Source organism: Streptomyces sp. NPDC048275, assembly GCF_040652275.1.
Classification (GTDB): Bacteria; Actinomycetota; Actinomycetes; order Streptomycetales; family Streptomycetaceae; genus Streptomyces.
In genome coordinates, this window is sequence record NZ_JBEZLR010000075.1 from 1 (window position 1) to 48,320 (window position 48,320).

The window sequence follows — 48,320 nt, forward strand, 5'->3', positions numbered from 1 at the left end:
CTTGCGTTCACTCACCCGGCCACATCAGCAGATCACCAACCGCGGACCGGCAGATTCCGCCCCGCCGCCACACGATCAGGCGACAGCAGATCCCATCAAAGACTCACGAACCGCCCACTCAGAGCTCGTAACAGGATCACCGGCAGATCCGGCAACGAAACCTGAGACAGCGACAACGAGAGGTGAGACGGGACATCCGGTCGACCGGTCCGGGGGCGGCTCCCGCGTAGACCGCCCGATAAGTCACCCCGCCCCACGGCGACCGGAACGATCCGCTCGCTCAACAGTCACGTGACTCATCGGACAGCCGCTAGCGACGCTACCGGAGTCAGGGGCCTTCGCGGGAACGCAGCCGACGCTCAGTTGAGAGCTCGGAGGGCGATGGGCCACAGCAGAGTGGTGGCCGCCCAGGTGAAGCCTGCGCCGAAAGAGGTCACGAGGACTCGTTGCCTGGCTTTCAGTTGCCCATCGATCGCGGAGTGGCTGAGCAGCAGGGGGATGGAGGCCGCGGAGGTATTGCCGACCTGGGAAATGTTGGACGGAACGCGCTCTGGCGGGATTCCCAGGGTGTTGGCCACGGCTGCGCTGATGCGTGCGTTTGCTTGGTGGACGATCAGCCTGTCAATATCCTGGACACGCCATCCAGCTGCGGCTGCCGATTCTTGAGTCACTTGAGTGATGCGGCGCACCGCGTGGCGGAATACTTCGTTTCCTTTCATGTGTACGTACCGATTCTTCAGGTCGTCGGTTCTGCGTAGGGGGCGGCGGGAGCCCCCGTCGGGGATGTAGATGGCGTCTGCGTGCTCGCCGTCGCTGCCCCATGCGGCTGGTCCGAGAGCTCCTGGTTCGTCAGCGTATCCGGCTGTGAGCACGACTGCGCCTGCTCCGTCTCCGAAGATCGGCGCGGTAGAGCGGTCGGCGGGGTCGATGACGGCCGACATCTTCTCTGCTCCGATGACCAGTACGGTGCTGGCGGTTCCCGCGTGGATGAGTCCTGCTGCGACGGTTGTTGCGTAGACGAAGCCCGAGCAGCCGACGGCGAGATCGAAGGCGGGGACTTGACGCAGGCCGAGTCGGTGGGCCACCAAGGGCGCGGTGCCGGGCACGTGATGATCCGGAGTGGCGGTGGCCAGGATGACGGCGTCGACATGTTCGACCTCCGCCGATTTCATCGCCCGTAGTCCTGCCTCTACCGCCAGGTCACTGGTGGCTGTCGCCGGATCGGCGATGTGCCGCTCGGAAATGCCGATACGTGTGCGGATCCATTCATCCGTCGTGTCCAGGCGTGATGCGAAGTCGGCGTTGTTTACCTTCTGCGGGGGCAGGTAGGACCCCAGGCCGATCAGTCGCGCGGCATGCGCTGGCGTCGGGGTCGTGGTTTTACGTACAAAGAACAACGGTTTGTCTTTTCTGTGCTTGCTCGTTCGCGTCCCTGTCAGCGGAGTGTCTTTCTTCGGGGTTCCGCCTGACCGGGTGCATGTTGTGATCCCGCTGTCGCCAGTGTGCTGCCGCTGGTGTCGGCGGGTGATGGCCGGAGTTTTGGCGAGGTGTCGGGGCGTGACTATGCCTCGGGTACTGCGTGTGGTCGATCTGCCTTTGGGTGGGGACCTTGCTCTCCCGGGTTCTCGTGGTCGGAGCGTGAGGCTGCCCGTTGGGCCACCAGGTTGACCAGGTCGGCGACGGTGGGTGCCTTCGCCAGTTGGTGTTCGGTGATCACGACGCCCATGCGGTCCTCGAGAGTCATGGACAGCAGGGCAACGGCCAGGGAGTCGATGCCGGCTTGTGTCTGAGTGGCCCGGGGAGTGATGGGTGCGGCCGGCAGGTTTCCCTGTTGGACCAGGATGTTTTTGATGAGCGCGAAATCGATGACGGCTGTGGTGCCGCAGTCAGCGGCTGGTGCCGGAAGCGTCACGCCGGTGTGGGGAAGTTGGCCCGGTAGGTGCGAGTCGTCGTGAGGGTGCGGGAGTTCGTCCAAGGCGTCGTGGAACAGGCTGGGCAGTTGGTGCAGTCCGGGGAGAGCGGCGTCGGTGACGAAACAGACGCTGGTGGTTCCGTTGTAGCTGCAGGCCACGATCGAGGCCGGCTGGTGCCGTGGGAGCCAGTTGAAGGGCTGGATGCGGGTGACGGGGTCCTGTTTGTAGCGGAGGGGCCGGTGGATGGCGAGGTAGGACGTGGTGATGGTGGCCCGGTCGGGTGTGGTCAGCCGGGTGGCCAGAGCCTGGAAGGCGCGTGCGGGGACGAGGTCCATCACGGAGCGCATGGCCTTGTGGCGGGCTGGGTCTTTCGTGCTGCGGGTGGCGGCGATGACGTGGTCGAGGCGGCATTCCGCTGCCGGCTCGTGCCAGGGAAGCGGCGCGGGTGCGAAGGTGCAGTAGTTTCCGGGCCGGTCGTGTTCCTCCGCTCGGCGCAGGTTGACCATGGTGACAGCCGGCAGCGGCCTGTCGACGCCCCGGGGCCAGGATCGTGATGTCCACGTGCGCAGGGCTCCGCTGAGGGTGGCCAGGAAGGCGTCGTTCGTGTCGCCGCCTCGGGCGGTGGCGGCGTTCCGCAATCGCTGCGTGGGGACATGCGCCCAGCTGATGTCACGGTGGCCGGTGAGGGGCAGTGCGGTGTCGTTCCACACGTTGTTGGTGGCGCTTGCGGCGAGCATGCCGCGCACGGTGCCCAGGTAGGCTCCGGCGCCTGCGCGGGGTGCGGGCTGCGTGGTGGGTGCGGGTGTGGTTCCGAACAGTGTGGTCAGGGTGCCGATCAGGCCCATGCCGTCCTGGGTGCTGTGGTGCGCTCGCAGGCAGATGGAATAGCGGCCAGGGGAGTGTCCGCTCAGCAGCCAGACGTCCCACAGGGGACCCGTGTCGGGCAAGGGGTGCGCGACAAGGCCGGTCAGGACCGTCTCGAGACGCTGGCTGCCCGCCTGGAGGCGCTGTTCGCGGACGCGGTGGTTCAGGTCGGGAGCTGGGTCGTGGTGCCAGCGGGCTTTGAGTCCGGGGCCGTGCAGGTAGTGGGTCAGGCGCGGCTCGTGCTCCAGGTGGGAGGCGACATGAGCGCGGAGTTCGGCGAGGGTGGGAGTGGTTCCTTCCAGGTGGAGGATCACTCCGATGGTCTGGGAGATCGAGGGATGGGCCTGGGCCATGCTGTGCATGGTCAGGTCCATGGGGGTGGGACGAAGGGGCAGGGTCACGGTGTCGGTGTTCTCCGCAGTGGTGGTTCGGTGGGGAGACAGGGATCAGGCCGGTGTGAGCCGGAAGATCCGCAAGCGGCGCCCCGAGCGTTGGGCGAAGGAGACGTAGGCGGGCCAGACTTCGACGAGGTGGTCCCAGGCGGCGGCTCGCTCGGTTCCCTCCAGGAGGGTGTCGGTCACCGGTAGCGTGCGTCCGCGGCGGGTCACGCTTGCTCGGGGTGTGGTGGTGAGGTTGTGGGACCAGGCGGGACTTGGAGGGCGGCCGAAGTTGGTGTCGACGACGAGATAGCTTCCGTCTGCTTCGAGGTGGCACAACAGGGGGGTCTGACGGGGTTGGCCGCTGCGGCGGCCGATGCTGGTGAGCATCAGGGAGGGCAGCGTGGCGGGCATGAGGAGCATCCGGCCTCCGCTGAGTCGGTGAGCCGCCCGGTCGATGCCCGGCGCGATATGGGACATGACACGCACGAAATGGGCGTTACCCCCCGCTTTCTTCAGGGCACGGGCGATGAGCCCGTCCTGGTGTGTGCCGCTGGTTCGGATGGACTCGGGCTGCGCTGGCGGGGCGGCTGTGGGGCGCCCGGCGGCATAGTCGCGCCGGGCGGTGCCACCGGTTGCGGCGGCCTTGCGGGTGAGCTCGGGTGCCATGGCGTAGGCACGGTAGAGCGAGGGCAGATAGCCAGGAATGTCGACGGCCGGCCGACGGCTGCTGATCGCCTGGACGGTCGCGGCAGCGACCTTCTCCGGTGTGGTGGGCGGCAGGAAGTCGGCGATCCTGGGCATACGGGCCGAGGGGACGTGAACCTTGAAGAAGTCGGTGCCCACGACGGTAGCCGGACGCACCAGGGTCACGCCGATGTCGGTACCGGCCAGCTCGATGCGAAGCATCTCGGCGTACGCCTCGACGGCGGCCTACGCCGCGGCGAAGGCCGCCGACGGCCCTTTGACGAAGATCCGTCCCGCGGCCGATCCCATCGCCACGATCTGCCCACCACCGCCCGCCCGCATCAGCGGCAGCACTGCTTTGACGGAGCAGACCAGAGCGTCGTAGGCCGTACGCATGGACAACTGGGCCTGCTCGACAGTCATTTCATCGACGTCCGCCCAGTGGATGTAAGCGGCGTTGTGGACCAGGACGTCGATGCGCCCGTGCTCGGCATGGACCTTGGCGATCCACTGCTCAAGGGCGGTGCGGTCGGTCACGTCGACATGCGCGAACAAGACGGATGGCGCCCCAGGCAGCTGACCGAGGTCAGCAGCGGCTCGGTCGAGGCTGGCCTGGGAGTTGTCACACACGTACACGTGGGCCCCGGCCGCGGCCAAGGCGCGGGTCAGGGCCCACCCGATGCCCGCTGCACCTCCCGTGACCAGGCACACGCGCCCGGGCAGGGAAGAGACAGCCGGCTTGGGGCGGAATGGGTTCATGGGGTTGTCCTTTCGGCGGTTTGCGCACTGCTGTGCCGGCGGCCCGGCATGACGACGTGTGACGGCCGGATGCGATGGGTGAGGTGCCCCAGGGCGAGCAGAGTGACCGCGTCGGTCAACAAGGGGACGTGATACGGAAAAGGACGCGGGCCGAGCATGTCGGGGACGGAGACGATGCTGCCGTCGGGACGCTGCTGGGCGAGCAGGTAGCCGGTGGCGCGCACAGCGGGAGCAGGATCGAGCAGTCCGGCCAAGATGATCAGGGCATAGGCGGTGCTGATGGCATCGCTCGGGACGCCCTTCTGCTGTCCGAAGCCACCGTCCGCGTTCTGTGCGCTCTGCACCAGGCTGGCGATCCGACCGCACATGTCACGGACGGCCGGAGGGGACTGCCAGTGGCGGGCGGCGAGATACGCCCTGAAGAGGGTGTGCAGGCGACTGCTGCTCCAGCCGGGGGGAAAGGACCCGTCAGGCATCTGGCGGGCAGCGAGAAAACGCAGAGCAGCCTGGATGAGGTGATGGTGGCGGCCTTGGGTGCTGAGCCCGTTGATCGCAGCGGCGGTCATGCACGCCTCGGAGGGAGTACCTGATCCGTAGGTGGGGAATCCGCCGTCGGCGCCGCCAACCGCGATCAGGGCGTCCAGGGCGCGCCGAATCGGGTCGCGGTAGGCGTCCGGGTCCAGCTGATGCAAGAACTCGACTGCGACGGTGGTGCAGTCCGTGTCGGAGAGCTGAGCGTGGTCGGTGTAGGACCAGCCGCCGTTTGCGTGCTGGACGTGCAAAAGGTGCCGAGCGATGCGGTGCAGTACCTCGCGCGGTGCGCCGACGCTGCCCAAAGCAAGGCCCGCGGTGACTGTGCACCACGTGTCGGTGTCTGTGACGAAGGGCAGGCCGCCGTCTTCCCGTTGGTGCATGAGGGCGGTGCGCAGACCGGCGTCGACGACGCTCTCCATGCCGGGCACGTCCACCAGGGCGTGCAGAACTGACAGGTGGATGAAGAGGTTGCCCTCCCACACCGTGCCCGGGCGCTGGGTGGAGACCAGCAAGGTGACATCGTCCCGGCCGGCCGGGGCTCTGCCTGCCACCCGGCCCAGGATTGCTTTCACGGCAACGGCCTGAACAGCAGCCCACGGATGCAGCGCGCTCACCTCGAAGGCATGGGGAGCGACGTCGTCATGGGCGGCAGCTGCGCCAAGCATGGTGAAGATGGCGTGGACCAAGGCGCGCTTGCGAGGTCCGGTGAAGTCCGGGACACGGCTGACGATGTCATCGAGGGCCTGGTGACGCGCCGGGTGCCCGGTGCTCCGGCCCAGGGCGGCTGCGGCCACGGCCGCGTCCATCAGATCTCCGCTGCCGCGGTGGCGCTCCAGGTAGCGGACCATGCGCTCACGTGCGTCACGGTGGCCAGATCCGCACTGCTCCGCCAGTGCCAGGGCGAGCGCGGATTCAAGGACGCGGCTTCGGCAGGAGTCGCGCACGGCACCGTCCGCTCCCACCCGGTTCAGCAAGTGCGCCAAAAGACGCCTGCGTCCGGCAGGCAGCCCTGCTGGGAAACGCGACGACGGCCAGGCCGGGGGGAGATGCTCGGCGGTAGGGAGTCTCATCAGCAGGACAGTCCTTGAGGGCACGGGACGGTAGAGCGCGGATCGGTAAGGGGCCGGGCGAACCAGCTCAGTCACATGGACCGGGGCTCAGGGGCGACCAGCGGGCGTCGAAGCGATGGGTGACGCCAAGCCAGTGCAGCGTCGCGGCCACAAAGGACCCGAGGGCCGCCACGTAGCGCCGTACTCTGTCCCGCTCGGTTCCGGGAGCGGCCATCGCCGTCACCGAGGCGGCAAGCGCGTGGAAATCCCTGACTCGGTCATTTCGCATGCCGGTGACCTGCTCGCGTGCCGAGGACAGGGAGCAGCCGCGCTCACGGCCCAGCACGGTCACCAGGTTGTCGCGGTCCTCCCTCAGGTCGTCCTCGGCCGAGACCAGGTCATTGGTCCAGCCGGCCACATCAGCCGCAGCCAGACGCAAGGCCGCCATGATGTCTTCCCCGCCGGAGAGGCCGGGCCAGGCCGCGTCGGCGGTGCACTCCAGGACGTCTGCCATGGGCAGGGCGGTAATGGTCCTGCGACGCCGCAGGACGTAGTCGCTGAGCCCCAGCCGGATCTTGTCTGTGCGGCCGGCGGCCTCTTCGCCTGTGGCCAGGGCGAAGTCGCGGTAGTCGGCAACGAACCGCTCGCGCCACTGAGTGGACATCCGCGGTGCCGTACGCCGCCACAGGTCATCCAGGGCCTGCTCGATCCCGCTGCCCGATCCTGCCGCGCCGCCGCCGGTGATCACGTCCAGCAACCGGTTGAACAGCGACGCGACGTCCTCCGGATGGATATCGACCCGGTTGCGGTCGAACCGGTCGTCGACCAGGCAGATGAACGCCGCCCACTGAGCCGTCAGTTCCAGATCGCTGGCGCTCGCACCCGGCGCGGTCAGGCCGGCGAATTCACCCAGCCGCATCGCTACCAGACGCTTCTCCTCAAAAGCGCCGGCAACCAGTCCCAGATCCCGCGCCCACGCCAGCACTGCGGCGCTGACATTCTCAGCCCGGACATCACCCAGGACGCCAGAACTGCCAGCTCCGCCCCCGGACTCCCCCAGCATCTGAGCTCAGCCCAGAGCCGGCACGACATCGACCCGGCCCGCGACCGTGGCCAGGCTGTCCCCAGTGGCAACCGGCGACGCACCGAACGCCTGGGAGAACACCGCCGCACCGTCCTGCGTCAGGATCGTGTCGAACGGTTTGCCCTCAACCGAGCCAGGAGAGTTCAAAGACGGCATGGTGACCGTCATCTTCGTCATGTCGAGCTCGTACGTGGAGAGAGCAACAGACTGCGCCGCTTCATCTCCGACAGCCGCATCCACCGACATCGACCGCCGCGCCAAGTCACCGTGCGCCCCGGTGAAGCGCAGACTCTGCCCGTCCGAGACCCTGGTGAAGTTCATGCCGCCACCCGCAGTCCAGGTCCCCTCAGTCAGGTCGAGACTGATCTTGCCCTTCATCGGCCACTGCACACACGGGGCCGACCCCGAAGACTCGAGCACAGCCGGAGCAACCGCCGACACCACGACTCCGTCATCCGCCAGATGCTGAGCTGCCGCAGAAGACAAGCACCATGTGACAGTCCCGGCAACGGGCATCACAGGTCCCGCAGCCACAGCCGCGGACACAACAACGGCGGACAGCGAAACCAGAGAAGTGGCAATCACAGCACGACGCCGCATGGGCAAGCCTTCCGTCAGAAGGCCGCCAGAATTGCCTACAACCCCTCCAAAATCGGGCGAATGAACGTTTCCGCTCTTGAAGTTCACCTGAAGGCGTGAGAGAACGGCTTCACCTCGGTTCGCACCAGCTGAGCGGCGACACGAACCCGCACGTCGGTCTACCTCATCGGAAGGCCGCGCGTGCGGGTTCCCTCCCAACCACATCTCAACGGCGCGCTGTACCTGACCGGGAAGGGGCCGGGCTGGTCCATGCCCGACCTTCGGGCCCTGATCACCGGTTTCCCGCACACCGCGCGGTTCGGCGGCGAGATCACCCCGCTCATCCCCGGCGTCCGCCACACCGGCGGACAGCTCGGGCCCGCGCTCGCCATCGCGCAGGGCATGGTGCTCGACACCCCGCACCGCCTCGTCGTCCCACTGATCGGCGACGGAGAACTGGAGACCGGCCCGACCGCTGCGGCCTGGCTCGCCCGCCGTGCCCTTGTGGCAACCGGGGAACATGGGGCGGTGCTGCCCGTGGTGCTGGCCAACAGGCTGCGGATGAGCGGCCTCTCCCTGCTCGCCGGAATGAGCACGGCCGAGATACACGCCTATTTCACCGGTCTCGGGTATACGCCCCTGATCGACGACGGCACCGATCTGCCGACCTTCCGCCATCTACTGGCCGACGCCTTCGCTCAGGTGCGCCCGCTCGGCGAGACCGGGCCACAGCCGGTGATCGTGCTGACCATGCCCAAGAGCCACACCGGCCCCGCGCAGGTGGCCGGCGACAGATCGCAGGAACCGCAGCCGTCCACAAGACCCCACTGAAGAGCCCGGCCCACAACGACGCGGAGTTCGCGGCGCTGGCGGCCTGGCTCGGCTCCTACCGGCCGACCGAGCTGTTCACCACCCAAGGCCGCCCCACCGACCTGGTCCGACGACCCTGTCCGGCCCGGCGCCCGAGCCGGAGACGGCCCCGCCCCCGGCCTCGTCGGCAGCCCGCGGGCCCCGCTCTTGGCCGGACGTGTCCGCGGTCATCCGCGAGCGCGCGGCACACGGGGCCTTCCGTTTGTTCAGCCCGGACGAGATCGCCTCCAACCGCCTTCGGCTGTCGGAAGACGGATCGCTACCGGACTGGGCCGCCGAGATCCTCAACGAGCAGATCTGCCACAGCTGGCTGCAGGGCTACACCGAGACCGGCCGGGACGCCCTGCTGGCCACCTACGAAGCCTTCGCCGCAGTCAACGCCAGCCTGCTCGTCCAGCACCTCAAACACAGGCGCCTGCGCTATCGCACCGGGCACAGTGGGCCGCCCTCGGTCAACTACCTGATCACCTCGCTCGGCTGGCGCAACACGTACACACACCAGAACCCCGGCCTGGTCTCATCCCTACTGGGTGCTCGGCCGAGAGCTGAGCGGGACCGGCCGTGCCCGGTACGGCAGCAGGGCCCGGACCGCGCGTCGCGGTCCGGGCCCTGCCCCATGCGGTGCCGCCCTGCGGCGGCGGTGCGTCAGCTCTGTGCGGTGTCGTCGCTCGTCTGCCCGGCGCCCTCGGCTGCGCCTACCTTCTCGCGCATCTTGCGCACCAGCTCCGCCTTCTGGTCGGCGGCACCCTGGCGGTCGAGGTTGCGGTGCGGACCGTTGTTCTGCCGTTCGGCGCGGGACAGCTTCTTGCGCTGGCCGCCGCCCATGCCCACGGGGTTGTTGATGTTCTTGCTCACGGGTTCTCCCGGAATGATGTGAAGTGATCTACGGATTCATCGGTGGGGGATGGGCGCGGCGACGTCGAAGGACGTCAGCAGGGGCCCATCACGCTCTCACTCGTAAATCGGCGTCTGGAAGAACATGACCAAGACGTTACCCGGTTCCGTCGGCCCCGCACACCAAGTTTTTCGCCGTCCCAGCGTCGGCCGGGCCTTCGGCGAGCGCCCGGGGCCAGCCGTTTCCTTCCAGTCAGCTGACGGACCATGCCCCCTCACATCACGGAGCCCCGCCAGATGGAGGCGAGCCGGCGGGGGTTCTACAGCTCCATTCCTGTCACGCCCCTATAACGGGGTCGCTTTGGTGAGTGCCGCGAGCGTTGGTGACGAGCCCTTGCATGTTCTATGCCATACCCCATAAGTTACTGGCAGGTAGTTCACGCGGGTGGGGATCCACCCGACCGTGCCAGGAAGGCCATCGGTATGCCCGTCCACTCTCTCCTCGTGCAGGCCATCGTCGGGGCGGTGAACGCGTGAGTCCGCGCAAGAGCGACAGCCGTGAGCGGATGATCCTCAGTGCCGCGACGCTGTTGCGCGAGTACGGCGCCAGCGCCACCAGCATCGACCGCGTACTGGAACACAGCGGAGCACCCCGCGGGTCGGTGTACCACCACTTCCCCGGCGGCCGGACGCAGCTGATCGACGAGGCGGTGACGCTCGCCGGCGATTTCATCTCCGCTCTGATCGACGCCGCGGTGGAGGCCGACGACCCGTTGGCGGCCGTCGACGCCTTCTTCGCTCTGTGGCGTGAGCGGCTGATCGAGAGCGAGTTCCGGTCCGGCTGCCCCATCGTCGCGGTGGCCGTGGAGACCAACGACAGCGCCCCGGAACTGGCCCGTTCGGCAGCCGAAGTTTTCGCCCGCTGGCAGGAGGCGCTCGCCGGGCTGTTCACCCGGCACGGCCTGCCCGAGGAGCGGAGCAGGCGGCTGGCCTCGTTCGTCATCGCCGCGGTCGAGGGCGCGGTGATCATGTGCCGGGCCGAGCAGAGCACCGCCGCGCTGGATGCTGCCGCTGCCGAAATCCATGACCTGTTGGCCTACTCACTGCGCCACCGCCCCGGCCAGGGCGACAAGGCACAGCCCTGACCTGCACGAATCTATCCCGACCCGCCTGAAGGAGCCGTCATGCCCACGCTCGACCGCCAGGACAACGTCTTCGTTCTCGACCTCGGAGACGGCGAGAACCGTTTCCACCCCAGCTGGCTCGCCTCCGTCAGCGCCGCGCTGGACGAGGTGGAGAAGGCCGAAGGGCCCCGCGCCCTGGTGACCGCTGCGACGGGGAAGTTCTACTCCAACGGCCTGGACCTGGACTGGCTGTTCGCCCACGCCGACCAGCACCAGGACTACGTCACATCCGTCCATGCGCTCTTCGCCCGGATGCTGTCGCTGCCGGTGATCACCGTCGCCGCGCTGCAGGGCCACACCTTCGCGGCCGGCGCGATGTTCTCCCTGGCCCACGACTTCCGCGTGATGCGCGCTGACCGCGGCTACTGGTGCCTGCCCGAGGCGGACATCAACATCCCCTTCACCCCCGGCATGGCTGCCCTCATCCAGGCCCGGCTGGCCCCGCAGACCGCGCACCGGTCCATGATCACCGCTCACCGCTACGGCGGCAGCGACGCTGAAACCGCCGGCATCGTCGACCAGGCGGTCGCCGAAGACGCCGTCCGTACGGCCGCCGTCGAGCTCGCCCAGGCACAGGTCAACAAGGCCGGCGACACCCTCGGCACCATCAAGGCCCGCATGTACGCCCCCGCCCTGGCCGTCCTGCGTGACACGACCAACCCCCTGGGCTGAGCCCGCCACCCCCGGCAGGCGGCGCCGGACGGCCGAGCTTCGGTGTCCGGCCCGCTGCCGACGCACTACGGCCGATCGGCACCAGCATCCGTCTGCCGCCGCAGCCCACCAGCAGCGCAGGAGAGTCGAGGACAAGCAGTTGACGCACCCGGCAGAGGCACCCTGGCACAAGACCGCCTGCATCCTGTGTGAGAACAACTGCGGGATCCAGATCCAGCTCGACGGCCGCCGCTTCGCGAAAATCCGTGGCGACAAGCAACACGTCCTGACCGACGGCTACACCTGCAACAAAGCGCTGCGCCTGGACCACTACCAAAACGGCGGCATCCGGCTGACCACCCCGCTGCGCCGCGAGGCCGACGGCAGCTTCACCCCCATCGACTGGGACACCGCCATCCGCGAGATAGCTGCCCGGCTCAAGACGGTGCGCGACACCCACGGCGGAAAGTCGATCTTCTACTACGGCGGCGGCGGACAGGGAAACCACCTCGGTGGCGCCTACAGCGGCGCCCTGATGCGCGCGCTGGGCGCCGGCTACCGCTCCAACGCCCTCGCCCAGGAGAAGACCGGCGAAGGCTGGGTGGACGCCCACCTGACCGGCGGGCACACCGCCGGCGAGTTCGAGCACGCCGAAGTCGCCCTCTTCATCGGCAAGAACCCCTGGCAGACCCACGGGGTCCCGCGCGCCCGCACCGTCCTCAAAGAGATCGCCAAGGACCCCAGCCGCACCATGATCGTCATCGATCCGGTGCGCACCGAGTCCGCCGACCTCGCCGACATCCACCTGCAGCTGCGCCCCGGCACCGACGCCTGGTGCCTGTCCGGCATCCTCGGCGTCCTGGTCCAGGAAGACCTGATCGACCACACGTTCCTCAACACCCGCACCACCCAGACCCAGGAGGTCCTCCCGCACCTGGCCGCCATCGACGTCGCCCGGTGCGCCGAGGTGTCCGGCCTGGACGAGGACCTGCTGCGCACCACCGCACGACGGATCGCCGGTGCCTCCAGCCTGTCGACGTACGAGGACCTCGGCGTGCAGCAGGGCCCCAACAGCACCCTCGTCTCCTACCTCAACAAGCTCATCTGGCTGCTGACCGGGAACTTCGCCAAGCCGGGCACCATGCAGCCGCACTCCTGGAGCGCGCCCCTGGCCCAATACACCACGCGCGTGCGCCGCACCCCCGTGACCGGTGCCCGCATGCTCGGCGGCCTGGTGCCGGCCAACGTCATCGCCGAAGAAATCCTCACCGACCACCCCGACCGCTTCCACGCGATGGTCATCGAGTCGTCCAACCCCGCCCACTCCCTGGCCGACTCCGCCACCTTCCGCCAGGCACTCGCCGCCCTCGACCTGGTCGTCCTCATCGACATCGCCCACACCGAAACCGGGCGCCTGGCCGACTACGTACTGCCCGCCTCCTCCCAGTTCGAGAAATGGGAAGCCACCTTCTTCAACGTCGAGTTCCCCCGCAACAACTTCCACCTGCGCGCCCCGCTCCTCGACGCACTGCCCGGCACCCTGCCCGAACCGGAGATCTACGCACGCCTCATCCGCGAACTCCACCTGGTGCCCCGCACCCACCTGAGGGTGCTCCGCACGGCGGCCCGTCTGGGCCGCACCGCCTTCAAGCTCGCGTTCGCGGCCCTCGCGGCGGCCGACAAGAAGGTCCTCGGCCTGGCGCCCTACCTGCTCTACGAAACCCTGGGCCCGACGCTCCCGGACGGAGCCCGCTCGGCCGCCGTGCTGTGGGGACTCGCGCAGCGCATCGGGCGCGCGTACCCCAAGGCCATGCGCCGGGCCGGGCACAAGAGTGCCGACGCCTTGTTCGACGCGATGCTGGCCGGCCGCTCGGGCGTCACGTTCACCGAGGACGAGTACGAGGACGCCTGGCGGTACGTGCCCCACCCCGACCACCGCATCCCGCTGCCCATCCCCGAACTCCTCGACCTGCTCGACGCCCTGGACACGACACCACACGTGCACACCACCGACGAGTTCCCCATCGTTCTGGCGGCCGGGCAACGCAGGGCGTTCACCGCAAACACGATCTTCCGCGACAACACGTGGCGCAAACGCGACCAGACTGGGGCTCTGCGCATCAGTACGCACGACGCCGAGCAGCTCGGCCTGGCCGACGGCGCCTGCGCACAGGTCACCACCCGCGGTGGCACCGCCCAGGCCACCGTCGAGATCGACGACCGCATGCAGGCGGGCCACGCCGCCCTGCCCAACGGCTTCGGCCTCGACCTGCCCACCGAGGCCGGCACCACCGAACGCACCGGTGTGGCCATGAACACCCTCACCGACCTGCAGTGGCGCGACCCCATCGCCGGAACCCCCTGGCACAAGCACGTGCCCGCCCGCATCGAGCCGCTTCCCGGCTGACGGGCGCCCAACCGACCTCTTCGCCCCGAGGCGAAGGAAGGCCCCGCACCCGAGCGCGGCCTCATCATCAGCACGACAGCAAGGAACACCCCGTGACCACCACCGACTTCACCGCCCTGACCGGCCTCGAACTCATGCGCTGGGTCCAGACCGAACGTCCGACCGACATCCCCTCCATCGGCCGACTGCTCGGCATGCGCTTCGACGAGGTCGAACACGGCCGCATCGTCGTCTCCCTCGACACCCGCCCCGACTTCGCCAATCCACTGGGCACCGTGCACGGCGGCATCGCGGCCACCCTGCTCGACTCGGCGATGGGCTGCGCGGTGCACACCACGCTTCCCGCCGGCGTCGGCTACACCACCCTGGAACTGAAGGTGAACTACATCCGAGCCGCACACACCGACGGACGGACTCTCACCGCCGAAGGCAATGTCATCCACGCCGGCCGCCGCACCGCCACAGCCGAAGGCAAAGTCCTCGACGAACAGGGAAAGCTCATCGCGCACGCCACCACCACCTGCCTGATCCTCCCCCCGAAGAGCTGATGTCGCCCAGCAGCCATCACAGGTTCTGGGGCATGACTCCGGGACGCCGGCTCACAGCGGCCGGACGCTGACCCCCCTGCCGAGAGGGGTAGGTGCTGGGGTCCCTGCGGTGAGGGGTACTGGCAGGGACTCCCAGGCCGGCGCGGCGTGCCTGACCTGGGGATATGGATAATCGGGAGGAAATCCGCGCGTTCCTGAAGTCGCGCCGTGACAAGATCACGCCCGAGCAGGCGGGGCTTCCCGTGTACGGCACCCGCCGGATGTCCGGACTGCGCCGCAAGCGAGGTCGCGGTCCTGGCCGGGGTGAGCGTGGAGTACTACACGCGCCTGGAGCGTGCCAACCTCGGCGGTGTCTCCGACAGCGTCCTGGATGCCCTCGCCCAGGCCCTGCGTCTGGACGACACCGAGCGCACGCACCTGTACGACCGGGCCCGGGCCGCGAACGCGACACCGGCCCGGGCGCGACGCCGCCCGGTGCCGTCGACGATCCGGCCCGGGGTGCAGCGCATCGTCAAGGGGATGCCGGGGCTGCCGGCGTTCGTGCAGAACAACCGCTTTGACGTCCTGCTCGCCAATCCGCTCGCCCGGGCGCTGTACTCGGAGATGTACGCCGCCCCCGTCTACGGGGCGAACACCGCCCGGTTCGTGTTCTTCAGCCCCGCGGCCAGGCGCTTCTACACCGACTGGGAACGCGTGGCGAAAGGCGCGGTGGGCGCGCTACGCGTCGAGGCAGGCAAGAACCTACGACCGTGAGCTGTCGAACCTGATCGGCGAGCTCTCCACCCGCAGCGACAGCTTCCGGATCATGTGGGGGGCCCATGACGTGCACGTCTTCCGCGAGGGAACGAAGCGGTTCAGGCATCCGATCGTCGGCGACCTGGAACTCGACCACGAGGCGATGGCCCTGCCGGGCGACACCGGGCAGTCCGTGGTCGTCTACAGCGCACCGGCCGGCACCGCGGCCGAGGACGGCCTGAAGCTCCTGGCGAGCTGGTCCGTCACCGCCGACGACGTGCGCACCGCGCCAGCGGACCTGGAGGACTGATCCGGCGCCTGCGCCAAGCCCTTTCCACTGCCGCAACATCAGCTATGCAGGGCCCTGGCCTGCTCGGATAGGGCTGGGGGTCCCTGCTGGTACCCCTCACGACACAGACTCCCATCTTCCGCGACGACCGGGTTGCATGGTGACCATTTCTGCGGGCTCCTCGGATCCCCCTCGTTGCGGAAAGGTCTGCGTCGCCGCATGTCCTCTGCCAAAGATCGAGCGGCCAAGCTGCCGTTCGTCGTGTTCCTGCTGGCGCTCGGAACCTTCCTGATGTGCACCACGGAGTTCCTCGTCGCCGGGCTACTGCCCGAGATGGCCTCCGACCTCGGGGTCAGCGTCTCCCAGGCCGGCCTGCTGATCACCGCGTTCGCGGTCGGCATGATCGTCGGCTCGCCCACACTGGCCGTCGCCACCCTCCGCCTGCCCCGCCGCTCCACCCTGGTCCTCGCACTGGCGGTCTTCGCCGCCGGCCACGTGATCGCCGCCCTCAGCACCTCCTTCACCGTCGCCGCACTTGAGGCCGAATGCGCACGACTGGTCGCACTCGGCGCGGTACGCGGGCGACTACTGCTTGCCGATGGCTTCAACGAGTCGTGCCTCGGGATGCAGGACATCGAGGGCAACGAGTTCTGTCTCGACTGAGTGGCCGCGAACTCGGCACCTTCGCAAGTCGACTGGTGCAGTTCGCCATCACGGGGGTCACCGTCCCGCGGCGTGCCAACGGTCCTGATCCGGAACCACCCTTCGGTGTCCAGGAGCAGCGACCGGTACGGGGTGGGCGCCGACCGCGCCAAGGACATCAGTGGTTCGTACGCCCCCACCGGCGCACGTATCCCTACCAGGACGACCCGAGCGGCTACTCCCGCAAGTGGGTGGGGGCCCCTACCTGGTCGCCCCCGAAGGGTGCGAGGACACCCCCGTCCTGGGCAGGAAGCGGGGCGTCAGCGTCCTGCGCCGCTGACGACCCGTCGCCGGGCCTCATTCCTGGTAGGTGGCGTCCGGATCACGCAGCGGACGCAGGCCCCCGGGCAGGTCGGGGAGTTGGAAGGAGTACCGGCCGAGCATGCCTGTGGATGATCCGGGCGACGGTCTCACCGGCCCTGGGTAACGCCGCCGTCGGCTTCCTCGCCGAACTGACCAGCGTCCGCACGGCGGTGGTCGCCGGCGGGCTGGTCTGCGTCGTCGCCACCCTCATGGTCGCGGCGCCTTCCCGGCCCTGCACCAGCAACGACGAACGCACCGCAGCCCTCGACACCTTCCTCCACGCCAACAACTACCATCGCTGCCACACCGCACTCGGAGGCCAGCCCCCGATCAGCCGCGTAAACAACCCTGCGGGTCAATACACCTAGCCGGCGGCAGGTTCGTATGCGCTGATGACGTACAGGGCCTCGTCGTCGATGGCGTTCTTCGCCCAGTCCAGCAAGATCCGCACCGGGTGCCCGTCGGCCGCGTACTCCGCCTCCGCCGTGTCCGCCTGGTCGCGCCGGGCCTGCTGCAGCTCTTCCAACAGCTCGCCAAGAGTGGGCACTTCACCGGGAATGTGCTCCACCACTCGCCGACCACTGTCGTCGAGATCGGCCGCCTTCACCACCTTGCCGTCCCGCACCGTCACCCGGAAGGTCCCGATCAAAGACCGTTCCCCTTCACTCGACGCCAGCGTGTACGCGTACGAGGCAGGCTCCTGCCAGGGGGGCTCGCTCTGCACGGCGGCGCTCTTCGCCCCGGTCCCCTTGGCAGAGTTCGAGGACGTCGACGCCTCGCCGCCACATGCGGCACTCGCGCACAGCAGTCCCCCGACCAGCGCGGCAGCGGAGACGAACCGGGCAGGGGAACGTACGACAGTCATGGCGGCCCCTTCGAAGACGGCTACACCTATGACGCCGGCCGGCCCGTCAACGTTCGGGCCGACCGGCATCGCTGCTGCCTTCGGCTCAACTCGACCCGCCTGTGGAGCGGAAGCAGCTCCGCCCCACAGACGCACAGCGATGGTCAGCTCTGCGACGCCGCGGCGCGCCGCTTCATCAGCCACCACGCACCACCACCGAGAACCACCAGCGCCACGACGATCCCACCGATGACCAGGCCCGTCGAGCTGCCCTCGTCCTCCTCCGCCGCCTTGGCGTCGGTGTCAGAGCCTGCGGCCGCGACGTCCGACTCGGTGGCCGACGGGGTCGGGCTCGGCGTCGCGCTCTCGGTCGGGCCGGGGGTGGGGCTGGCCGGGGCCGCCCCGGGCGCCGCCGCCTTCAATTCCAGTACCGGAGCCGGCTGTTCGGGCTCCTCACCCCCGGTGGGCAGCTCGATCCAGCGGGAGACCTCGCCGTCGCTGTAGGTCTCGATCGTCTTGAACGCGATCTCCTTCGCGTCCGGCAGCTGCCGGACCTCGATCTTGTGCTCGGCGTCGACCCCGGCCTTCAGGGCGGGGCCCCCAACGGCGTATCCGTCGTCGGTGGGCTTCAGCTTCCAGCCCTTGGGGGCCTCGTCGAGCGAGACGTCACCGGGAGCGATGCCCTCGGGCAGCACGACGCGCAGTTCGGTGAAGCCCGCGGAGTCGGACTCGGCCTCGGAGACGAAGCTGAGGGTGACGTTCTCGGCCAGGGCCTGCGGGGTGTCGGCCTCGACTTCGGCGTGCGCGGCGGCCGGTGCGGCCAGGGCGAGCGTGGCCGTCAGCGCGGCGGCACCGGCGAGAGCGACACGGCGACCCGCACGGGCCAATGGGTGCTTGGACATGGGCACAGGGGAACTCCATTGCTGGTACGGGAAGAGCCGGTCCCGCGGGTGCCGGGACCGGTGACGGACCGGAGGTGCTCCTGCCGCGGTGGTCCCCTGCGCACCACCGCGTGCTCCAGTACGTCGTCCCACGCTTGTGCCGCCGCCTCGAAGGAAGCACCCGGTCGCCGGTCGGGCAGCGCGAACACCACCCGACCGCTGTCGCAGACCGGTCGCGGCAGCACCTGGGCCAGGGCCCTCACAGCCGCCCTGGCGAGCATGCGCAGCAGCCCGAGCGCGGTCGTCATCCGTGCATCCGCCCGGTGCAGCAGCCAGGCCACGGCCAGCGCGGCGACCACGTGCACGGTCGTCATCGCGGCCCCGGCATGATGCCAGGCGTGACCGTCCCCAGCCACGGCCGTGCCGTGACCGGCGTGCATCGCGTGCCCCGGCACCACGGCCTGCCTGTCACCGTCCGCGTAGGACAGTGCGAGATGCAACACGCCCTGCATGGCCAGTGTGAACACGATCGTCGCGGCCGGCGCGTAGCGGCGGCGTGCCAGCGGCCAGACCGCCGCGAACTGGACCACGATCGACGCGCCCACCAGCCGCCAGGGCACCGTGCCTTCGGCGATCGCGTGATGGCCGAAGGTCGCGAGCACGGTGCCGAGCACGGCGAACAGGCCGGCCCGCGCACACGTTCCCGCGCGGCTGGCCCGGCCTGCTGGAGCACTCGTCTCCTGCCCAGTCACGTGATCACGCCGCACGGTCGCCCATCATCCCCTACGAGTCGGCGTCCGTCCTGGAAACAGGCGTACGACGCCGCTCGGTCACGCTCGCGCACCGATCGCCTCGGCGAGCCGGTCCGGCGTCCGCGTGGCGAAGTAGACGTAGGGGGTGGGATCGTCGGGGTCGAGGACCTCGACGACCACCGCGGTGGTGATGAAGCTGCGCACCACCATGAACGCCCGCAGATCGGCCTTGTACGTCCGCCAGGCCCGCGCCTCCTCGCCGTCGAGGACCTCCGGCTGCCCCAACGCGGTCAGCGGGATGCGGGCGTCCATCACGAACAGCGTGTCGCCGGTGCCGCGGATGCGCGCCGATCCCTGCGCACTGACGTACATACCGGCCAGGCAGGTGCCGATACTCAGGGTGACGAGCGCGGCGACGGTCCCGTACGGAAGGAAGATCAGGGCCGGCGAGAGGCCGAAGAGGACGGCGATGGCCCACCAGGCTCTGGGGGCGGTCAGGCGTTCGTCGTAGACGAGTCGACTGGTGGGGGTCACGGGCGTTCACCTTGTCGTATACGTCGGATGCGATGGGGCTGTTCACAGGGGCAGGAAGGTGCCGGCGCGGGGGTGGTGGGCCAGGGTCGCGCCGGTGTCGATCTCGTGGAACCAGGCGTGCAGGTGTAACGACCGGTCGGCCAGCCGGGGCACGACGCACGGGTAGTTGCTGAGCGCGTCGAACTGCTTGAGCACGTGCCAGTGCCCGGCGGCGGTGACGTCTCCGGTCAGCGGGGCCGGATCGTCGTCGGACTCCGTGATGCCGGAGGCCGTCAGGCCGTCGTGCATGGCCGCGGTGACGACATCGCAGTGCGAGTGGCCGCAGACGATGATGTCCGAGATCTTCAGCTCGTTGACCGCGTACTCGATCGTCCTGGATTCGCCGGTCGGCGTCTTCGCGTCGTAGGGCGGTATCACCCCTCCGTACGTGCGCAGTTCGAAGAGGTCTCCGGGCCGGGCGGCGGTGAGCAGGGCGGGCACGACGCGGGCGTCGGAGCACGAGATGAACATCGCCCGTGGCCGATGGTGTTGGGTGAGGCCGGCCAGGTGCAGCATGTGGGCTGCCGCGCGGGCGCGAAAGACACGCACCTGGTCGATCAGGTACTGCATGCTGCCTCCGCACTCGGTCAGTCGGACAGCCGGGCATCGATGAGCGCCTCGAACTCCTCGTACGAACCGGGGATGGCGATCTGTTCTCCGTCGAGGAAGAAGGTCGGGGTGCCCTGGACGCCCAGGCCGAGGCCGTCGCGCTGGTCGTCCTGGACGCGTCCGGCCACCTCCGGATCGGCGAGGTCGGCGTCGAACCGGTCCATGTCCAGGCCGAGTTCCTTCGCGTAGCCGCGGAAGACGGATTCCTTCCACTCCTGCGACTCGCCCCACTCCTTCTGGGTGGTGAAGAGCTTGGTGTACATCTCCTCGAACTTGCCCTGTCGGGCGGCGGCTTCGGCGGTGCGGGCGGCGAGTTCGCCGTTGCGGTGGCCGGGCATGGGGAAGTAGCGGGCGACGAAGGTGACGCGATCTCCGTACTCCTCGCGCAGCTGCTCCACCACCGGGTACATCGCCCCGCACGACTCGCACTCGAAGTCGAGGAACTCGACGATCGTGAGTTCGCTCTTCTTCGGCTCGGTGAGGCGGTGGCTGCTGTCGCGCACGGGCAGCGCCTCGACCGCGGGCTGCACATCCAGCCCGCCGGCATCGCGGTCGTCCGGGGAAAAAAGCAGGAAGGAGCCGAAGGCGGCGGCGAAACCGGCCACGAGCACGGCGGCGACGATCAGGTGCTTGTGCAGCTTCTTCATGATTCCTCGGTGGGAGTGGGTGTGGAGGGGCGGGCGGGTCGCCGGTCGCGGGCGTGCAGGCTCGCCAGGTAGGCGTTGTAGGCGGCCAGCGGGTCGTTGCCGTCGCCGCGGTCGATCTTCCGGTCCACGCGGCGGGCCTCACGTTGGTCCGAGCGGACCCACTGGATGGACAGGATGATCGTGGTGATCAGTACGGGGATGTCACCGGTGGCCCAGGCGATGGCCCCGGCGTCGTACTGGTCGTCCATCGGATACTCGACCCAGGGCCGGTCGAGCGCCGACCACCAGCCCTCGCCGATCAGCGCGGTCGAGCTCATCAGCGAGATGCTGAACCAGGAGTGGAACGGCATCGTCAGCATGAGGACGAACAGCCGACCCAGATGGGGCGGGCGGCGCGGTCCCGGGTCGATGCCGATGACGACCCAGAAGAACAGCAGCCCCACGGCCAGGAAGTGCACCAGCATGAGCATGTGGCCCAGATGGCTGCGCATCAGGGTCTCGAAGAGCGAGCTGTAGTAGACGGCGAAGGCGCTGCCGATGAACAGCACGCTCGCCACCACCGGATGCGAGATGACCTTGACGTACCGGCTGTGCAGCATTTTCATCAGCATCTCGCGCGGCCCGTCCGGCTCCCCCTTCGGGGCGGCGGGCAGGGCCCGCAGGGCGAGCGTGGCGGGGGCGCCCAGCACGAGCAGGATCGGCACCGTCATCGCGAGGATCATGTGCTGGCCCATGTGCACGCTGAACAGCACCTTGCCGTACACGTTGAGTCCGCTCATGGTGGCGAGCACGGTCACTGCCAGGCCCAGCAGCCACGAAATCGTCCGTCCGGCGGGCCACTTGTCGCCCCGGGCGCGCAACTTCCATACGCCCGCCAGATACAGCAGCGCGGCGGCCGCCGTGCCGAACGCGAACAGCGGGTCGAAGTGCCACTGGGTGAACAGCGGTGTCCACGGGAAGTCGCCGAGCGGCGGCGGCATGGCGAAGCCCAGCAGCTCCTCGGTGGGTGAGAGCGAGGCGTCACCGGCGCCGGGGGCGGGAGTGTGCGACAAGCCGACGGCGAGACCGATGGCCGCGGCCATGAGCAGGAGTTCACCGGCGGCCAGCCGTACGAACCCCCGCCGCCTGCCGTCCTTCAGGGAGGGCAGCGTGCGGCGGCGATGCCACCATCCGATGCCGCCCAGCGCGGCGAGCGCCGCCGCCTTGGCGAGCACCATCAGTCCGTACCGGCTGGTGAACACCTCACCCAGGGACGGGAATCGAACCGCGGCGTTCACGATGCCGCTGGCCGCGACCGCGACCAGCGCCCCCGCGGCGAGCGGGCTGAAGCGCCGGACGGCGTCCGCCGCCTGCTCTTCCCGGCGCGCGGCGACGATCAGGACGAAGACCAGCCCGCCGACCCACACCGCGACCCCGACCAGGTGCAGGGCGAGGCTGGTGACGGCGGCGTCGTGGTTGCCCGCCGCCGAGGAGTGCCCGGTGAATGCGGATGGGAGCATCCCGGCGACCGCGAGGACGAGTGCCAGACGGGCCCAGCGGGCCGTGCCGATGCCCACACAGAGGGTCGCGATCAGACCCGCGGCACCCGCCATCAGCGCGTACGAGCGCCCCTGGGCGTCCGTGGCGACGAAGTCCGCCACCACCGCGGGAGACGCGATCTCGCCGACCGGCTGGGCAAACAGATCCGAGAGCGTGAACACCAGCGCGGCGGCCGCCGCCACGGCCCACAACGCGGCAGCGGCGGCAGCCCAGTTGAGGTAGCGCAGCTGGGTCGGGCTGAGCTTCTTGCCGCCCGGCAACAGCACGACGACCAGCAACAGTGCACCCACGGTCGCCACAGCGGCCGCGTCCGCGAGGGTACGGGCAACCGGCAGGCCCCACGCGGTCAGCGCACCCGCATCCGGAATGCCGGGGATCTCGACCGCAGCCCCGCCACCGGCCCACACCGCGATCGCCGTGACGGCGACGGCCAGCCCGACCGATCCGGCCAGCACGAGCGGCAGCCGCGGCAGCCGCCTGGCCCTGAAGGTGGTCTCAGCGGCCATGACCAGCTCGCCTTCGTCGTACGGCGTACGCGCCCGCGGCCGCGACGACCAGCGCGCCGGCCCCCAAGAGGACGGGGACGGTCGCGCCGGAGGACTCCCCCTCGGTCTTGTCCGGCGCGGGCTTTTGGGCGGCGCGGGGGGCCGCCGCACCGGTCGACTCCTCGGCGCGGCGACGGACTGGGGCTGTTGGTCTCGGCGACGGTGAAGGTGTACGAGCCCGAGACGGGGTGGCCGTCGGCGGACACGACCCGGTAGCCCACCGTGTACTGGCCGGCGCGCGAGGTGGGTTCGAGCGCGAGGGTGACCGTCTTGCCGGAGACCCGGGGCTCGCCCGAGGCGGCCGACTTGCCGTCCGGTGCGGTGACCGCGAACTTGGCGTACTTCTGGGTCATCGCGTCGCTGAAGGTCAGTGTGACGCGCGGGGGCAGCCCGGCGAGTTTGGCGTTCGCGCCCGGGCTGCTGATGTCGAGCTCGGTGTGGGCCGCGGCCTGCGGGGTGGCGACGGCCAAGGCCGCCAGGGCGGCCGGAACAACAAGGGCGCGTGCCGTCGTGCGGACGGCACGCCGGTCGGTGACGTACATGACGCGGAACTCTCTGTGACCCCCGGCAGCCAGGCCACCGGGACGGGAGGGACCGGCCCGCCGGGCGGCCCTCGCGTCAGGCCCGTCAGGGCAGGCGGAGAGCGCCGATCGGCATCGGCCGGAGAAGGGCGAACGGACCGTGCCCGTGGCGCGGCGGCGCCCGACCCTCGTGCAGCCGCACCAGCAGGGCCGACATCAGCGGCGAGGTGCTCTTGGGGAAGGAAGTGCGCGGGCCGGTGCCGTGACGGCCGCCGAGCAGTGGCCACAGGAACAGCAGCAGACGCCGTACGACCAGCGGGAGGGACCTGCTCTGCCACAGCAGCCGCTCCGAAACGCCCAGCAGGCGCGCGACGAGCAGCAGGGTGACCAGGTGGCCGGCGAGCAGCACACCGGGCGGCGGCCCGGCTGCCGCGTCGTGCTCGATCAGCCCGCCCAGGCCGCCGATGGAACTGTCCTGCCCGGTCACCGTGGCGCAGGCTCCGGGCAGCGAATAGGCGACGTGGTAGGCGAGCTGCGCGAAGGCGAGCACGCCCAGCAGCTGGGTGTCCGTCAGCCGATGCCGCGTCAGCACGGCCGCGCCCGGCAGCGCGACGGCCGCCGTCGCGGCAACGATGATCCACCGGGGCGCGTGGCACTGCGAAAGCACGTGCCCGGCCAGCGGCAGCAGCACGCACAGCACCGCGAGCACCCCGGCCCGGAGCCCGCGCAGTGCGCCGGACGCCGGCGAGCCGGCTCCTGGCGAGCAGTGCGTACGCATCAGATCGTGGCCTTCAGGGAGCCCGTCGCGGGGAGCGGACGGGGCGGCTGGTGACGGGTGACGGAACCGCATGGTCCGTACGTCCTGGAAGCGTACCGACCACCCCGCCCGCTGGTTCACGACAGGGTGGAGCTCTGGGCGCTGCCGCTCGGGCGCATCCACCAGTCGGCAAATTTCCGCAGGTCAGAGGCTTGTTAACCGACATGACAACGGTCACCGATGCAGCCTTTGGCAACTCGCGTATGCGTGCGATTCACTGCGGGCAAGGCATCCGCTGCGACGGGGAAGGCGTACAACATGGGCGATCACACTCACGTGCACGGTCCAGGCCACGAGCACGGAGGAGGGCACGCCGGGCACTCCCACGGCGTCTCGGCGGACGCCGACCGGCGCTGGCTGGGCATCGCGCTCGGCCTGATCACCGTCTTCATGGCGGGTGAGGTCGCCGTCGGCATCATGGCCCAATCCCTCGCTCTGATCTCGGACGCGGCGCACATGCTGACCGACGCCGTGTCGATCGTGCTCGCGCTGATCGCCATGCGGCTGGCCGCACGCCCGGCCCGCGGCGGCTTCACGTACGGGCTCAAGCGCGCCGAGATCCTGTCCGCCCAGGCCAACGGCCTGACCCTGCTGCTGCTCGGCGCGTGGCTGGCGTACGAGGCCGTGCGCCGCCTGATCGATCCGCCCGAGGTGGAAGGCGGGCTGGTGTTCGGCACAGCCCTCGCCGGGATCGTGGTGAACATCGCGGCCGCCTGGTGCATCTCCAGGGCCAACCGCTCCTCGCTCAACGTCGAGGGCGCCTACCAGCACATCCTCAACGACCTGTTCGCCTTCATCGGCACCGCGGTGGCCGGTCTGATCGTGCTGCTCACCGGGTTCGCCCGCGCCGACGCCATCGCCACGCTCGTGGTGGTCGCCCTGATGGGGAAGGCCGGATACGGGCTGCTGCGCGAGTCGGGCCGGATCTTCCTCGAGGCCGCCCCCGCAGATGTCGACCCGGACGCACTGGGCGACAAGCTCGTCGCCCAGCCGGCCGTCGTCGAAGTGCACGACCTGCATGTCTGGCAGATCACCTCCGGCCAGTCCGCTCTGTCCGCGCACGTCCTGGTCGAGCCCGGCGGCGACTGCCACGCCGTCCGCCGCGCCCTGGAGGAACTCCTCCAGCACGACTACGGCATCACCCACACCACGCTCCAGGTCGACCACACGCCGGAACAGGTTCTGCAGGTCGCCCTGGCCGGCGAAGGAGCGGGCGGCGCCGCGCACTGCGAGGACCCGCACGGCCCCATCCACCGGGACGGGCCGCACAAGCACTGACCTTCGGGCCAGCACCGTCTGCGTGACTGCGGCATCGTCGTCGCCGTCCCGAAGGCCGTCGTGTGCGCTATGAACCGGCCGACGCCCACCTCGGCCACGTCCTGGACGATCTGCTCGGCGCGGCCCTCGCCGTCGAGGCCGACCGCACCTGCCCGGACGCCGAGGGGAAGGACGGCTGTTGACGGCGATGTCAATCTCCCTGAGCCCCGGGCCGGACCACCGCGCCCAACTGGCCCGCCGCATACGCTCCCTGGTCGCCGCCACCATCACCTACAACGTCATCGAGCGATCGTCGCGATCACCGTCGGCACCCTCGCCTCCTCGATCGCGCTGATCGGCTTCGGTCTGGACTCGGTCATCGAGGTCTCATCGGCAGCAGCCGTCGCCTGGCAGTTCTCCGCCGCCGACCACGCCGTACGCGAAGCCCGAACTCGGCTCCGCCTCCGCGGTCGCCGACTCCAAGCAGACCCTGCTGTGCACCTACCTGTCGGCCGTCCTCCTGGTCGGCCTGGTCGCCAACTCCCTGCCCGGCTGGACCTGAGCCGACCCCGTCGCCGCCCTCGTCATCGCCGCCGTCGCGGCCGAGGAAGGGCGCGAGGCCTGGCGCGGCGACAACTGCTGTGCGGTGCCCATCGGTGGAATCACTGCTGAAACCGAGGAGCATGACAGGTGCGGGTGCGGGCCGGGCTGCTCGTGCTGCACCCCGGCGAAGGGGACGAGCACCCAATGACCGGCTGGGCCTGGGCGGCCTGGCTCTGTACGGATTCTGGTTGCTGTCCGCCTTCGGCGTACGCACACTCATCCAGCGCCGGCGCACCGGCGACTCGGGGTTCCGCCCTTCACCCGCGTTCGCAACCTGATCTTCACAGCGATGGCCATCGCCGGCCTCGGCCTGGCCCTGATGGTGCCGAACGTCCTCGCACTCGCCTCGCTCGCCGCACTGATCATCGCCATCGAACTGCAGTTCCGCGTCGTCGAGGAGCCCTATCTCACGGCGGTGCACGGCCCCACCTGTCTCACCTACGCCGCCACAGCGGGCCTCTTCGTGTCCGGTGTCGGACGACTGACCACGGCTGGCCAATTCAGGAAGTGGCAGGAGCGGCGTCGCTCACTGCCGGGACCGGTCCCCAGTTTCGGGGCGCAGCTGAACCGCTCCGGGAGCGGTGGAGGCTCGGGCCTGTCCTGAGCTGTGTGGCGTCACCAGGCATGGAGGGGAATGAGGGAACCAGGCGCGCTACGGCTGAGGAGTATTCCAGTCCAGGCGCTCGCGACGGAGGTGCACCATGGCCATCCACCCCAGAGTGAAGGGCAAGCCGCCCAGGGCGAAAACACCGAGAGCGGCCGTCCCGGACACCTCGAAGACCGCGCCCTCGCTGTCGAAGAGCTGCGCGACGGTCTGAAAGGAGAGGTGAAACCCGACACCGGCCGCGATGTCGCCGGTGGCGACGCGAAAGACCCCCAGGACAAGTGCGAACGTGAAGAAGATGAAGAGCCGACTCACGGTGGGAGCCACGCCGACCAGGAACCCGAAGAGCGCGAAGAGGGCGGCCTGTCCGACGATCGCCTGCCAAGGCCGCAGCACGGTGGCGAGGTTGCGCTGCAGGTACCCACGAAAGACCAATTCCTCGGGCAACGCCTCGTAAAGGAACACCAGCACGACCAACAACACGGCAACCCCGGTGATCTCTGCGGCGGATGTCCGCGGAGCGATCTCGACCCAGCCCAGTCCCATGCAGAGCACGAATCCGACGGCGGCGGGGGCCGCCCAGCACGCCACACCCAGCAGCAGGTGCCGCCCAGCCACCCGCAGCGATGGCAGGCCCAGCTCGGCCCATGGGCGACGGTCCAACAGATGCCAGGCCAAGGCGACCATGGGAACGACGAGCACGGCGGTCAGTACGGCCCGGACAGCGTGAGTGGGGCGATCGTAGGTACGACTGATCGGGGCTCCGTAGAAGACGAACCACCACAGCCCGACAGCCGCGGCAAACACGGCCAACACGCGCCATGGCATGGACGGACGGGAGCGCGAGGGTATGGGTGCCACCTGATCATCCGCCACCTGATCCCCCTCAGACGGCACTGCACGCGATGCCCCCTCGGCGAGGCCGTCCCTCATGGTGCACCGACACGGCCTACCCGGTCCACGGTCCGTACGGTAAGACGCCGGTCGAGCTGTTCGGTCTGGCACGTGAGCTGAACATCGACGCCGAGGGCACCGACATGGGCTCGTCCCCGACGGACGCCGCCCTCGCTGCCGATCCGGTTCTGCCGATCGAGGAGCTCGAGCTCACCGTTCGGTCGTACAACTGGTCGGGTGGCCCGAGGGAGTCTCACCCTCGGGCCACCACAGAACGGAGCGTGACAGTCTCCCGTCACTGAGGGGCCTCGCGTTTTCCGGACAGATGTCTGACCGTCCATTTCACGCGGCGATTTGCAACTTCTCGTACTCGGTGTGGACTTCGCGTGGAGGACGGTAAGTGCCGAACTCAGTAAGCACCCGACCCACGCTCACCGCGCCATTTCCGATCCGCTCCTTTGGCCAAAGGCAGAGGTGGCACCGGAGTCACCGTCACCTGCGGTACGTCAGTGCTGCGCAATTCCGTGACACACGCTGCCAGGCAGCGTAATCGCGGGTAGTACGGGATGGGGTGCGGCATACCCTCGAGTGAGGCCGGGTCTTTCTCGGGGGTATGCGATCGGCATCCACGGCAGGGACGTATTTCCCCGCGGTCTGCACAGGCACCCGCCGTGCACAAGTCGCCGTCCTCACGTCGCAGAGGCGGACACCGGTTCCTCGCTCCTCGTCCGCTCGTGCGACAGCACCGTCTCGCGGAACGAGGAGACAACCGGACGCAGGTCGATGTGGTGCCAGACGGCCCACAGGTGAACGGACGCCTCGCGCCAGGGCAGTTCACGTACCACCACGGCGTCCGTCACACCTCGCACCATGCTCTTCTGTACCAGCGCCAGGCCAAGGCCGGAGGCGACAAGGCCCAGCGCTGTCAGGGGCTCCGGAGCGTCGAGCCGGATGTCGGGGGCAAAGCCTGAGGCAACACATGAAGCGACGAACGCGTCCCGCCATCCTGGATCGCCCTCCTCCTCGATGGCGATCCAGGGCTGGCGGTCCAGGTCCTGAGCCGTGACCGTGTCCTGAGCGGCCAGCGGATGGCCGGCCGGAAGGACGAGCAGCAAGGGGTCCTCCAGCAGGGGCGCTGCCCGCAGCACAGGATCGTCGCGGTCTGGTGGTTCCCGTACCAGGGCGATGTCAAGGCTGCGCTGGCGCAGCCCTTCGAACTGCTCCGAGGCGGACATGTTGTACAGAGCGACGTGAATACCGGGACGCTCCTCCTGCAGGCGGCGCAGCGCACCGGGAAGAACACCCGTGTGCATGGCGTCGGGCGCGTAGCCGATGCACAGGCCTCCCTCTTCCCCGCGGCCCAGTCGGCGGCCGAGGTTCTCCAGGCGGTCGGCATGGCGCAGGAGCGCTCTGGCCTCGCTCAAGAACACTGCGCCGTCACGGGTCAGGCGGATGCGCTGCTGGGTACGCTCGAACAGGGTGAGGCCGAGCTTCTTCTCGAGCTGGGCGATCTGCCGGCTGAGCGGGGACTGCGAGATGCGGAGCTGTTCGGCGGCGCGGCCGACGTGTTCGGTCTCGGCCACGGCGATGAAGTAGCGAAGTTGCCGCAGGTCAAGCATGTAAGACCTCAAAAGACTCAAGTGTGCCCAAGGAAGTCTTGGACAGTCTGATATCCCCATCCTAATGTCGAAGAGGAAAGAACGACGGACCGGCTGAAGGGCCGGAAATCCGGTTTCCCCTTTGGACAAGGACCTTCCATGACCATCACATCTCTCCTTCCTGACCGTATTGGTTTCGGGACTGCGCCCTTGGGCAACATGTTCCGCGCCATCCCGGATGAGGAGGCCACCGCGACGGTCCAGGCCGCGTGGGACCAGGGCATCCGCTACTTCGACACGGCCCCGTTCTACGGCGCGGGTCTGTCCGAGACACGTCTCGGGGCTGCTCTCGCCGGAAAGGACCGGGACCAGTACGTCCTGTCCACGAAGGTGGGCCGCGTGATCCTGGACGAGCTCGAGACGGGTTCTCGTGACCTTGGAGAAAAGGGCGGCCTGTTCGAGCACGGGAACCCCAACAAGATCGTGCACGAGTGGACGGCCGAGGCCACCGAGCGTTCGATCGAGGACAGCCTGAAGCGGCTGGGCGTGGACCGTCTGGACATCGTCTGGGTGCACGACGTCGCCCAGGACTTCCACGGCGACCTGTGGCTGCAGAAGTTCGAGGAGGCCCGCACCGGAGCCTTCCGCGTGCTGTCCCGCTTGCGCGACGAGGGCGTCATCAAGGCCTGGGGCCTCGGCGTCAACCGCACCGAGCCCATCGAGCTGACCCTTGCCCTGGACGAACCGCAGCCCGACGGGTTCCTCCTCGCGGGCCGCTACTCGCTGCTGGACCACGAACACGCTCTCCAGCGGCTGCTGCCCATGGCCGCCGAGCACGGTGTGGACATGGTCGTCGGCGGCCCCTACAGCTCCGGCATCCTGGCCGGCGGCACCCACTTCGAGTACCAGGACGCACCCCCGGAGATCATCGAAAAGGTCCGGCGCATCAAGGACATCGCCGGCCGGCACGGCGTGAGCATCAAGGCCGCCGCCCTGCAGTTCGCCCTCGCCCACCCGGTCACCGCCGCCGTCATCCCCGGCGCCACCAAGCCCAGCCGTATCGCCGAAGACCTCTCCGCCCTGCGCGAGAACGTCCCGGCCGACTTCTGGGCCGAACTCCGCAAGGCCGGCCTGGTCAGCCCCGAGGCGCCGCTCCCGGGCAACGCCTGAGTTCTTACGCGACCACCGTTCCCGAAGAACAAACGAGTTTGGAGAAAGATCATGGCATCGACATCGGTAAGCCGGGTTGTACCGGCCTCCCCCGAGCGCGTGTGGCAGCTGATCGGCGGCTTCGATTCCCTGCCCGACTGGCTCCCCTACATCCCCGAGAGCACTGCTCTGGAGGGCGGCCGCGTCCGTCGGCTCACCAACCCGGATGGAGAGGTCATCGTCGAGCGCCTAGTGGATTTCAACGAAACAGAGCGTCACTACAGCTACGCCATCCTCGAAGCGCCCTTCCCGGTCGTCGGCTACATTTCCACCCTGCGCGTGCATGAAGTGCCCGGCGACAAGCACGCCGCCGAGGTGCAGTGGTCCGGGCGGTTCACCCCCCAAGGAGCGAGCGAGGACGAAGTCGTCGCCCTGTTCACCGGGATCTATCGCGACGGCCTCGACGCCCTCCACAAAACACTGGCAGGGTAAGAAGCCGCCGTCCGCCGCTGGCGGACCAAGAGCCTGGTCACCGATTGCCATGAACGGCTGCGCGGGAGGGTCCGCGGAGCCGAGGGCCGGCCCACGGAACCGACCGCGGGGATCATCGACTCGCAGTCACTGCTGGCCGCCACCTCGGTCACGGCCGCCGCGCGAAGCTATGGCGGGGCAAAAAGGCGCTGTCCCGTTGGCTGGCAGGATGGGGCAATCCTCTGGTTGATCATGGTGGAGGGGATCGTCCGTGGGGAGCGGGTCGCCGTCGTACAGGGGGCACTGGTACCCGGTCGAAGTGATCTCCCACTGCGCGTGGTTGTACTTCCGGTTCCCGCTCAGCTTCCGCGAGGTTGAGGAGCTGATGCTGGAGCGCGGCGTGATCGTCTCATAGAAGGCGGTGCGGCGGTGGTGTCGGAAGTTCGGGCAGACCTACTCCGACGGACTGCGCCGCCGCCGGCCCCGGCCCGGGGACAAATGACACTTGGACGAGGTCGTCATCAAGGTCAACGGAGAGCTGAAGTATCTGTGGCGGGCTGTCGACCTATCAAGTGGCGGCAAGGGCGGAAGTGGGGCGAGATACCCCTGAACGCGGACAGGAACCGCCGGGCCGAGCCGACGCCGCCGCGGAAGCCCTTCATCGCGCGTTCACGCCACCCCGTCGGCTGGTGGCTGTTCTCCGCCCGGTTGTTCAGTCCCTCGCGCGAGCGGTGCTCGACGGAGGGCATGACCTCGCGATGGGCGGCGCTGCAGGAGCGGAGCTTGTCGGTGACGGCCATGTCATCCCGGAGTGCCGTTTGGTGCCCTGCACCTTCTTCCGGTGGTCGTCATCATCTCCAGCAGCCGCGGATGATTTCGGTGCTTGCACCCCTCCCCCAGCCGTAGCGGGGGCACGGGGCATCAAGGCCAGCCGGTATGGCCGCCGCCATCGTGGGGACGCCGGCCTCTCAACAGCCTTCCTGGCCAGTTCAGACACCAATGACGGTTGATCACATCCGCCACAGCCAGACATTGCACAGCGCCTGCAAGTATTGCAGTGGGATGCATTAAGCTTACGCAAGCATATCGTCAGGCGAACACGCGGAGCAGGAGCAGAATGATGACTCGTACACCCCAGGAGATCTTCGAGGACCACGGTCGCCGGCTCGGCACCGGCGACCTGGACCTCATCAGCGGCAACTACGCGCAGGACGCCGTCCTGATCACCCCGGACGGCATCCTGAGGGGTCGGGAGGGAGTCAAGCAGGGTATTGGCAGGCTCCTGGCTGATCTCCCCGACGCCGACTGGGCCCTGAAGCCGCAGTTCGCCGACGGCATCCTCTTCCTGGAGTGGTCGGCCACCGGTCCCACTGCCCGGGTGGAAGACGGCGTGGACACGTTTGTCTTCCAAGACGGGCTCATCCAGGCCCAAACTGTCCGGTACACGCTGGTCACTGCGTAGCCACCGCTGCGCCGCCAGGCGATCGGAGCCGGGCCGGGCCGCCATCGCCCGTATGCCGAATTCCCACGGCGGCAGCGCACCGGTCGGGCGCGTCACGTTCCTGAGTGTCCCGAGCCGGGGCTGCCAATCGTGACCGTGTCGCCATATCGGTGGGTGAAGCCCATGCCCGGTTCTCCCCGATCCTGTGACGGGGCGAAGAGCGTGCCGGTGAACAGCGCACACCCGTGGTGATGACTGCCGTGAGTCGCGGCGACCAACCCCTCAAAGCTCCGGCCAATCCTGGCGAGGCTGTTGCGGCCCTCCAGGAGGAAGCCGTCCGGCCCGTCAACGCGCAGGGTGATTTCCTCGCCGCGAAGATCGTCGAGGGCGAAGCCGGCGTGGAAGAGTCGGATGAAGCGAGGGGCATCAGCTTACGTCGACGACGACCCGGCCGAGCTCGCCGAGATCAGCGACCAGGCGATCGCCGGCACCGATCGGCGTCGGAGCGCACAGGGTGCCGCTCAGGATGATGTCCCCGGCCTCCAGTCGTGATCCGTTGCGCAGCAGGTGTCCAGCCAACCATGCGACCGCCTGGGCCAGATCTCCCATGACGGCGGCCGCGCTGCCCGGCACCGTCTGGGAGCCGGTCAGCAGCGTGGCCATGCTCTTCGACAGGTCCGCAGGGGGCTTGACCCGGGGCCCCAGCACAGCGCGCGCCGCGTCGGTGTTGTCGGCGACCGGCATCGGGAGCGTCCGTGCACCGCCGCGCCACCTGCTGTCGACAATTTCGAAGGCCGGGGCGACTGCGGCGGTGGCGCGGTAGACATCCTGGACGGTCACGACCGGGCCGGGCAGCGCCTCGCCCAGGATGAACGCGACCTCCACCTCCGCCTTCGGCTCGAACAGTCCGGCCGTGACAAGGGGCTGTCCGTCCTGGAGCAGCCGGCCGGCGAGCAGGTGGCAGGCGGCCGGCTTCCTGGCGCCGAAAGCATCCCGCGCGGACTGTGAGGTGAGGCCGATCTTGTAGCCGATGGCTCGATCACCGGCCGCGAGCGCCAGGTCCCGGGTGGCGTTCTCGACCGCGTAGGCCGTCTCGAGGTCATCGAGCTGATCGGCCGCCGCAGGGTCGGCCGCTGTGCCGCTCTTTCCCGCTTGCCGCAGTCGCTGGGCCGCTCGCCGGGTACCTGAAGACCCTCGCCACCGAGGTCGCCGCCCAGGGCGTGACGGTCAACTCCCTGCTGCCCGGCCGCATCGCCACCCCGCGAGCCCGGCAGATCGACGAGGCCGCCGCCCAGCACGCCGGCCGGTCACTGCACGAGGTCGAGGCCACGTCCAGGGCCACGATCCCGGCCGGGCGCTACGGCGACCCCGACGAGTTCGGCGCCGTCGCCGCGTTCCTGTGCAGCGCGCCGGCCGCATACGTCACAGGCACTGCCGTCCGGTGTGACGGCGGCCTGGTTCCGACCCTCTGACCCCGTCAGACGGTTCACCCGACTCCCAACGACGAGAGCGATGAACCCGCATGAGCCACCCTCACTTCACTGACGAAGCAACCGAACAACGCCACGAACTGCCCCTGGCCGTCACCCGCAGAGCGGCACTGGCCGGCCTGATCGGCAGCACGATCGAGTGGTACGACTTCTACATCTACGGACTCGCCGCAGCACTGGTCTTCGGCACGGAGTTCTTTCCCAGCTTCTCCCCCGCGGCGGGCCCCCTGGCCGCGTTCGGCACCTTCGCGGTGGGCTTCGTCGCCCGCCCGCTCGGCGGAGTCGTCTTCGGCCACTTCGGGGACCGCGTGGGGCGTAAGAAAGCGCTCATGCTCACGCTGTTCCTGATGGGCGCGGCCACCGTCCTGGTGGGCCTGCTGCCGGGCTACCAGACCCTCGGGATCTGGGCGCCGATCCTGCTGGTCACGCTGCGCTTCCTGCAGGGCTTCGCCGTCGGCGGCGAGTGGGGCGGCGCGGTGACCATGGTGGTCGAGTCGTCGCCGCGGCACCGGCGGGGCTTCTACGGGAGCCTGCCGCAAATGGGTGTTCCGCTGGGACTGGTGCTGTCCTCCACCCTGTTCGCGGCCGTCTCCGCCCTGCCCGACGACGACCTCCTCGCCTGGGGCTGGCGCATCCCGTTCCTGTTGAGCATCGCCTTGATCGCAGTGGGCCTGTTCCTGCGGTCACACATCACCGAGCCCCCGGCGTTCGTCCAGATCAAGGAAACAGGGCAAGCACGCAAGCTGCCGGCCAAGGAAGTCTTCCGCCGCCACGGCAAGGCCATCGCCCTGACCGTCGGCATGTACGTCTCGGCCAGCGTCCCGTTCTACATCGTCTCGGTCTTCGTGCTGTCGTACGGCTCATCCCACCTCGGCCTGTCACGGAACGTCCTCCTGACGGGGATCCTCATCTCAGCGGTCATCGAGGCAATGACCGTGCCGTACTTCGGCGCACTGTCCGACAGACTGGGACGACGCCCTGTCTTTCTGACCGCTGCCGCATTCACGCTCCTGCTCGCCTTCCCGTTCTTCTGGCTCCTGGCAACCGGGCAGACATCCCTCACCTGGCTGGCCATGCTGCTCGCGCTCGCAGTGGCCCACGCGGGCATGTACGGGCCGACCGCAGCCCTGTACGCGGAGCTGTTCGACGCGGACGTCCGGTACACCGGCACCTCGATCGGCTACCAGCTCGGGGGTGTGGTGGCTGGATGCGTGCCGCTCATAGCGGGTGCCCTGGTCGGCGCGGCCGGCGGCGCCGCCTGGCCGATCGCCTCGATCTGGGCGGCAGCCGCGCTGATCGGTCTGGTGTGCGCACTGGCAGCCCAGGAAACCCGGGGGCGCGATCTGCATACCGACCACGACACGGGCGACTGACCGGGCTTTGGTCCTGAGGCCGCTCTCCCAGGAGGGTGCCGCGGCCCTACACGATCGCGGCCTGCAGACCTCGCCGACGGGCCGTCAGAACCCGGAGGAAGTGGGCGTGGGCGACAAGGATCACGTCGCCCGTGGCGCTCGCGAGCGCCGCGTCCACCTTGGCCAGCACACGGTCGGCGCGCAGGCCCACCTCGTCCGGTGATTCGCCAAGGTGGCCATCGGGACCAGGCGGCACGCCGTCGGTCCACAGGGACCAGTCGGGGCGGGTGCGGTGGATCTCGCGGGTGGTGATGCCTTCGTACGCGCCGTAGTCCCACTCGTGCAGGTCTTGATCCGGTACGGCCTCCTCGGCGCCTGCGAGTTCGGCCGTGCGGACTGCTCGGTGTAGCGGGCTGGTGAGTGCTAGGCCCTGTCGCCAAATTCCCGTCGTCGGTCCAGCGGGAGTTGCCGCCGTCGACGATGTCGCCGGGCGAGAGCAGGTACTTGAGCTCGTCGATCGTCGGCTGGGTGGCGGCGCGCGCGGGGACCATCACCCAGACCACGCACGGGCCCATTGAGCTTGTCGACCAGTTCGGCGAGGCTGCCGACGTCGGCGAGGTCGGGGTTGCGGTCGTAGCCGATGGCGGTGTGGCCCGCGCGGTGGAGTCGGACCTGTTCGAACTGGCAGGCAGTCCGGGCATGGTGCTCGGATGCGCGGCTGGTGACGTGCTGCGGGTTGCCGATGACGGCCACTTCGAGATTGTTGAACACGGCGAGAACCTGTGCCTTCAGGCAGCTGGTCCGGGTCAGCTGAGTCCGGAGTCGTTCGCTGAGCTGAGAGAAGCGGTCAGCCATCTCGGAGACATGACCGAGGCGCCGCCAAACTTGCGCTTCATCGTCGTCACTGTCGCCCGCACGGTGGGCATACCCGCGATTGAGCGGGTCATGGATGCCTGGGCCGCGGGCGTCGATGAGGTGGAGTGGTGGTTCGGCAACGGAGACCATGCAGACGCTTCCGCCTGAGCAGCTCAGCGGGCGGACCAGATGAAGATGCCCGCGATGTGTAGTCCGGCCAGGTAGATGGTGGCGGTCTTCTCGTAGCGGGTGGCGATGCCGCGCCATTGCTTCAGGCGGTTGAAGCACCGCTCGACGGTGTTGCGCTGCTTGTATGCCTCGCGGTCGAAGGCTGGCGGTCTGCCGCCCTGACTGCCCCGCCGCAGCCGGTGGCCCCGCTGGTCCGCCGGGATTGGGATGACGGCCGGGATGCCACGTCGGCGTAGGTGGTCGCGGACAGCGCGGGATGAGTAGGCCTTGTCGGCTAGGACCAGGTCCGGTCTGGTGCGTGGCCGGGCACGCCGTCGGGGAACGCGCAGCCGCGCCATGACGTCGATGAAGGCTGGCGCGTCACCGGCCTGTCCGGCAGTGAGGACGAATGCGAGCGGTCGGCAATGGGCATCGGCAGCGAGGTGGATCTTTGTGGTCAGTCCGCCGCGGGACCGGCCGATGGCATGGTCACCTGGTTCGCCGGCCGGGGCCCCTTTTTGCGGGCCCCGGCCGCGTGCTGGTGGGCCCGCACGATCGTGGAGTCCACCGACACGGCCCACGCCAGGTCCTCGTCGGCGTCGGCCTGGGCCATCAACGTGATGAACACCCGCTCCCAGGAGCCGTCGACGGACCACATCCGCAACCGGTTGTAGACGCCGCGCCAGTTGCCGTACTTCTGTGGCAGGTGCACCCACTGCGGCCGGTCTGGAACTTGAAGGCGATCGCGTCGATCACCTCGCGGTGATCCCGCCAGCGGCCGCCGCGCTTCGGCGTCCGGTCCGGGAGTAACGGCTCGATCCGCGCCCACTGCGCATCTGTTAACGGCACACCCGGACCAACGACCAACTGATCCAAACGAAACTGCCTAGTAGTACCCCTTCGCCCCGTCGAGCAGCTCCCTCACGATGTCCGCGTGCCCCGCGTGCCGTCCGGTCTCCTCGACGAGATGGATGAGCATCCAGCGGAGGTTGGCGTTGCCGGAGCGGCAGTCGGGGTGGCGGCCGACGTCATCCAATGAGGCCGCGGCCACGATCTCGTTGCTTCGGGCGCACTGGGCCTCGTACTACGCACACGCGCGGCCGGCAGTGCGCCCCATCGCTTCGAGGGAACCGGATGCGCACCACCGGCCGTCGTTCAGGCCCGGGTGTAGCCGCCGTCGGCGAAGAGTTCGGCGCCGGTGACGAACGACGAGGCGTCCGAAGCCAGGAAGAGGGCGGCCTCGGCGATTTCCTCGGCGTCAGCCAGCCGTCCCAGTGGCACGACGGCCTCGGCGAACTGGTCGGCGTCCGGTCCCGCGGCGCCCAGCAGGCCAGGGGTCCGCGTGGGTCCCGGGCTGAGCACGTTGACCCGGAATCGGCGCTCCCGCGACTGCCGGGCCCAGTTGTGCACGAGGTTGCTCACCGCCGCCTTCGAGGCGCTGTAGACCTCGAGTTGCTCGTTGGGCCGCACGCTGTTGCTCGAGCCGACGACCAGGATGGAGGCGTTCTCCGCCAGCAGCGGAAGCGCCTTCTGAACGGTGAACAGTGGGCCCTTGACGTTGACGGCGAGCGTCAGGTCGACGTTCGCCTCGGTGTGGGCGCCGAGCGCGGCGTCCGCGACGATTCCCGCGTTGGCCACCAGCACGTCGATGTGTCCGGCCTCCTCGCGGACTCGCGCGTAGAGCGCGTCCAGGTCGGCCAGGACCGAGACGTCGGACCGTACGCCGGTGGCCGCAGGACCTATCTCCTTGACTGCCGCTTCGAGGCGGTCGATGACCCGGCCGGTCACGAAGACCCGTGCGCCCTCCCGGACGAAGCGGTGGGCGATGGCCAGCCCTATCCCGCTGGTCCCTCCGGTGATCACGGCCACCTTCTCCTGCAGCACGCCTGACATGTCGAACCCCTTCAGTTGTGGAATGGATCGTCCATAACGTAGGCAGTAATGGACGATCGAGTCAAGAATGGTTAGGCTGAGGCCATGCCGAGACCACGCGCATTCGACGAACGCCAAGTCCTGGAGCGGGCCCGGGAACAGTTCTGGGCGACCGGCTATGCAGGAACCCGGATGGACGACATCGCCCAGGCGACCGGCCTGGGCAAGGGCAGCCTGTACGGCGCATTCGGCGACAAGGGCAAGCTGTTCCACCGTGTGTTCGGCGACTGGTGCACCGCAGTCGTTGAGGTGGCCGAAGGGCGGCTGGCAGGTGGCCCGGACGCAGAGGCCCTGGCCCGGCTGTCGGGATACGTGCACCTAATGGCGGAGAACACCGCCTCAGACACCCAGCGCCGCGGGTGCCTGTTGGCCAAGGGCGCGGCGGAACTGGCCCAGCACGATCCGACGGTCGCCGGACGGTCGGCCGAGACCATGACGGCACTGCTGACCCTGCTGCGGACGGAGATCAGCGCCGCCCAGCGCCACGGCGACATCGATAGCGCTGCGGATCCGGAGCGGTTGGCGGCACTGCTGTTGACGGTGGTCCGCGGTATCGAGGCGGTAGGGAAGGCCGGCCTGGACCCGGAGACGCTGCGGAACATTGCAGACACCGCACTGGCGGTCCTGCCCATGTCCGAGGGGCAGAAACGCCTCGCAAGCGGGCGCAGTCCGGCCCGCGAGAACTAACTTGGTGCCATCACGGCCACATGCTCCGCCGGACAGCGCCTAGGCCGTTTCGTTCGGATCACCGAACCCTTGGCATGTGAGCGCGCTCGTCGAGTGCGGCGCCTCCGACGGCCTTTGTAGCCTGGCGTCGCTGTACGTCGGGGGAGCTGACCGTGGAGAACATCCTGGCCGTGGCCATCGGGGCCGCTATCGGCCTCATAGGGGTGGTGTTCGGTTCGTGGTTCACCGTGCGCCGACAGGACCACAGGTGGCTCCGCGAACAGAAGCTCAAAGCCGGGATCGGCTTCAACACGGCCGTAGTTCAGCTACTGGACTACCTGAAGGAAACACAGCTGAGTGACGACGGTCCCGGAGCCAACGAGTTGGCGAACCAGATGCAGGAAGCACGCTCAGCCATCAAGCTGCTCTGCGCCAGCGACACCGTCGATCTCGCCGACGCTCTCGCGCGTCGGATCTGGAGCACCCGGCCCACCGACGGCAGGGACGACCGCCGGGCCGAGTTCCGGGAGACATTGGACCTCCTGCGTCGCTTCACCCAGCAGCTCCGGCAAGAGATCGCCAGATCGTAGTCCCCACTGGATCACCGGGCGGACCAGAGGAAGATGCCTGCGATGTGGAGTCCGGCCAGGTAGGTGGTGGCGGTCTTGTCGTATCGAGTGGCGATGCCCCGCCACTGCTTCAAGCGGTTGATGCACCGCTCGACGGTATTGCGCTGCTTGTAGGCGTCACGATCGAAGGCCGGTGGCGTGCCGCCTCGGCTGCCGCGACGGAGTCGGTGACCTTGCTGGTCGGCCGGGACGGGGATCACCGCTCGGATGCCGCGCTTGCGCAGGTGCTCGCGGATCGCGCGGGAGGAGTATGCCGTGTCGGCCAGGACCGCGTCCGGCCTGGTCCGGGGGCGTCCGCGGCGCCTGGGAACGCGCAGGCGGGCCATGACGTCGATGAAGGCGGGTGCGTCGCCGGCCTGTCCGGCGGTGAGGACGAAGGCCAGGGGGCGGCAGCGGGTGTCGGCGCCGAGGTGGATCTTCGTGGTCAGTCCGCCACGGGACCGTCCGATGGCGTGGTCGTCGGGCTCACCGGCTGGGGCCCCCTTTTGGCGGCCCCAGCGGCGTGCTGGTGGGCCCGCACAATGGTGGAGTCCACCGAGACGGCCCAGTTCAGGTCGTCTTCGGCGTCAGCCTGGGCCATCAGCGTCGTGAACCTCCGCTCCCAGGTGCCGTCGATGGCCCACATCCGCAGCCGGTTGTAGACGCCTCGCCAATTGCCGTACTTCTCCGGCAGGTGCACCCACTGCGTTCCGGTCTGGAACTTGAAGGCGATGGCGTCGATCACCTCGCGGTGATCCCTACACCGGCCACCCCGTTTCGGCGTCCGGTCCGGGAGTAACAGGTCGATCCGCGCCCACTGCGCGTCAGTCAACGGCACACCCAGACCAACGACCGGCTGATCCCGACCAGGCCGAGTGCGGAGACGATGAAGAAGGTGACGCGCCAGCCGATCGCCTGACCGATCAGGGTGCCGCCGGGTACACCGAGCACGTTGGCGACGGTCAGGCCGTTGAACATCATCGCGACGGCGCCCGCCTTCCTCTCCGGGGCGACCAGCTCGGCGGCGACGACCGCGCCGATGCCGAAGAATGCGCCGTGGGCGAGCGACGCGACGATGCGGCCGGCCGGCATCACGGGGAAGGCGGGAGCCAGCGCCGAGAGCAGGTTGCCGACGACGAAGAGCGCCATGAGCAGCAGGAGCATCTTCTTGTGGGAGACCTTGGTGCCCAGCACGGTCAGAAGTGGGGCTCCGATCACCACGCCGAGCGCGTAGCTGGTCACCAGCAGGCCGGCTGCGGGGATCGAGACTCCGAAATCTCCGGCGACCTGCGGAAGCAAGCCCGTGATCGCAAATTCTGTGGTGCCGATACCGAAGGCTCAGACAGCCAGGGCGAGGAGTGCGAGAGGCGTGGCCTGTCACCTTCTCCGATGTGCGTGGGTGGGCGACCTACGCCGACGCGAGCGCGCCTTGCATGCGTACACAGTATTTGCAGACGCTCTATATAGGCAACCGCTGGAAATTTCAGGGATGCCCTATCCTGGACTTCAGCCGCACCTATACGGAGGTTTCAGACCCCATGACCGCCACAGACCCGGCGCTCACCGCCCTCGCTCAGGGCTGGTGCGCACTCTCCTTGCTGCACGGAAAGATCGAGGCCCATATCGAGCGCGCCCTGCAGGCCAAGCACGACCTCAGCGTGCGCGAGTACTCCCTGCTCGACGTCCTCAGCCGCCAGCACAACGGAGAGGGCGGCCACCTGCAGATGAGGCAGGTCGCCGACGCCGTCGTGCTCAGCCAGAGCGCCACCACCCGCCTGGTCACCCGCCTCGAGGACCGCGGGCTCCTTGAGCGCTACCTCTGCCCGACCGACCGGCGCGGCATCTACACCAACGTCACCACGGCGGGTCAGAAGCTGGTGGAAGAGGCGCGGCCGACCAACGACGCCGCCCTGCGCGAAGCGCTGGACGAGGCGAGCGTGCGCCCTGAGCTGGCCCCGCTGGTGAGGGTCGTGGAATCAGGAACCCTGCTGCCCACCTGAGGCCGCGATCCCGGGCCGGGCCGAACAGGCCGCGCGTGACCGCATCGCGCACCTCACCGTCCGAGCCCGCCCGGACCCAGCACTGATCACCTGCCGTCCACGGCCGGCCCCGGAGCGGGGCCGGCCGCAGGCACCACAACCGAAGTACCTCAGCGCTCTTCCACGGACAACACGAGCTTGCCGCGCGTGCGCCCCAGGCGATTCAGGCGCCAGGCTTCTGCCGCTTCGGCAAGCGGGAGCACCTGGTCCACATGCACGGCCAGTTCACCCCTGTCGGCCAAGCCGGCGAGGGCCGCGAGGTCTCCCGGGTCGGGGCGGACCCACACGTAGTGGCCGCCCTTCGCGGCAGCCTCCGGATCAGCGATGGATGCGAGCCGTTCCGGCCGTTCAAGCAGACGCAGCGACACATCCACCGCATCCGCGCCAACGAAGTCGAGTGCCGCATCGATGCCTTCCGGCGCCAACTCCGCCACGCGGCCGACGAGTCCGGCACCGTACGTCACGGGCTCCGCGCCCAGCTGCCGCACGAAGTCATGGTTGCGTGCGCTCGCCGTGCCGATCACGCGGGCGCCGAGCGCCACGGCGATCTGGACGCCGAGCGAGCCGACTCCGCCTGCCGCCGCGTGCACCAGGACGGTGTCACCGGCACGGATGCCGACTCTCTTGATCGCCTGATACGCCGTCAGCCCGGCAAGGGGCACGCCCGCGGCCTGCCCCCAGGAGAGCGCGGCGGGCTTGAGAGCCAGCATGCGCACATGCGCGGAGACGAGTTCGGCGTAGCCGCCATGTTGGACGGAGTCCTTGCGGATGTAGCCGAACACCTCGTCGCCGGGCGCGAACTCCTCGACGTCGAAGCCCACCCGTTCGACCACTCCTGCCACATCCCAGCCGGGGACCAGAGGGAAGTGCGTCTCCATGAGCGCGTCGAGGCGCCCTTCGGCGAGTTTCCAGTCCACCGGGTTGACTCCGGCGGCCTTCACCCGGACCAGCACCTCTCCCGGGGCCACCTTCGGGTCCGGGATGTCGGTCAGCCGGAGCGCCTCCGGTCCGCCGTATCCGCTGAGGGTGATCGCTTTCATGCGGCAACCACCGTCGGCACCCGCACCATCTCGACGGTGCGCACCAGGGGCTGCAGCCGGGGGTCTGCAGCCGCCTCTTCGAGCGCCTCGCGCAGTGCCGCCTCGTTCGCAGGGCGGGCTGCATCGAGGAGCTTCAGGCCCGCCTCGGTGACATCGGCGTAGACGCCGCGTCGGTCGGTGAGGCACAGGTAGCGCGAGAGCAGTCCGCGGTCCTCCAGGCGGGTCACCAGGCGGGTCGTGGCGCTCTGGCTGAGCACGACGGCATCGGCGACCTGCTTCATCTGCAGGTGGCCGCCCTCTCCGTCGTGCTGGCGGCTCAGCACGTCCAGCAGCGAGTACTCGCGCACGCTCAGGCCATGCCCGGCCTGCAGAGCATGCTCCAGGTGGGACTCGATCCTGCCGTGCAGCAGGGACAGCGCACACCAGCCCTGAGCCAGGGCGGTGAGCGCGGGGGCAGTTGCGGCCATCGGGGGCCTCCTTCTCCGGGCCATTCCCCACATGATTGCACGCGACGGCAAATGCATTTAAGCTCTTGCCGCGTTTGCACTTATCCAGCGCTTGCAAGTATTGTCCTGGAACGTAAGCGCCTCACGCAACCACTTGGAAGGCAGCTCCTCATGCCTCTCGCGCTCCTGGCTCTGGCCATCGGGGCCTTCGGGATCGGCACCACCGAATTCGTGATCATGGGCGTATTGCCCCAGGTCGCAGATGACTTCGGTGTCACCATCCCGACCGCCGGCTGGCTGGTCTCCGGCTACGCCCTCGGCGTCGTCGTCGGCGCACCGCTCCTGACCGCGCTGGGCACCAAGGTGTCCCGCAAGAAGATGCTGATGTTCCTGATGGCGCTGTTCGTCGTCGGCAACGCGCTGTCCGCCTTCGCGCCCAGTTTCGGCGCCATGCTCATCGGGCGGGTCGTCGCCTCCCTCGCGCACGGCGCGTTCTTCGGCATCGGTTCCGTGGTCGCCGCCGACCTGGTGGCCCCGGAGAAGAAGGCCTCGGCCATCTCCCTGATGTTCATGGGCCTCACCATCGCCAACATCGTCGGTGTCCCACTCGGCACCTACATCGGGCAGGCCGCCGGCTGGCGCGTGACTTTCACCATCGTCGCCGCGCTCGGCATCGTCGGCTTCCTGGGCGTCGCCAAGCTGGTGCCCGAGATGGGCCGGCCGAAGACGGAGAACGTACGCACCGAGTTCGCCGCGTTCCGCAACGTGCAGGTGTGGCTGGCCATGGCGATGACGGTTCTGGGCTACGGCGGTGTGTTCGCCGCGATCACCTACATCACTCCGATGATGACCGAGGTTGCCGGATATACTGAGGGCGCCGTGACGTGGCTGCTCGTCCTGTTCGGCATCGGTATGTTCCTGGGCAACCTGCTCGGCGGCAAGTTCGCCGACCGTGCCCTGATGCCGATGCTCTTCACCACCCTGGCGGCCCTGACCGCAGCCCTGCTCCTGTTCACCGCGACCGCTCACAACAAAGTGCTCGCCGCGATCACCCTCTCCCTGATCGGTGCGCTCGGCTTCGCGACCGTGCCGCCGCTGCAGAAGTGGGTGCTCGACCAGGCTTCGGCCGCACCGACCCTGGCCTCCGCCGCCAACATCGGCGCTTTCAACCTCGGCAACGCCCTCGCGGCCTGGCTCGGCGGCATCGTCATCGCCGCAGGCCTGGGCTACACCGCACCCAACTGGGTCGGTGCCCTGCTCTCCGGCACCGCCCTGTTGCTCGCCTTCCTCGCCGCCCACCTCGACCGCCGCACGCGCGCAGCGGGCCGCGTCGTCGCTGGTGCCCCGGCGAACGAGAACGCGTCGGCGACCGTCCGGCTCTGACCGCGACACGCCGTCGCACCCACTCCGTCATCCATCCACTGTGAAGGAACCTGCCATGAGCACGCCCACCACCGCCGTCGCCCCGCTTACCACGCAGGACGCGGAGGTCCTCCTCGCCGCTGCCCGCCGAGCCGCCGAGGCTGCGGGAGTCACCGTGAGCGTCACCGTCCTGGATGCCGGCGGGCACCTGCTGGCTTTCCGCCGCGACGACCAGGCCGTCCTGATCTCTGGTGAGACCAGCACCCGCAAGGCCTACACCGCTCTCCAGCTCAACGCTCCCACGGCCGCCCTGGTCGACGCGGTCAAGCCCGACGGCCCGTTCCACAGCCTGCCCACCGCGCTCGACAAGCCGCTGCTGTTCATCGCCGGCGGCCTGCCCGTCCACCGCGACGGCCGCCTGATCGGCGCCATCGGTGTCGGCGGCGGCGCCCCCGAGCAGGACCACGCCTTCGCTACCGCGGCCGTCGCCTCCCTGGCCTGACCCTTCACCGGCCACGAGCCGACCGCCACTGGACCAATCGCCGGGTATGGGGCGGGACCGCTGACTCCCCCTTCGCGGTCTTGCGCCCGCCGAGCCCATCTCTTTGAAAGCAAGGAACCACACATGGCCCCCACCGTTCCCACCGTCACGCTCAACAACGGCATCCAGATCCCTCAGCTCGGCTTCGGTGTCTTCCAGGTCCCGGACGCCGAGACCACCGCGGCGGTGACCGCGGCCCTCGAGTCCGGCTACCGCTCGATCGACACCGCCGCCATCTACGGCAACGAGACCGGCGTCGGCAACGCACTCGCCGACTCCGACCTCACCCGTGACGAGCTGTTCATCACCACCAAGCTGTGGAACGCCGACCAGGGCTACGACGCCACACTCAAGGCGTTCGACGCCAGCCTCGACAAGCTGGGCCTGGACTACATCGACCTCTACCTCATCCACTGGCCCACCCCGGCCCGCGATCTGTACCGTGAGTCCTGGAAGGCCATCGAGAAGCTGGTGGCCGACGGCCGGGTCCGCACCGCCGGCGTCTCCAACTTCCAGCCCGCCCACCTGCGGCGGCTGCTGGACGGCGCCTCGCTCGTGCCGGCCGTCAACCAGATCGAGCTGCACCCCGGCCTTCAGCAGGCCGAGCTGCGTGCCCTGCACGCCGAGCTCGGTATCGCCACCGAGGCCTGGAGCCCGCTCGCGCAGGGCGCGGTACTCAAGGAGGCCGCGCTGACGGACATCGCCGCCCGGCACGGCAAGTCCCCGGCCCAGGTCGTTCTGCGCTGGCACCTGCAGCTGGGCAACATCGTCATCCCCAAGTCGGTCACGCCTGCCCGGATCCAGGAGAACATCGACGTCTTCGACTTCACCTTGTCGGACGAGGAGATGACCGCGATCGCCGCGATCGACCGCGGCCTGCGCACCGGCCCGGACCCCGACACCCTCAACTGACGCTCCACACACCGCAGACCGGCCCGCGCGGGGCGGCGACAGCCGCCCCGCCGGGTTGCTCCGGCCCATCCGAACTTCGGCAGCCCGCGCATTGCATGCGTGCCCTCACCGCCTCGAAAGGTCCCTGCCCGCCATGCCCTCCACCCCGACCGCCCTGGACCGCCTGGTCAACCCGGACGGCCGTCTCACTCTCGGACTCGAACTCCCGCTGGACAACGACTGGGGTGCCACCCGCCTGCGCGCCGACCGCGCGACCGGCCGCCCCTTCGGTGTCCCCGACCTGACCGAGCACGCTCGGCTGGCCCGCCTCGCGGACGAGCTGGGCTTTGCCGCCCTGTGGGTGCGCGACGTCCCGTTGTACGACCCGCAGCAGTTCGGCGACGCCGGCTCGGTCTTCGAGACCTTCACCCACCTCGGCCACCTCGCGGCTGTCACCGAACGCGCCGTCCTCGGCACCGCCGCGGTCGTTCTGCCCCTGCGCCGCCCGTTGCTGGTCGCCAAGGCGGCCGCCACCGTCGATGTCCTCTCCGGCGGCCGGTTCGTCCTCGGCCTGGCCAGCGGTGACCGCCCCGTCGAATACCCCCTTTTCGGCGAGGACTTCGAGTCTCGCGGCGCCACCTTCCGCCAGAACGTCGACATCCTGCGCGCAGCCTGGGCAACCTATCCGTCCGAGCAGGGCATGAACCTGCCGCAGGTGGGCCTGCCCGGTGACCGCGGCCTGGACGTCCTGCCCAAGCCGACCGGCGCGACCGTCCCCCTGGCCATCGCCGGGCACGCCCAGCAGTCCGCCGAGTGGATCGCGCAGAACGTCGACGCCTCGCTCAACTACCCGCGCCCGCTGGGTGCGTTGCGCCTGAAGACGCGCGAGTGGCAGGAGCTGGCCAAGGGCAAGCCGTACCTGACGCCGATGCAGCTCGACCTCACCACCGACCCAGACACCCCAGCCACCGCCATCCGCCTCGGCCTGCGCACCGGCCGCCACGCCCTGCGCGAACATCTCAAAGCGATGAGTGACCTGGGCGTCGCCCACATCTCCTTCAACCTCCGCCCCGGCGACCGCCCCGTCGAGGAGGTCCTCCAGGAACTCGCCGAAGAACTCCTCCCCTACTTTCCTTCGGCAACCCCGATGCCCATCACGGCGACGACTTGATGTCTCTCCCCGCGCATTCAGCCGCGGTTCCTTCTCGCAGACGCCCCTATAGCGGGGGGGGTCGGTAGAGACCGTCCTGACCAGGTTGAAGACCTCGCGGGCGGCATAACGCTTGAGGCATCGGATGATCTCACGACGGGTCTTGCCCTCCTGGGTGCGGCGTTCGTAGTACGCCTGGGTGCGCGGGTCGAAGCGCAGCCGGGTGAACACGATGCAGTGCAGAGCAGCATTCGCCTGCCGGTCGCCTCCGCGGTTGAGCCGCCGCGAGCTCCGACCGCCCGAGGAGTACTCGATGGGGCTGACACCGCATACAGCGGCGAAAGACGCCTCGCTGCTCAGCCGCTCGGGATTGTCGCCCATGGTGATCAAGAGCGTGACAGCAGAGTCCGGGCCGATACCAACCGGCGCGAGCAACTGCGGGGCATGGCGTTCAATGAGCCCGGTCAGTCGCTGATTCAGATCATCGGCTACGACCAGGACGGCCTTGAGCTGGTTGATCGCCTGGGTGCGGGCCTTGACCGCAGAATCCTTGGCAATCTTGAACAACCACCGATGTAGGAGCCGTACTGGGGGTACTGCTCGGCGATCCAGCCTGGGCAACCGCGAACTGTTCCGCACCTGCGCACGCCTCAGCCCGCGCGAAGTCCCTGGCCTGGCTGCGCAAGCGCGTCGAGAAGATGCTCCCGACGATCGACCTGCCCGACTCAGCGGCGGCGGCGCGTTCGATCGGGACGAGAGCAGCGGCCCGAACAAGCCGCTCAAGGACCTCGCTTGGGGACTGGCCTCCCAGCACGTGGCCCTGTTGCGCTTCGGCAAGATCACCTTCGCGCGGCCCGACCGCCTGCCACCGGACTTCACCGTGGCCGATGAGTACGTGCCGCATGCGCTCGCCGCCGTCCAACTGCTCCGGCAGCAACCTGAGGTGGACGTGGACCGCATTCACCTCCTCGGCCACAGCATGGGCGGCAAGGTGGCGCCCCGGATCGCCGCCGTCGACCCGTCGATCGTCGGCCTGATCCTTCTGGCCGCGGACGCGCAGCCGATGCATGAGGCGGCCGTCCGGGTGGCTCGTCATCTCGCCGCACTCGATCCCGGTCCGAGCATGGACGAGGCAGTGGCAGCGCTTGTCCGGCAGGCCGCGTTGGTGGGGAGTCCCGAACTCGTGTCCGACACGCCGTCGGAACTCCTTCCGTTCGGATTCACCGCCGCCTACTGACTGGACCTGCGCGCCTACGATCCAGTGGCCGCAGCAGCCGGCCTCGTCCGCCCGATGCTGATTCTGCAGGGCGGGCGGGACTACCAGGTGACGGTCGCCGACGACTTGGCGCGCTGGCGGGACGCCCTGGCGGACCGGCCCGAGGTGGCGATCAGGATCCACCTGGACGCCAACCACCTCTTCTTCACGGGCCAGGGCCGGTCCACCCCGGCCGAGTACGCGCGGCCGGGGCACGTCGATGATGCGGTCGTGGACGAGATCGCGACCTGGCTGACCGACGGCAGATGATCTCAGCACCCATTCCAGGTCCAGGTTCTGCCCGCCGGGCAGAGTTCTAGGGCGTGTTTCGAAAGTCCCGTCGTCCGCCCGAAGGGCGCGCCCCGCGGCGTCTGGTGCGTGCGATCGCAAGGCGCCGGAGCGCCCTAATAG

Annotated in this window: 48 protein-coding genes and 13 pseudogenes; 30 read left to right on the forward strand and 31 right to left on the reverse strand. The window is 69.0% G+C overall.

Annotated elements, in window-relative coordinates; genetic code table 11:
• Window positions 1-359 precede the first annotated feature (359 nt).
• The 7 genes from AB0D57_RS33395 to AB0D57_RS33425 all read right to left on the reverse strand — a co-directional run bounded on the left by AB0D57_RS33395 (window position 360) and on the right by AB0D57_RS33425 (window position 7,645).
• Window positions 360-1,397, reverse strand: coding sequence for a beta-ketoacyl-ACP synthase III (locus AB0D57_RS33395; RefSeq protein WP_362081713.1), 1,038 nt, complete (start codon window positions 1,395-1,397; stop codon window positions 360-362).
• A 164-nt stretch (window positions 1,398-1,561) separates the two neighbouring features.
• Window positions 1,562-3,178 (reverse strand): wax ester/triacylglycerol synthase domain-containing protein, encoded by a 1,617-nt coding sequence (locus AB0D57_RS33400; RefSeq protein ID WP_362081717.1) that lies wholly within the window; start codon window positions 3,176-3,178, stop codon window positions 1,562-1,564.
• 45 nt (window positions 3,179-3,223) lie between these two features.
• Complete coding sequence (locus tag AB0D57_RS33405; RefSeq protein WP_362081720.1) at window positions 3,224-4,063, reverse strand: nitroreductase family deazaflavin-dependent oxidoreductase; 840 nt, start codon at window positions 4,061-4,063, stop codon at window positions 3,224-3,226.
• A gap of 24 nt (window positions 4,064-4,087) precedes the next feature.
• Window positions 4,088-4,600: an SDR family oxidoreductase gene (locus AB0D57_RS33410; RefSeq protein ID WP_362081724.1), complete on the reverse strand. Its 513-nt coding sequence runs from the start codon at window positions 4,598-4,600 to the stop codon at window positions 4,088-4,090.
• Window positions 4,597-6,078, reverse strand: coding sequence for a prenyltransferase/squalene oxidase repeat-containing protein (locus AB0D57_RS33415; protein ID WP_362081727.1), 1,482 nt, complete (start codon window positions 6,076-6,078; stop codon window positions 4,597-4,599). Before AB0D57_RS33415 ends, AB0D57_RS33410 begins: the two co-directional genes overlap by 4 nt.
• Window positions 6,079-6,271: 193 nt before the next feature.
• The gene (locus AB0D57_RS33420; RefSeq protein WP_362081730.1) at window positions 6,272-7,246 is read right to left on the reverse strand and encodes a hypothetical protein; all 975 of its coding nucleotides are present in this window, start codon (window positions 7,244-7,246) and stop codon (window positions 6,272-6,274) included.
• Between the two features lie 6 nt (window positions 7,247-7,252).
• The gene (locus AB0D57_RS33425) at window positions 7,253-7,645 is read right to left on the reverse strand and encodes a hypothetical protein (protein WP_362081733.1); all 393 of its coding nucleotides are present in this window, start codon (window positions 7,643-7,645) and stop codon (window positions 7,253-7,255) included.
• A gap of 471 nt (window positions 7,646-8,116) precedes the next feature.
• On the opposite strand from AB0D57_RS33425, the gene AB0D57_RS33430 reads away from it, so the two are divergent.
• Both AB0D57_RS33430 and AB0D57_RS33435 read left to right on the forward strand, forming a co-directional pair.
• Window positions 8,117-8,677, forward strand: coding sequence for a hypothetical protein (locus AB0D57_RS33430; protein ID WP_362081736.1), 561 nt, complete (start codon window positions 8,117-8,119; stop codon window positions 8,675-8,677).
• Window positions 8,678-8,873: 196 nt separating this feature from the next.
• Window positions 8,874-9,203, forward strand: a pseudogene (locus AB0D57_RS33435) (phosphoketolase); the annotation flags it as partial.
• A 158-nt stretch (window positions 9,204-9,361) separates the two neighbouring features.
• Here AB0D57_RS33435 and AB0D57_RS33440 read toward each other — a convergent pair.
• Window positions 9,362-9,571 (reverse strand): DUF6243 family protein, encoded by a 210-nt coding sequence (locus tag AB0D57_RS33440; RefSeq protein WP_075032920.1) that lies wholly within the window; start codon window positions 9,569-9,571, stop codon window positions 9,362-9,364.
• 512 nt (window positions 9,572-10,083) lie between these two features.
• Between AB0D57_RS33440 and AB0D57_RS33445 the strand changes: the two genes are divergently transcribed.
• The 7 genes and pseudogenes from AB0D57_RS33445 (at window position 10,084) to AB0D57_RS33475 (ending at window position 16,737) form a co-directional block, all read left to right on the forward strand.
• The gene (locus tag AB0D57_RS33445; RefSeq protein ID WP_362081740.1) at window positions 10,084-10,695 is read left to right on the forward strand and encodes a TetR/AcrR family transcriptional regulator; all 612 of its coding nucleotides are present in this window, start codon (window positions 10,084-10,086) and stop codon (window positions 10,693-10,695) included.
• Between the two features lie 39 nt (window positions 10,696-10,734).
• The gene (locus AB0D57_RS33450) at window positions 10,735-11,406 is read left to right on the forward strand and encodes an enoyl-CoA hydratase-related protein (protein WP_362081743.1); all 672 of its coding nucleotides are present in this window, start codon (window positions 10,735-10,737) and stop codon (window positions 11,404-11,406) included.
• A 139-nt stretch (window positions 11,407-11,545) separates the two neighbouring features.
• On the forward strand, window positions 11,546-13,792 hold the full coding sequence (locus AB0D57_RS33455; protein WP_362081746.1) for a molybdopterin-dependent oxidoreductase: 2,247 nt from the start codon (window positions 11,546-11,548) through the stop codon (window positions 13,790-13,792).
• Between the two features lie 92 nt (window positions 13,793-13,884).
• Window positions 13,885-14,340 (forward strand): PaaI family thioesterase, encoded by a 456-nt coding sequence (locus AB0D57_RS33460; RefSeq protein ID WP_362081749.1) that lies wholly within the window; start codon window positions 13,885-13,887, stop codon window positions 14,338-14,340.
• Between the two features lie 164 nt (window positions 14,341-14,504).
• Window positions 14,505-15,385 (forward strand): annotated as a pseudogene (locus AB0D57_RS33465) (helix-turn-helix transcriptional regulator).
• A gap of 198 nt (window positions 15,386-15,583) precedes the next feature.
• Entirely contained in the window at window positions 15,584-16,027 is a 444-nt protein-coding gene (locus AB0D57_RS33470; protein WP_362081752.1) for an MFS transporter, read from the forward strand.
• Between the two features lie 431 nt (window positions 16,028-16,458).
• Window positions 16,459-16,737, forward strand: a complete 279-nt coding sequence (locus tag AB0D57_RS33475; RefSeq protein WP_362081856.1) for a hypothetical protein — start codon at window positions 16,459-16,461, stop codon at window positions 16,735-16,737.
• Here the strand turns inward: AB0D57_RS33475 and AB0D57_RS33480 are convergent.
• The 9 genes from AB0D57_RS33480 to AB0D57_RS33520 all read right to left on the reverse strand — a co-directional run bounded on the left by AB0D57_RS33480 (window position 16,734) and on the right by AB0D57_RS33520 (window position 24,130).
• A complete protein-coding gene (locus AB0D57_RS33480) occupies window positions 16,734-17,234 on the reverse strand; it encodes a DUF6174 domain-containing protein (protein WP_362081755.1) in 501 nt (166 codons plus the stop codon). The genes AB0D57_RS33475 and AB0D57_RS33480 overlap by 4 nt on opposite strands.
• 143 nt (window positions 17,235-17,377) lie before the next feature.
• Complete coding sequence (locus AB0D57_RS33485; protein WP_362081758.1) at window positions 17,378-18,115, reverse strand: DUF1775 domain-containing protein; 738 nt, start codon at window positions 18,113-18,115, stop codon at window positions 17,378-17,380.
• Window positions 18,052-18,768, reverse strand: a complete 717-nt coding sequence (locus AB0D57_RS33490) for a hypothetical protein (protein WP_362081761.1) — start codon at window positions 18,766-18,768, stop codon at window positions 18,052-18,054. The genes AB0D57_RS33485 and AB0D57_RS33490 overlap by 64 nt, the downstream gene beginning before the upstream one ends.
• 156 nt (window positions 18,769-18,924) lie before the next feature.
• Window positions 18,925-19,380 (reverse strand): DUF3093 domain-containing protein, encoded by a 456-nt coding sequence (locus AB0D57_RS33495; RefSeq protein WP_362081764.1) that lies wholly within the window; start codon window positions 19,378-19,380, stop codon window positions 18,925-18,927.
• Window positions 19,381-19,422: 42 nt separating this feature from the next.
• A complete protein-coding gene (locus tag AB0D57_RS33500) occupies window positions 19,423-19,989 on the reverse strand; it encodes a carbonic anhydrase (RefSeq protein ID WP_362081767.1) in 567 nt (188 codons plus the stop codon).
• A gap of 17 nt (window positions 19,990-20,006) precedes the next feature.
• Complete coding sequence (locus AB0D57_RS33505; protein WP_362081770.1) at window positions 20,007-20,675, reverse strand: thioredoxin domain-containing protein; 669 nt, start codon at window positions 20,673-20,675, stop codon at window positions 20,007-20,009.
• On the reverse strand, window positions 20,672-22,267 hold the full coding sequence (locus AB0D57_RS33510; RefSeq protein WP_362081841.1) for a cytochrome c oxidase assembly protein: 1,596 nt from the start codon (window positions 22,265-22,267) through the stop codon (window positions 20,672-20,674). Before AB0D57_RS33510 ends, AB0D57_RS33505 begins: the two co-directional genes overlap by 4 nt.
• A gap of 293 nt (window positions 22,268-22,560) precedes the next feature.
• Window positions 22,561-23,301: a copper resistance CopC family protein gene (locus AB0D57_RS33515; protein WP_362081773.1), complete on the reverse strand. Its 741-nt coding sequence runs from the start codon at window positions 23,299-23,301 to the stop codon at window positions 22,561-22,563.
• Between the two features lie 85 nt (window positions 23,302-23,386).
• Entirely contained in the window at window positions 23,387-24,130 is a 744-nt protein-coding gene (locus AB0D57_RS33520; protein ID WP_362081776.1) for a hypothetical protein, read from the reverse strand.
• Window positions 24,131-24,355: 225 nt separating this feature from the next.
• On the opposite strand from AB0D57_RS33520, the gene AB0D57_RS33525 reads away from it, so the two are divergent.
• The 4 genes and pseudogenes from AB0D57_RS33525 to AB0D57_RS33540 all read left to right on the forward strand — a co-directional run bounded on the left by AB0D57_RS33525 (window position 24,356) and on the right by AB0D57_RS33540 (window position 26,561).
• On the forward strand, window positions 24,356-25,375 hold the full coding sequence (locus tag AB0D57_RS33525) for a cation diffusion facilitator family transporter (protein WP_362081779.1): 1,020 nt from the start codon (window positions 24,356-24,358) through the stop codon (window positions 25,373-25,375).
• Between the two features lie 18 nt (window positions 25,376-25,393).
• Window positions 25,394-25,557 (forward strand): annotated as a pseudogene (locus AB0D57_RS33530) (transcriptional regulator); the annotation flags it as partial.
• A 5-nt stretch (window positions 25,558-25,562) separates the two neighbouring features.
• Window positions 25,563-26,105, forward strand: a pseudogene (locus tag AB0D57_RS33535) (cation transporter).
• Between the two features lie 141 nt (window positions 26,106-26,246).
• A complete protein-coding gene (locus tag AB0D57_RS33540; RefSeq protein WP_362081782.1) occupies window positions 26,247-26,561 on the forward strand; it encodes a hypothetical protein in 315 nt (104 codons plus the stop codon).
• Window positions 26,562-26,609: 48 nt separating this feature from the next.
• Here the strand turns inward: AB0D57_RS33540 and AB0D57_RS33545 are convergent, their stop codons facing one another.
• A complete protein-coding gene (locus AB0D57_RS33545; RefSeq protein ID WP_362081785.1) occupies window positions 26,610-27,389 on the reverse strand; it encodes a CPBP family intramembrane glutamic endopeptidase in 780 nt (259 codons plus the stop codon).
• 143 nt (window positions 27,390-27,532) lie between these two features.
• Between AB0D57_RS33545 and AB0D57_RS33550 the strand changes: the two are divergent.
• A pseudogene (locus AB0D57_RS33550) lies at window positions 27,533-27,685 on the forward strand (DNA-directed RNA polymerase subunit alpha); the annotation flags it as partial.
• Between the two features lie 459 nt (window positions 27,686-28,144).
• On the opposite strand, the gene AB0D57_RS33555 reads toward AB0D57_RS33550, so the two are convergent.
• On the reverse strand, window positions 28,145-29,074 hold the full coding sequence (locus AB0D57_RS33555) for a LysR substrate-binding domain-containing protein (RefSeq protein ID WP_362081788.1): 930 nt from the start codon (window positions 29,072-29,074) through the stop codon (window positions 28,145-28,147).
• Between the two features lie 138 nt (window positions 29,075-29,212).
• On the opposite strand from AB0D57_RS33555, the gene AB0D57_RS33560 reads away from it, so the two are divergent.
• The 3 genes and pseudogenes from AB0D57_RS33560 to AB0D57_RS33570 form a co-directional block, all read left to right on the forward strand.
• A complete protein-coding gene (locus tag AB0D57_RS33560; protein ID WP_362081791.1) occupies window positions 29,213-30,223 on the forward strand; it encodes an aldo/keto reductase in 1,011 nt (336 codons plus the stop codon).
• A gap of 51 nt (window positions 30,224-30,274) precedes the next feature.
• Entirely contained in the window at window positions 30,275-30,694 is a 420-nt protein-coding gene (locus AB0D57_RS33565) for an SRPBCC family protein (protein ID WP_362081795.1), read from the forward strand.
• Between the two features lie 250 nt (window positions 30,695-30,944).
• A pseudogene (locus AB0D57_RS33570) lies at window positions 30,945-31,238 on the forward strand (IS6 family transposase); the annotation flags it as partial.
• A gap of 43 nt (window positions 31,239-31,281) precedes the next feature.
• Here AB0D57_RS33570 and AB0D57_RS33575 read toward each other — a convergent pair.
• Window positions 31,282-31,467: pseudogene (locus AB0D57_RS33575) on the reverse strand (IS6 family transposase); the annotation flags it as partial.
• A 326-nt stretch (window positions 31,468-31,793) separates the two neighbouring features.
• Between AB0D57_RS33575 and AB0D57_RS33580 the strand changes: the two are divergent.
• Window positions 31,794-32,135 carry a nuclear transport factor 2 family protein gene (locus AB0D57_RS33580; RefSeq protein ID WP_362081799.1) on the forward strand — a complete coding sequence of 114 codons (342 nt, stop codon included), beginning with the start codon at window positions 31,794-31,796 and terminating at the stop codon, window positions 32,133-32,135.
• A 405-nt stretch (window positions 32,136-32,540) separates the two neighbouring features.
• On the opposite strand, the gene AB0D57_RS33585 is transcribed toward AB0D57_RS33580, so the two are convergent.
• Window positions 32,541-33,275 carry a fumarylacetoacetate hydrolase family protein gene (locus AB0D57_RS33585; protein ID WP_362081844.1) on the reverse strand — a complete coding sequence of 245 codons (735 nt, stop codon included), beginning with the start codon at window positions 33,273-33,275 and terminating at the stop codon, window positions 32,541-32,543.
• Window positions 33,276-33,298: 23 nt separating this feature from the next.
• Between AB0D57_RS33585 and AB0D57_RS33590 the strand changes: the two genes are divergently transcribed.
• Both AB0D57_RS33590 and AB0D57_RS33595 read left to right on the forward strand, forming a co-directional pair.
• Complete coding sequence (locus AB0D57_RS33590; protein ID WP_362081847.1) at window positions 33,299-33,586, forward strand: SDR family oxidoreductase; 288 nt, start codon at window positions 33,299-33,301, stop codon at window positions 33,584-33,586.
• A gap of 50 nt (window positions 33,587-33,636) precedes the next feature.
• Window positions 33,637-34,977: an MFS transporter gene (locus AB0D57_RS33595; protein ID WP_362081802.1), complete on the forward strand. Its 1,341-nt coding sequence runs from the start codon at window positions 33,637-33,639 to the stop codon at window positions 34,975-34,977.
• Between the two features lie 64 nt (window positions 34,978-35,041).
• On the opposite strand, the pseudogene AB0D57_RS33600 reads toward AB0D57_RS33595, so the two are convergent.
• Window positions 35,042-35,383 (reverse strand): annotated as a pseudogene (locus AB0D57_RS33600) (histidine phosphatase family protein); the annotation flags it as partial.
• A gap of 19 nt (window positions 35,384-35,402) precedes the next feature.
• Window positions 35,403-35,631, reverse strand: a pseudogene (locus AB0D57_RS33605) (6-phosphogluconate dehydrogenase); the annotation flags it as partial.
• A gap of 24 nt (window positions 35,632-35,655) precedes the next feature.
• On the opposite strand from AB0D57_RS33605, the gene AB0D57_RS33610 reads away from it, so the two are divergent.
• A complete protein-coding gene (locus AB0D57_RS33610; protein WP_362081850.1) occupies window positions 35,656-35,979 on the forward strand; it encodes a hypothetical protein in 324 nt (107 codons plus the stop codon).
• Between the two features lie 5 nt (window positions 35,980-35,984).
• On the opposite strand, the pseudogene AB0D57_RS33615 reads toward AB0D57_RS33610, so the two are convergent.
• The 3 genes and pseudogenes from AB0D57_RS33615 to AB0D57_RS33625 form a co-directional block, all read right to left on the reverse strand.
• Window positions 35,985-36,846 (reverse strand): annotated as a pseudogene (locus tag AB0D57_RS33615) (IS5 family transposase).
• 19 nt (window positions 36,847-36,865) lie between these two features.
• Window positions 36,866-37,063 (reverse strand): annotated as a pseudogene (locus tag AB0D57_RS33620) (DUF664 domain-containing protein); the annotation flags it as partial.
• A 71-nt stretch (window positions 37,064-37,134) separates the two neighbouring features.
• Window positions 37,135-37,872, reverse strand: coding sequence for an SDR family oxidoreductase (locus tag AB0D57_RS33625; RefSeq protein ID WP_362081805.1), 738 nt, complete (start codon window positions 37,870-37,872; stop codon window positions 37,135-37,137).
• A gap of 84 nt (window positions 37,873-37,956) precedes the next feature.
• Here AB0D57_RS33625 and AB0D57_RS33630 point away from each other — a divergent pair, with 84 nt between their 5' ends.
• Window positions 37,957-38,598 carry a TetR/AcrR family transcriptional regulator gene (locus AB0D57_RS33630; RefSeq protein WP_362081808.1) on the forward strand — a complete coding sequence of 214 codons (642 nt, stop codon included), beginning with the start codon at window positions 37,957-37,959 and terminating at the stop codon, window positions 38,596-38,598.
• Window positions 38,599-38,750: 152 nt separating this feature from the next.
• On the forward strand, window positions 38,751-39,167 hold the full coding sequence (locus AB0D57_RS33635) for a hypothetical protein (RefSeq protein WP_362081811.1): 417 nt from the start codon (window positions 38,751-38,753) through the stop codon (window positions 39,165-39,167).
• Window positions 39,168-39,178: 11 nt separating this feature from the next.
• On the opposite strand, the gene AB0D57_RS33640 is transcribed toward AB0D57_RS33635, so the two are convergent.
• Window positions 39,179-40,029, reverse strand: a protein-coding gene (locus AB0D57_RS33640) for an IS5 family transposase (RefSeq protein WP_362081853.1) whose coding sequence is annotated in 2 segments (ribosomal slippage) — window positions 39,179-39,699 and window positions 39,699-40,029 — 852 coding nt in all. Because the reading frame shifts where the segments join, the coding sequence is not laid out codon by codon here.
• Between the two features lie 14 nt (window positions 40,030-40,043).
• A pseudogene (locus AB0D57_RS33645) lies at window positions 40,044-40,514 on the reverse strand (MFS transporter); the annotation flags it as partial.
• Between the two features lie 209 nt (window positions 40,515-40,723).
• Here AB0D57_RS33645 and AB0D57_RS33650 point away from each other — a divergent pair.
• Window positions 40,724-41,185, forward strand: a complete 462-nt coding sequence (locus AB0D57_RS33650; RefSeq protein WP_362081814.1) for a MarR family transcriptional regulator — start codon at window positions 40,724-40,726, stop codon at window positions 41,183-41,185.
• A 149-nt stretch (window positions 41,186-41,334) separates the two neighbouring features.
• Here the strand turns inward: AB0D57_RS33650 and AB0D57_RS33655 are convergent, their stop codons facing one another.
• A complete protein-coding gene (locus AB0D57_RS33655; protein ID WP_362081817.1) occupies window positions 41,335-42,264 on the reverse strand; it encodes an NADP-dependent oxidoreductase in 930 nt (309 codons plus the stop codon).
• Window positions 42,261-42,731, reverse strand: coding sequence for a MarR family transcriptional regulator (locus tag AB0D57_RS33660; RefSeq protein WP_362081820.1), 471 nt, complete (start codon window positions 42,729-42,731; stop codon window positions 42,261-42,263). The genes AB0D57_RS33655 and AB0D57_RS33660 overlap by 4 nt, the downstream gene beginning before the upstream one ends.
• Before the next feature lie 150 nt (window positions 42,732-42,881).
• Between AB0D57_RS33660 and AB0D57_RS33665 the strand changes: the two genes are divergently transcribed.
• The 4 genes from AB0D57_RS33665 to AB0D57_RS33680 all read left to right on the forward strand — a co-directional run bounded on the left by AB0D57_RS33665 (window position 42,882) and on the right by AB0D57_RS33680 (window position 46,675).
• Entirely contained in the window at window positions 42,882-44,093 is a 1,212-nt protein-coding gene (locus tag AB0D57_RS33665) for an MFS transporter (protein ID WP_362081823.1), read from the forward strand.
• Window positions 44,094-44,148: 55 nt separating this feature from the next.
• Complete coding sequence (locus AB0D57_RS33670) at window positions 44,149-44,574, forward strand: heme-binding protein (protein ID WP_362081826.1); 426 nt, start codon at window positions 44,149-44,151, stop codon at window positions 44,572-44,574.
• 123 nt (window positions 44,575-44,697) lie between these two features.
• A complete protein-coding gene (locus AB0D57_RS33675; RefSeq protein ID WP_362081829.1) occupies window positions 44,698-45,525 on the forward strand; it encodes an aldo/keto reductase in 828 nt (275 codons plus the stop codon).
• Window positions 45,526-45,658: 133 nt separating this feature from the next.
• Window positions 45,659-46,675: an LLM class oxidoreductase gene (locus AB0D57_RS33680; protein WP_362081832.1), complete on the forward strand. Its 1,017-nt coding sequence runs from the start codon at window positions 45,659-45,661 to the stop codon at window positions 46,673-46,675.
• 222 nt (window positions 46,676-46,897) lie between these two features.
• Here the strand turns inward: AB0D57_RS33680 and AB0D57_RS33685 are convergent.
• A pseudogene (locus tag AB0D57_RS33685) lies at window positions 46,898-47,035 on the reverse strand (transposase); the annotation flags it as partial.
• Window positions 47,036-47,189: 154 nt separating this feature from the next.
• On the opposite strand from AB0D57_RS33685, the gene AB0D57_RS33690 reads away from it, so the two are divergent.
• Together AB0D57_RS33690 and AB0D57_RS33695 are read left to right on the forward strand one after the other, a co-directional pair.
• Window positions 47,190-47,891: an alpha/beta fold hydrolase gene (locus tag AB0D57_RS33690; protein WP_362081835.1), complete on the forward strand. Its 702-nt coding sequence runs from the start codon at window positions 47,190-47,192 to the stop codon at window positions 47,889-47,891.
• Window positions 47,892-47,945: 54 nt separating this feature from the next.
• Window positions 47,946-48,179: a hypothetical protein gene (locus AB0D57_RS33695; RefSeq protein WP_362081838.1), complete on the forward strand. Its 234-nt coding sequence runs from the start codon at window positions 47,946-47,948 to the stop codon at window positions 48,177-48,179.
• Window positions 48,180-48,320: the final 141 nt, after the last annotated feature.

What these genes read in the sequence shown, in the direction of transcription:
- AB0D57_RS33405 (WP_362081720.1), bottom strand. Translation starts at nt 4,063, where the DNA reads ATGCTTCGCATCGAGCTGGCCGGTACCGACATCGGCGTGACCCTGGTG.
- AB0D57_RS33655 (WP_362081817.1), bottom strand. Translation starts at nt 42,264, where the DNA reads ATGAAAGCGATCACCCTCAGCGGATACGGCGGACCGGAGGCGCTCCGG.
- AB0D57_RS33510 (WP_362081841.1), bottom strand. Translation starts at nt 22,267, where the DNA reads ATGGCGGGTGCCGCGGGTCTGATCGCGACCCTCTGTGTGGGCATCGGC.
- AB0D57_RS33430 (WP_362081736.1), top strand. Translation starts at nt 8,117, where the DNA reads ATGCCCGACCTTCGGGCCCTGATCACCGGTTTCCCGCACACCGCGCGG.
- AB0D57_RS33505 (WP_362081770.1), bottom strand. Translation starts at nt 20,675, where the DNA reads ATGAAGAAGCTGCACAAGCACCTGATCGTCGCCGCCGTGCTCGTGGCC.
- AB0D57_RS33525 (WP_362081779.1), top strand. Translation starts at nt 24,356, where the DNA reads ATGGGCGATCACACTCACGTGCACGGTCCAGGCCACGAGCACGGAGGA.
- AB0D57_RS33565 (WP_362081795.1), top strand. Translation starts at nt 30,275, where the DNA reads ATGGCATCGACATCGGTAAGCCGGGTTGTACCGGCCTCCCCCGAGCGC.
- AB0D57_RS33540 (WP_362081782.1), top strand. Translation starts at nt 26,247, where the DNA reads ATGGCCATCGCCGGCCTCGGCCTGGCCCTGATGGTGCCGAACGTCCTC.
- AB0D57_RS33630 (WP_362081808.1), top strand. Translation starts at nt 37,957, where the DNA reads ATGCCGAGACCACGCGCATTCGACGAACGCCAAGTCCTGGAGCGGGCC.
- AB0D57_RS33680 (WP_362081832.1), top strand. Translation starts at nt 45,659, where the DNA reads ATGCCCTCCACCCCGACCGCCCTGGACCGCCTGGTCAACCCGGACGGC.
- AB0D57_RS33450 (WP_362081743.1), top strand. Translation starts at nt 10,735, where the DNA reads ATGCCCACGCTCGACCGCCAGGACAACGTCTTCGTTCTCGACCTCGGA.
- AB0D57_RS33485 (WP_362081758.1), bottom strand. Translation starts at nt 18,115, where the DNA reads ATGTCCAAGCACCCATTGGCCCGTGCGGGTCGCCGTGTCGCTCTCGCC.
- AB0D57_RS33470 (WP_362081752.1), top strand. Translation starts at nt 15,584, where the DNA reads ATGTCCTCTGCCAAAGATCGAGCGGCCAAGCTGCCGTTCGTCGTGTTC.
- AB0D57_RS33695 (WP_362081838.1), top strand. Translation starts at nt 47,946, where the DNA reads ATGCTGATTCTGCAGGGCGGGCGGGACTACCAGGTGACGGTCGCCGAC.
- AB0D57_RS33580 (WP_362081799.1), top strand. Translation starts at nt 31,794, where the DNA reads ATGACTCGTACACCCCAGGAGATCTTCGAGGACCACGGTCGCCGGCTC.
- AB0D57_RS33475 (WP_362081856.1), top strand. Translation starts at nt 16,459, where the DNA reads ATGATCCGGGCGACGGTCTCACCGGCCCTGGGTAACGCCGCCGTCGGC.
- AB0D57_RS33480 (WP_362081755.1), bottom strand. Translation starts at nt 17,234, where the DNA reads ATGACTGTCGTACGTTCCCCTGCCCGGTTCGTCTCCGCTGCCGCGCTG.
- AB0D57_RS33660 (WP_362081820.1), bottom strand. Translation starts at nt 42,731, where the DNA reads ATGGCCGCAACTGCCCCCGCGCTCACCGCCCTGGCTCAGGGCTGGTGT.
- AB0D57_RS33545 (WP_362081785.1), bottom strand. Translation starts at nt 27,389, where the DNA reads ATGCCATGGCGCGTGTTGGCCGTGTTTGCCGCGGCTGTCGGGCTGTGG.
- AB0D57_RS33500 (WP_362081767.1), bottom strand. Translation starts at nt 19,989, where the DNA reads ATGCAGTACCTGATCGACCAGGTGCGTGTCTTTCGCGCCCGCGCGGCA.
- AB0D57_RS33410 (WP_362081724.1), bottom strand. Translation starts at nt 4,600, where the DNA reads ATGAACCCATTCCGCCCCAAGCCGGCTGTCTCTTCCCTGCCCGGGCGC.
- AB0D57_RS33425 (WP_362081733.1), bottom strand. Translation starts at nt 7,645, where the DNA reads ATGAAGGGCAAGATCAGTCTCGACCTGACTGAGGGGACCTGGACTGCG.
- AB0D57_RS33420 (WP_362081730.1), bottom strand. Translation starts at nt 7,246, where the DNA reads ATGCTGGGGGAGTCCGGGGGCGGAGCTGGCAGTTCTGGCGTCCTGGGT.
- AB0D57_RS33625 (WP_362081805.1), bottom strand. Translation starts at nt 37,872, where the DNA reads ATGTCAGGCGTGCTGCAGGAGAAGGTGGCCGTGATCACCGGAGGGACC.
- AB0D57_RS33520 (WP_362081776.1), bottom strand. Translation starts at nt 24,130, where the DNA reads ATGCGGTTCCGTCACCCGTCACCAGCCGCCCCGTCCGCTCCCCGCGAC.
- AB0D57_RS33555 (WP_362081788.1), bottom strand. Translation starts at nt 29,074, where the DNA reads ATGCTTGACCTGCGGCAACTTCGCTACTTCATCGCCGTGGCCGAGACC.
- AB0D57_RS33515 (WP_362081773.1), bottom strand. Translation starts at nt 23,301, where the DNA reads ATGTACGTCACCGACCGGCGTGCCGTCCGCACGACGGCACGCGCCCTT.
- AB0D57_RS33650 (WP_362081814.1), top strand. Translation starts at nt 40,724, where the DNA reads ATGACCGCCACAGACCCGGCGCTCACCGCCCTCGCTCAGGGCTGGTGC.
- AB0D57_RS33610 (WP_362081850.1), top strand. Translation starts at nt 35,656, where the DNA reads ATGGTGCTCGGATGCGCGGCTGGTGACGTGCTGCGGGTTGCCGATGAC.
- AB0D57_RS33560 (WP_362081791.1), top strand. Translation starts at nt 29,213, where the DNA reads ATGACCATCACATCTCTCCTTCCTGACCGTATTGGTTTCGGGACTGCG.
- AB0D57_RS33675 (WP_362081829.1), top strand. Translation starts at nt 44,698, where the DNA reads ATGGCCCCCACCGTTCCCACCGTCACGCTCAACAACGGCATCCAGATC.
- AB0D57_RS33670 (WP_362081826.1), top strand. Translation starts at nt 44,149, where the DNA reads ATGAGCACGCCCACCACCGCCGTCGCCCCGCTTACCACGCAGGACGCG.
- AB0D57_RS33595 (WP_362081802.1), top strand. Translation starts at nt 33,637, where the DNA reads ATGAGCCACCCTCACTTCACTGACGAAGCAACCGAACAACGCCACGAA.
- AB0D57_RS33665 (WP_362081823.1), top strand. Translation starts at nt 42,882, where the DNA reads ATGCCTCTCGCGCTCCTGGCTCTGGCCATCGGGGCCTTCGGGATCGGC.